This is a genomic window from Kitasatospora sp. NPDC092286 (assembly GCF_044755565.1).
GTDB lineage: Bacteria > Actinomycetota > Actinomycetes > Streptomycetales > Streptomycetaceae > Kitasatospora.
Genome location: NZ_JBIVRD010000007.1, coordinates 1 through 56,744, shown reverse-complemented (window position 1 = coordinate 56,744; position 56,744 = coordinate 1). Strand labels below are relative to the sequence as shown.

At 71.9% G+C, this 56,744-nt stretch carries 47 protein-coding genes and 2 riboswitches; of the genes, 19 read left to right on the top strand and 28 right to left on the bottom strand.

Going from position 1 to position 56,744, the window contains the following annotated elements; genetic code table 11:
• Positions 1 to 108: 108 nt before the first annotated feature.
• Positions 109 to 240, bottom strand: a riboswitch (cobalamin riboswitch).
• 72 nt (positions 241 to 312) lie between these two features.
• From ACIQIB_RS09100 to ACIQIB_RS09090, 3 genes are read right to left on the bottom strand one after another with little or no spacing between them, the layout of a single operon-like run.
• Positions 313 to 2,013 (bottom strand): glycosyltransferase family 39 protein, encoded by a 1,701-nt coding sequence (locus tag ACIQIB_RS09100; RefSeq protein WP_363604681.1) that lies wholly within the window; start codon positions 2,011 to 2,013, stop codon positions 313 to 315.
• Positions 2,010 to 3,104 (bottom strand): glycosyl hydrolase, encoded by a 1,095-nt coding sequence (locus ACIQIB_RS09095; protein ID WP_363604900.1) that lies wholly within the window; start codon positions 3,102 to 3,104, stop codon positions 2,010 to 2,012. The genes ACIQIB_RS09100 and ACIQIB_RS09095 overlap by 4 nt, the downstream gene beginning before the upstream one ends.
• A 5-nt stretch (positions 3,105 to 3,109) precedes the next feature.
• Entirely contained in the window at positions 3,110 to 4,528 is a 1,419-nt protein-coding gene (locus ACIQIB_RS09090) for a glycosyltransferase family 2 protein (RefSeq protein WP_363604901.1), read from the bottom strand.
• Between the two features lie 436 nt (positions 4,529 to 4,964).
• Between ACIQIB_RS09090 and ACIQIB_RS09085 the strand changes: the two genes are divergently transcribed.
• The 3 genes from ACIQIB_RS09085 to ACIQIB_RS09075 all read left to right on the top strand — a co-directional run bounded on the left by ACIQIB_RS09085 (position 4,965) and on the right by ACIQIB_RS09075 (position 9,426).
• Positions 4,965 to 6,197, top strand: a complete 1,233-nt coding sequence (locus tag ACIQIB_RS09085) for a ricin-type beta-trefoil lectin domain protein (RefSeq protein ID WP_400757386.1) — start codon at positions 4,965 to 4,967, stop codon at positions 6,195 to 6,197.
• Positions 6,198 to 6,290: 93 nt separating this feature from the next.
• Positions 6,291 to 7,562, top strand: a complete 1,272-nt coding sequence (locus ACIQIB_RS09080; RefSeq protein WP_363604683.1) for a LamG-like jellyroll fold domain-containing protein — start codon at positions 6,291 to 6,293, stop codon at positions 7,560 to 7,562.
• Between the two features lie 169 nt (positions 7,563 to 7,731).
• A complete protein-coding gene (locus tag ACIQIB_RS09075) occupies positions 7,732 to 9,426 on the top strand; it encodes a hypothetical protein (protein ID WP_400757384.1) in 1,695 nt (564 codons plus the stop codon).
• A 31-nt stretch (positions 9,427 to 9,457) separates the two neighbouring features.
• Here ACIQIB_RS09075 and ACIQIB_RS09070 read toward each other — a convergent pair whose 3' ends face one another.
• Positions 9,458 to 9,952, bottom strand: a complete 495-nt coding sequence (locus ACIQIB_RS09070) for a GNAT family N-acetyltransferase (RefSeq protein ID WP_363604686.1) — start codon at positions 9,950 to 9,952, stop codon at positions 9,458 to 9,460.
• Positions 9,953 to 10,386: 434 nt separating this feature from the next.
• On the opposite strand from ACIQIB_RS09070, the gene ACIQIB_RS09065 reads away from it, so the two are divergent.
• Positions 10,387 to 11,343, top strand: coding sequence for a helix-turn-helix domain-containing protein (locus ACIQIB_RS09065; RefSeq protein ID WP_363604688.1), 957 nt, complete (start codon positions 10,387 to 10,389; stop codon positions 11,341 to 11,343).
• A gap of 7 nt (positions 11,344 to 11,350) precedes the next feature.
• Here ACIQIB_RS09065 and ACIQIB_RS09060 read toward each other — a convergent pair whose 3' ends face one another.
• The 4 genes from ACIQIB_RS09060 to ACIQIB_RS09045 all read right to left on the bottom strand — a co-directional run bounded on the left by ACIQIB_RS09060 (position 11,351) and on the right by ACIQIB_RS09045 (position 15,339).
• On the bottom strand, positions 11,351 to 12,175 hold the full coding sequence (locus ACIQIB_RS09060; RefSeq protein ID WP_363604689.1) for a histidine phosphatase family protein: 825 nt from the start codon (positions 12,173 to 12,175) through the stop codon (positions 11,351 to 11,353).
• 154 nt (positions 12,176 to 12,329) lie between these two features.
• Positions 12,330 to 13,943, bottom strand: a complete 1,614-nt coding sequence (gene mctP / locus ACIQIB_RS09055) for a monocarboxylate uptake permease MctP (RefSeq protein ID WP_363604690.1) — start codon at positions 13,941 to 13,943, stop codon at positions 12,330 to 12,332.
• Positions 13,940 to 14,236, bottom strand: coding sequence for a DUF3311 domain-containing protein (locus ACIQIB_RS09050; protein ID WP_400757383.1), 297 nt, complete (start codon positions 14,234 to 14,236; stop codon positions 13,940 to 13,942). The genes mctP and ACIQIB_RS09050 overlap by 4 nt, the downstream gene beginning before the upstream one ends.
• 311 nt (positions 14,237 to 14,547) lie before the next feature.
• Positions 14,548 to 15,339 carry a GntR family transcriptional regulator gene (locus ACIQIB_RS09045; protein WP_363604693.1) on the bottom strand — a complete coding sequence of 264 codons (792 nt, stop codon included), beginning with the start codon at positions 15,337 to 15,339 and terminating at the stop codon, positions 14,548 to 14,550.
• Positions 15,340 to 15,675: 336 nt separating this feature from the next.
• Between ACIQIB_RS09045 and ACIQIB_RS09040 the strand changes: the two genes are divergently transcribed.
• From ACIQIB_RS09040 to ACIQIB_RS09010, 7 genes are all read left to right on the top strand, one after another.
• Entirely contained in the window at positions 15,676 to 16,968 is a 1,293-nt protein-coding gene (locus ACIQIB_RS09040) for an extracellular solute-binding protein (protein ID WP_363604694.1), read from the top strand.
• 89 nt (positions 16,969 to 17,057) lie between these two features.
• The gene (locus ACIQIB_RS09035) at positions 17,058 to 18,086 is read left to right on the top strand and encodes a sugar ABC transporter permease (RefSeq protein ID WP_363604695.1); all 1,029 of its coding nucleotides are present in this window, start codon (positions 17,058 to 17,060) and stop codon (positions 18,084 to 18,086) included.
• Positions 18,083 to 18,910, top strand: a complete 828-nt coding sequence (locus ACIQIB_RS09030; RefSeq protein ID WP_363604696.1) for a carbohydrate ABC transporter permease — start codon at positions 18,083 to 18,085, stop codon at positions 18,908 to 18,910. The genes ACIQIB_RS09035 and ACIQIB_RS09030 overlap by 4 nt, the downstream gene beginning before the upstream one ends.
• A 6-nt stretch (positions 18,911 to 18,916) precedes the next feature.
• Entirely contained in the window at positions 18,917 to 20,470 is a 1,554-nt protein-coding gene (locus tag ACIQIB_RS09025; RefSeq protein WP_400757382.1) for a glycoside hydrolase family 3 protein, read from the top strand.
• A gap of 433 nt (positions 20,471 to 20,903) precedes the next feature.
• Positions 20,904 to 22,202 (top strand): extracellular solute-binding protein, encoded by a 1,299-nt coding sequence (locus ACIQIB_RS09020; protein ID WP_363604698.1) that lies wholly within the window; start codon positions 20,904 to 20,906, stop codon positions 22,200 to 22,202.
• A gap of 191 nt (positions 22,203 to 22,393) precedes the next feature.
• A complete protein-coding gene (locus ACIQIB_RS09015) occupies positions 22,394 to 23,452 on the top strand; it encodes an SIS domain-containing protein (RefSeq protein WP_363604700.1) in 1,059 nt (352 codons plus the stop codon).
• Between the two features lie 593 nt (positions 23,453 to 24,045).
• Positions 24,046 to 25,566, top strand: coding sequence for a PAS domain-containing sensor histidine kinase (locus ACIQIB_RS09010; RefSeq protein WP_363604702.1), 1,521 nt, complete (start codon positions 24,046 to 24,048; stop codon positions 25,564 to 25,566).
• A gap of 428 nt (positions 25,567 to 25,994) precedes the next feature.
• On the opposite strand, the gene ACIQIB_RS09005 is transcribed toward ACIQIB_RS09010, so the two are convergent.
• The gene (locus ACIQIB_RS09005) at positions 25,995 to 26,246 is read right to left on the bottom strand and encodes a WhiB family transcriptional regulator (RefSeq protein WP_014138019.1); all 252 of its coding nucleotides are present in this window, start codon (positions 26,244 to 26,246) and stop codon (positions 25,995 to 25,997) included.
• A gap of 367 nt (positions 26,247 to 26,613) precedes the next feature.
• Positions 26,614 to 27,585 (bottom strand): diacylglycerol kinase family protein, encoded by a 972-nt coding sequence (locus ACIQIB_RS09000; protein WP_363604703.1) that lies wholly within the window; start codon positions 27,583 to 27,585, stop codon positions 26,614 to 26,616.
• A 50-nt stretch (positions 27,586 to 27,635) separates the two neighbouring features.
• Between ACIQIB_RS09000 and ACIQIB_RS08995 the strand changes: the two genes are divergently transcribed.
• Positions 27,636 to 28,064 carry a hypothetical protein gene (locus tag ACIQIB_RS08995; RefSeq protein ID WP_400655225.1) on the top strand — a complete coding sequence of 143 codons (429 nt, stop codon included), beginning with the start codon at positions 27,636 to 27,638 and terminating at the stop codon, positions 28,062 to 28,064.
• A gap of 41 nt (positions 28,065 to 28,105) precedes the next feature.
• On the opposite strand, the gene ACIQIB_RS08990 is transcribed toward ACIQIB_RS08995, so the two are convergent.
• From ACIQIB_RS08990 to sodN, 8 genes are all read right to left on the bottom strand, one after another.
• Positions 28,106 to 29,110 (bottom strand): RNA polymerase sigma factor SigF, encoded by a 1,005-nt coding sequence (locus ACIQIB_RS08990; RefSeq protein ID WP_363604706.1) that lies wholly within the window; start codon positions 29,108 to 29,110, stop codon positions 28,106 to 28,108.
• A 163-nt stretch (positions 29,111 to 29,273) separates the two neighbouring features.
• Positions 29,274 to 29,684, bottom strand: a complete 411-nt coding sequence (locus ACIQIB_RS08985; protein WP_363604707.1) for an anti-sigma regulatory factor — start codon at positions 29,682 to 29,684, stop codon at positions 29,274 to 29,276.
• A 314-nt stretch (positions 29,685 to 29,998) separates the two neighbouring features.
• Positions 29,999 to 30,475: a GNAT family N-acetyltransferase gene (locus ACIQIB_RS08980; RefSeq protein WP_363604708.1), complete on the bottom strand. Its 477-nt coding sequence runs from the start codon at positions 30,473 to 30,475 to the stop codon at positions 29,999 to 30,001.
• 28 nt (positions 30,476 to 30,503) lie between these two features.
• Positions 30,504 to 30,875, bottom strand: coding sequence for a nuclear transport factor 2 family protein (locus ACIQIB_RS08975; RefSeq protein WP_363604709.1), 372 nt, complete (start codon positions 30,873 to 30,875; stop codon positions 30,504 to 30,506).
• A gap of 80 nt (positions 30,876 to 30,955) precedes the next feature.
• A complete protein-coding gene (locus ACIQIB_RS08970; RefSeq protein WP_400655229.1) occupies positions 30,956 to 31,951 on the bottom strand; it encodes an ABC transporter substrate-binding protein in 996 nt (331 codons plus the stop codon).
• Positions 31,952 to 32,005: 54 nt separating this feature from the next.
• Positions 32,006 to 32,857, bottom strand: coding sequence for an ABC transporter ATP-binding protein (locus tag ACIQIB_RS08965; RefSeq protein ID WP_400757380.1), 852 nt, complete (start codon positions 32,855 to 32,857; stop codon positions 32,006 to 32,008).
• On the bottom strand, positions 32,857 to 33,996 hold the full coding sequence (locus ACIQIB_RS08960; RefSeq protein ID WP_400757379.1) for a FecCD family ABC transporter permease: 1,140 nt from the start codon (positions 33,994 to 33,996) through the stop codon (positions 32,857 to 32,859). The genes ACIQIB_RS08965 and ACIQIB_RS08960 overlap by 1 nt, the downstream gene beginning before the upstream one ends.
• Before the next feature lie 26 nt (positions 33,997 to 34,022).
• A riboswitch (cobalamin riboswitch) is annotated at positions 34,023 to 34,142 on the bottom strand.
• A 112-nt stretch (positions 34,143 to 34,254) separates the two neighbouring features.
• Complete coding sequence (gene sodN, locus ACIQIB_RS08955) at positions 34,255 to 34,650, bottom strand: superoxide dismutase, Ni (RefSeq protein ID WP_189915683.1); 396 nt, start codon at positions 34,648 to 34,650, stop codon at positions 34,255 to 34,257.
• A gap of 185 nt (positions 34,651 to 34,835) precedes the next feature.
• Between sodN and sodX the strand changes: the two genes are divergently transcribed.
• The gene (sodX, locus tag ACIQIB_RS08950) at positions 34,836 to 35,273 is read left to right on the top strand and encodes a nickel-type superoxide dismutase maturation protease (RefSeq protein ID WP_363604905.1); all 438 of its coding nucleotides are present in this window, start codon (positions 34,836 to 34,838) and stop codon (positions 35,271 to 35,273) included.
• Positions 35,274 to 35,285: 12 nt separating this feature from the next.
• Here sodX and ACIQIB_RS08945 read toward each other — a convergent pair whose 3' ends face one another.
• The 4 genes from ACIQIB_RS08945 to ACIQIB_RS08930 form a co-directional block, all read right to left on the bottom strand.
• Entirely contained in the window at positions 35,286 to 35,870 is a 585-nt protein-coding gene (locus tag ACIQIB_RS08945; RefSeq protein WP_400757377.1) for a CGNR zinc finger domain-containing protein, read from the bottom strand.
• A 110-nt stretch (positions 35,871 to 35,980) separates the two neighbouring features.
• The gene (locus tag ACIQIB_RS08940; protein ID WP_363604714.1) at positions 35,981 to 36,790 is read right to left on the bottom strand and encodes an amino acid ABC transporter ATP-binding protein; all 810 of its coding nucleotides are present in this window, start codon (positions 36,788 to 36,790) and stop codon (positions 35,981 to 35,983) included.
• The gene (locus ACIQIB_RS08935; protein WP_363604715.1) at positions 36,787 to 37,761 is read right to left on the bottom strand and encodes an amino acid ABC transporter permease; all 975 of its coding nucleotides are present in this window, start codon (positions 37,759 to 37,761) and stop codon (positions 36,787 to 36,789) included. The genes ACIQIB_RS08940 and ACIQIB_RS08935 overlap by 4 nt, the downstream gene beginning before the upstream one ends.
• Positions 37,762 to 37,797: 36 nt before the next feature.
• Positions 37,798 to 38,736, bottom strand: coding sequence for an ABC transporter substrate-binding protein (locus tag ACIQIB_RS08930; protein WP_363604716.1), 939 nt, complete (start codon positions 38,734 to 38,736; stop codon positions 37,798 to 37,800).
• A 974-nt stretch (positions 38,737 to 39,710) separates the two neighbouring features.
• Here ACIQIB_RS08930 and ACIQIB_RS08925 point away from each other — a divergent pair.
• Together ACIQIB_RS08925 and ACIQIB_RS08920 are read left to right on the top strand one after the other, a co-directional pair.
• On the top strand, positions 39,711 to 40,907 hold the full coding sequence (locus tag ACIQIB_RS08925; protein ID WP_400757376.1) for an NADP-dependent malic enzyme: 1,197 nt from the start codon (positions 39,711 to 39,713) through the stop codon (positions 40,905 to 40,907).
• A gap of 268 nt (positions 40,908 to 41,175) precedes the next feature.
• A complete protein-coding gene (locus tag ACIQIB_RS08920) occupies positions 41,176 to 42,138 on the top strand; it encodes a zinc-binding dehydrogenase (protein ID WP_400757375.1) in 963 nt (320 codons plus the stop codon).
• Positions 42,139 to 42,228: 90 nt separating this feature from the next.
• Here the strand turns inward: ACIQIB_RS08920 and ACIQIB_RS08915 are convergent, their stop codons facing one another.
• The 6 genes from ACIQIB_RS08915 to ACIQIB_RS08890 all read right to left on the bottom strand — a co-directional run bounded on the left by ACIQIB_RS08915 (position 42,229) and on the right by ACIQIB_RS08890 (position 50,787).
• Positions 42,229 to 43,281: a helix-turn-helix transcriptional regulator gene (locus ACIQIB_RS08915; protein WP_400655240.1), complete on the bottom strand. Its 1,053-nt coding sequence runs from the start codon at positions 43,279 to 43,281 to the stop codon at positions 42,229 to 42,231.
• Position 43,282: 1 nt separating this feature from the next.
• Positions 43,283 to 44,182, bottom strand: a complete 900-nt coding sequence (locus ACIQIB_RS08910) for a DUF4097 family beta strand repeat-containing protein (protein ID WP_363604722.1) — start codon at positions 44,180 to 44,182, stop codon at positions 43,283 to 43,285.
• Between the two features lie 208 nt (positions 44,183 to 44,390).
• Positions 44,391 to 44,570, bottom strand: a complete 180-nt coding sequence (locus ACIQIB_RS08905; RefSeq protein ID WP_073926358.1) for a DUF6104 family protein — start codon at positions 44,568 to 44,570, stop codon at positions 44,391 to 44,393.
• A gap of 202 nt (positions 44,571 to 44,772) precedes the next feature.
• Positions 44,773 to 48,516 (bottom strand): multifunctional oxoglutarate decarboxylase/oxoglutarate dehydrogenase thiamine pyrophosphate-binding subunit/dihydrolipoyllysine-residue succinyltransferase subunit, encoded by a 3,744-nt coding sequence (locus ACIQIB_RS08900; protein WP_363604724.1) that lies wholly within the window; start codon positions 48,514 to 48,516, stop codon positions 44,773 to 44,775.
• 308 nt (positions 48,517 to 48,824) lie between these two features.
• Positions 48,825 to 49,916 (bottom strand): ATP-binding protein, encoded by a 1,092-nt coding sequence (locus ACIQIB_RS08895; RefSeq protein ID WP_363604726.1) that lies wholly within the window; start codon positions 49,914 to 49,916, stop codon positions 48,825 to 48,827.
• 133 nt (positions 49,917 to 50,049) lie between these two features.
• Positions 50,050 to 50,787: a response regulator transcription factor gene (locus ACIQIB_RS08890; RefSeq protein ID WP_400655246.1), complete on the bottom strand. Its 738-nt coding sequence runs from the start codon at positions 50,785 to 50,787 to the stop codon at positions 50,050 to 50,052.
• A 553-nt stretch (positions 50,788 to 51,340) separates the two neighbouring features.
• Here ACIQIB_RS08890 and ACIQIB_RS08885 point away from each other — a divergent pair.
• From ACIQIB_RS08885 to ACIQIB_RS08870, 4 genes are all read left to right on the top strand, one after another.
• Complete coding sequence (locus ACIQIB_RS08885; protein ID WP_363604728.1) at positions 51,341 to 52,141, top strand: rhomboid-like protein; 801 nt, start codon at positions 51,341 to 51,343, stop codon at positions 52,139 to 52,141.
• Between the two features lie 145 nt (positions 52,142 to 52,286).
• Positions 52,287 to 54,713 (top strand): endopeptidase La, encoded by a 2,427-nt coding sequence (gene lon, locus ACIQIB_RS08880; protein WP_400757373.1) that lies wholly within the window; start codon positions 52,287 to 52,289, stop codon positions 54,711 to 54,713.
• Positions 54,714 to 54,792: 79 nt separating this feature from the next.
• Positions 54,793 to 55,314 (top strand): GtrA family protein, encoded by a 522-nt coding sequence (locus tag ACIQIB_RS08875; protein WP_363604731.1) that lies wholly within the window; start codon positions 54,793 to 54,795, stop codon positions 55,312 to 55,314.
• Positions 55,315 to 55,438: 124 nt separating this feature from the next.
• Entirely contained in the window at positions 55,439 to 56,653 is a 1,215-nt protein-coding gene (locus tag ACIQIB_RS08870) for an ROK family protein (RefSeq protein WP_400757371.1), read from the top strand.
• The last annotated feature ends 91 nt before the right edge of the window (positions 56,654 to 56,744 follow it).

Sequence of the window (56,744 nt, the reverse complement as noted above, 5' to 3'; positions counted from 1 at the left end):
GGGCAGGGGAGCACGGCGCGAACGCCCGGTGGCGTCGCGCGACAGTGTCATCCCCGGCCCGCCCGCGAGGCCCGGACGTGGTGCAGTGCTTCGGGGCCTCTGCGGGGAGGCCGGTGGCACGCCGCCGGCAGGTACTCGGACTCGCGGGCCCTGCTTCCAGAGGCCCGCACACCGCTGCGGGGCAGTCCCGGACTCGCACCGGGTTCCCCTGCGTCGACAGCAGGAGTGAGCATACATCTAGTGGCGGTCGACTGTGGCGGCACCATATGTTGTGGCCGTCGTGTCGCGAGCCCGGACAGGCTCGGCGGGGCGTCAGTGCTTCAGGTAGACCTTGTAGGTGCTGGAGTCGCCCGTCGGCGAGGTGAACTGGGCGATCAGCCGGTACTGTCCGCCGGCGGCCAGAGCGGCCGCCAGGGCGCGGTCCGTGGCAGCCGGCGCGGTGCTGTCGAGGACGACCATGGTGAACCAGCCGTCCCGGATGGCGGCCGCGCTGCCGTCGTCGCCGTGGTGCTGCACCCCGGCGGCGTCCCGGTAGTCGGTCCCGTTGCGCGCCGAGACCCACTGCTCAGGTGTACTGACGGTGCCCAGGTAGTACTCGGCGAGTCCGTCGACCTCGGTGAGGTAGCGGCCCTGCGGTTCGGCGTGCACCCGCAGGACGGCGAGCAGCCGCCCGGAGTCGGGCCCGTTCTGGTAGCGCAGCGCGGACTGTTCGAGGCCCAGCGCGAGCAGGGCGACCCACACCAGGATGCCCAGCTGCGGGTGGCGGAAGTGCGCGCCGACCAGCCGGGTGAGGCCGACCCCGGCCAGCGGGGCGGCGAGCAGCATCCCGAAGCCGAGGTGGCGGAACATCGCCCCGGAGGAGCCCAGCGCCAGGTGGATCGCCGGGACCAGCAGCGCGGTGGCGGTCAGCGCGGTGCCCAGCAGCGCGCGCTGGGCCCGGGTGGTGGTGACGCCGCCGTTCTCCGGGGACTCGTGCATCTGCTCGCGGCGGACGTAGGCGATCGTGCCGGCCACCGCGAGGACGGTGAACAGGCCGCCCCACTGGACGGTGTCCAGGAGGATCCCGCCGACCGTGCGGCCGGCCTGGCCGCGGGCCGGGGACCATCCCGCGATCGTGCCGAGTACGCCGAAGGGGAGCAGCGCGCCGGCCGTGCCGGCGGCGAGCAGCAGCGCGCGCAGGGCGGCCGGGCCGAGCCGCCGGTGCGGCCAGGCGGTGGCCAGCGCGAGGGCGGCCAGGGCGGGCATGGCGAGCGTCGAGGCGTACGCGACCGCGCAGGCGAGGGCGGCGGCCGGTGCGGCGAGCAGGACCAGGGCCACCGGGCGGCGGGCGGTGAACACCGTGATCCAGGCCGCGAGGGCGACCAGAAGAACGGCCGGCGCCTCGGGGGCGGCGTAGAAGCCGACGACGACGGTCGACTGCACCACCGCGTAGGCGGCGATGGAGCAGATGGCCACCCGCTCGTTGAAGAGCCGGCGGGTCAGCGAGTACAGCAGCACGGTGGTCAGCAGGGCGAAGCAGAGACTGAGTACCCGGGCGCCGAAGATGCCGTTGGCGTTGGCGGCGGCGCCGGCCAGCGGCGGGTACAGCCAGGGCGAGCCGGGTGTCCGGCCGACCAGGTCGGAGGTGACGGCGGTGCCGTGCAGCAGGTGGGCGAGCTGCTGGCGGCCGGCCACCATGGTCGCGGCCTCGTCGGGGTGCGCGGCGGCCAGCAGGCGCAGCGAGAGCGCGGCCTGGACGATCAGCACGGCGAGCAGCAGACCGCGGGCTATCCAGCGGCGCCGGGGGCTGGGGGCCGGGTCCCAGCCGATCGCGGGGACCTGCGGGATGGTGTACGGCGCCAGCTCGACGGCCTGGTTGTCGTCCTCGGGGGCGGCGGTGCCCCGCTCGGCGGCGGGCCGGGGCAGGGTGTCCGCGTCCGGCCGGGGGCGGCTGCTCCCGGCGCGCGTCGCGGTGCCGCCGGGGGCAGGGACGGGGCTGTCCGGGGTCAGGGGTGGCTCGGAGGCCGCGCTCATCGTGGGTTCCTGATGTCGAAGCCGTAGCGGGGGTCGGCCACGCGTTGCCTGAAGGCGGCGAGGGTGTCCGGGACGGCCTCGACGCGCCAGTCCGCCCGCTTGACGATGTTGAACCAGACGAAGCCGATGACGTCGTCGTGCGCTTCGAGGCCGGAGAAGAGCTGGTCTATGTCCGCGCGCTGGCGTTTGCCCTGCTCCGAGGCGGTCTCGCTGATGAAGAAGGGCTTCTTGCTGAAGGTGCGGATCTCGGCCATGGTGGGCCCGTACAGGGTGTCGAAGGTCTTCGGGCCGGTGCGGGTGAAGTAGCCGGTCATGCCGGCCCAGTCGACGTAGGTGTCGCCGGGGTAGTACGGCGCCAGCCGGGTGTTGGGCGCGGGGTCGGTGATGTTCGGGCTCCAGACCCAGATGACATTGGTCGCGCCGGCCCGGTCGAAGATGTCGTGGACGTGGCGCCAGGCCGCGACGAAGTCCTCAGGGCTGGCGGCCTGCCGCCCCCACGGGTACCAGTCGCCGTTCATCTCGTGCGCGATGCTGACGGCGATGGGCAGGTCGAGCCTGGCCACGGCCTTGGCCACGCCCCGGACGTAGTCGTCGGTCTCGCCGGCCGCGATCCCCGCCAGCGAGTGGTCGAGCGGCTCCCACGCCATGTAGGGCAGGGCCCCGGCCTCGTAGATCCGGCGGACTCCCGCGGTGTCGAAGCCGCCCCGCCAGTGGGCGTAGTACTCCAGGACGTTCGGCTGTTTGCCGATCGCGGCGGTGTAGGGGGCCAGCGCGTCCATCGAGCCGGGCACGTCGGGCAGCGCGGCGCCCAGGTACTTGCCGGCCGGCTTGAGCAGCGGGGTGACGTCGTACGGGACGCCGACCGGGACGGCCTTCGGCTTCGCCGGCGCGCTCGGGGCGCCCGACGCGTTCGGGGTGGCGGCGCCGGGGGTGGCGGCGGCGGCCGGCGCGGGCTGGGCGAGGTCCTCGGTGTCCTGCATCGCGAAGCCCGGGTCCTCGGGGCCGCAGGCGGTGACGAGCAGCAGTGCGGCCGTCAGCAGTGGGAGCGTCAGCCGACGGTACCGGCCGGCCCGTCGGGGGTGGGCGGACATGGCGATCACACAGCTTCCGTGGGGCGCGGTTGGACGAGGACCCGGCCCACGATGGTCGCGTAGAAGAGGCCGGACGCGAGGACGAGGGTGAAGTTGAGCGGGCCCATCGTGAGCATCCGCCATATGCCGATGCCGACCCAGAGCACGGCCGTCCCGCCGCTCCAGACGGTCATGCCGATCCAGAACCGCCGGGTCTTGTTCTTCTTGGCCCCGCTGGAGCCGGTCGGCTGCCAGGCCATCCGGTTGCGGCGCACGATGTCCCAGATGGCGAAGACGTGCGCCCAGCCGTACATCATGCGGGCGGCCCAGGCCTCCAGCCGGTAGGGGTTGCGGTGCCAGAGCGGGAAGACGACGGTCGCGTAGAGCAGGCCGGGCAGCACCAGCATGGTGTTCTGCCAGCGGATCAGGTCGGGTCTGGCCAGCAGCAGCACGATCGGGATGAGCGGGGAGACGAGGGTGAACAGCGCGGTGTGGATGTAGTAGAAGAACCCGGACAGGTAGCAGGCCCGGGTGACCGGCCGCAGCTTGGTCTCCCAGAACTTGCGGCTGCCCAGCAGGCTCATCGACCCGGTGCACCAGCGGTACTGCTGGTTGAAGAAGCCGCCGACGTTGTCCGGGCAGACCCCGGCCGCCAGGGCGATCGGAATGTACTGCAGGTCCCAGCCGAGCCGGCGCAGGTCGAAGCCGGTGTGCACGTCCTCGGAGTGCCCGATCAGCGTGGTGCCGCCGTTCTCCTCCAGGGCGGCCCGCCGGTAGACGGCGCAACTGCCGACGCAGATCGCGCCGTTGTTGCGCTGCCGGGAGACCTGGACGGTCCGGTAGAACAGCTCCTGGACGGCGCCCGCGCCGCGCTCGATCCAGTTCTGGGTGTCCAGGATGCGGAAGAACTGAGGCGACTGGATGATGCCGAGGCGGGGGTTGGCCGCCATGTAGGGGAGCATCTCGGTCAGCAGGTCCGGCCGGGGGGCGAAGTCGGCGTCCAGGATGAGGACGTACTCGCTGTCGGAGTTGCGGAAGCCGAACTGGAGGTTCCCGGCCTTCTTGAACCAGCCCAGCTTGTTTCGGGTGCCGTAGACGAACTCGAAATCGACCGCCATCTGAGCGAGTTGCGGGCTGTTGCTGTCGTCGAGGACGTAGGGCGTGACCTCGCCCGGGTACTGGTCCCGCAGCCGGGCGACGTGGGTCCAGGTGTTGTGCAGGACCTCGATCGGCTCACCGGCGACGGGCAGGAAGATGTCGACGGTCGGGTAGTGCTCCGGGCGCCAGTCCTTCACCAGCGCGCGGTGCGCCGCGAGGTCGAAGGTCTCGTTGAAGCCGTGCACCCAGCGGGAGATGAGGTAGTAGACGATGGTGAAGGCCAGCGGCGGGACGAAGAGGAGGAACCACGGCGTCGCGCTGAGCAGGCCGATCTCGCTGGCCACCATGCAGGCGAAGCTGATGAGGGAGAAGCAGGTGAGGATCCACAGCCGGCTGCGGGCGTAGGTGTACTTCTCGGTGTTGTCCGGCGGCTGCGGCAACAGGCCCCACTGACTGCGGGCGGCCGGGTCCCGGCGGCTGCGCCGGCGCGAGACGGGTGCCCTGCGGCTGCCCGCGAGACGGGTGCCCTCGGTGACAGTCACGTGGCTCTACTCCCCCGGAAGCCGAATTGATCTGAACCTATCCCGCCCGGCAGCCGTTGTCGTACGGTCAGCGCGGGGACGGCAGGATCGTACGGGACCGGCCGTCCTGAATTCTCTCCCCCCTCTTCCGCCGGCCGTACGGAACCGATATCGAGTTCCGATCGTGACGTGGACCGGGTGCGGGCGGAGCACCTGTGTACGGTTGTCGCCCGGCGAGCGAGAACGGTTCAGAGGAAGAGTGATGAGCGTCGTGGACGGTACCGCCGGACGGCCGGCGCGAAGACTGCGGGCGGTCGCCGCGTTCTGCGCGGCCGCCGCACTGCTGGTCGGCTGCGGTGGCGGGTTCGGGGCCTCGACGCGACCGCCGGGCGGCGAGGAGTCACCCGAAGCGGGGCGGCCGTCCGCGCAGGGGCTGTGCTCGTCCGCGCAGAACCCCTTCCCCAAGCTGCCGGTCGACGGTGGGACGAAGATCCTCGAACCGAACCCGTGGAACACCGCCGGCACAGTCTGCCTGGACGCCTCCGGGGGCACCGGCTTCACGGTGACCCAGGTGCGCGACTTCGTCCCGCACAACCCGCTGGCCCCGGGCGCCTACCCCAACATCTCCACCGCCCCCGGCGCGAGTGGACTGCCCGTCCCGGTCAGCGCGCTGGGCGACGCGACCGCCGACTGGGACGCCAACGGCCGGGTGAGCGGCTCCTTCAACCTCTCCTTCGACCTCTGGTACGGCTCCAGCCCGGACAACTGCCTGCCGGGGGAGAGTGCCGAGGTGATGATCTGGCTGGACGCCACCGACAACGTCAAGCCGGCCGGGGCCAAGGTGACGGACGCCCAGACCGTCGGGGACGCCGCCTACAACGTGTTCCAGGCGCCGATCACCGGCCCGCACAGCGTGATCAGTTACGTGCGCACAGCGCCGACCCACACCACGCGCGGCCTCAACCTGCGGCTGTTCACCGCCGACGCCATGGCGCGCGGATACGTCCCGAAGGAGTCCTACCTGTGCCGGGTGCAGGCGGGCTTCGAGGTCTGGAGCGGCGGCACCGGCCTGCGCAGCGAGTCGTTCGCGTTCCACAACCGGGTCGGCCTGCCGGCCGGCGAGATCCCGGCCGGTGCGCCCGGGATCTGCCTGCGGCACGGCGGCGGCGGGATCGCGGGCACCCCGGTGACCGTCGGGTCCTGCGGGGATCAGGCCGTCTCGACCAACTGGACGGTGGGGAACGACGGTTCGGTGCGCGGGGGAGCGGCCTGTCTGGCGCCGGCCGAGCGCGGAGGCGTGATACTGGCCGAGTGCACCGGCGGGTCCGCGCAGCGCTGGGTGGCGGGGGCGGGTCAGCACCTGCTGCACCAGGAGTCGGGGCTGTGCCTGGCGACCGCCGGGGGCGTCCTCGCGGACGGTACGCCGGCCGTCCTCAAACCGTGTGCCGACGTGGTCTCGCAGCGCTGGCGGCTTCCGTACAACGGGCTTGCGTAGGGCGGACGTCGGGTCGGCCCGGGGGAAGCCGCAACGTTTCGTCCGCGCACCCCCCATGGGCGTGGCGGGGCGGATGCCCTAGCATTCCCCACCATGAGCGATCGACCGGTACCGAGTGGCGAGCCGGGCCAGCCCGCCGGGACGCCACCGCAGCAGGCACCGGCCGGAGGGGCCCAGGCCCCCGGTCTGCCGCCGCAGCCTCCGGGCGGTGCCTTCGGGCCCGTCGCCGGGTTCGGTCCGCCGCCCGGCGTACCCCGGCAGCAGCCCCAGCCGGTGACGCCCCGTCCGGTCTCCCAGCCGGTCCCGCTGGTACCGCAGCCGGGCCAGTCGGGGGCGGTTCAGTCCGGCCCCGTCCCGCCCGGGGCGGTGGTCCCGCAGCCGGTCCAGCCCGGCCCGCAGTGGCAGCAGCAGGCAGGTTTCCCGCAGCCGCAGTCCTTCGGTGGCACACCGGACTGGGCGGCCCTGGCGGAGCGGAACGAGAAGGACGCCAAGCGCCGCCGCCGGCTCCAGCTGATCGGCGCGCTGACGGCCGTCGTGGTCGTCGCCGCGGCCGGTGCGGGCTTCCTGTTCTTCAAGCACGGTTCCGACGACAACGGCAAGCCGACGGCCTCGGGACCGAGCATCGGCGCGGTGAGCGCGTCCGCCTCCGGGTCGGCCGGTCCGGTGTCGTCGGCGAGCGCCCCTCCGGCCAAGGGCATCGACAGCCCGCCGACCGTCGGCAGCCTTCCGGCGAAGAAGGGCACGGCCGCACTGAACCTGGGCGCCGAGGCCAAGCAGGGGACGATGCCCGGCTTCTCCGGGCAGGTCCTCAAGCTGCCCAGCGGCCAGGACTCCTTCGCCCAGACCTCCTCCCAGGTCGTCGACGTGAACAAGAGCTTCACCGTCTCCGCCCGGGTGCTGGTCGACCTGCCGAACGGCAACCGCAGCGCGGTCAGCCAGGGCGACGGCCAGTACTACTCGTACTCGCTGGGCAGGGCGAACAACAACGGGCGCGACCTCTGGTACTTCAAGGTCCAGGTGCCCGGCGGCGGTTCCGCGGTGGCCTGGTCCAAGGGCGACGCGACGGTCAATCAGTGGGTCCTGCTGACCGGGGTGTACGACGACCCGTCCGGCCAGATCACCCTGTACGTCAACGGTGCCCCGCAGTCCTCCGCCAAGTCGCCCGGCGTGCCGCCGAGCGGCGCCAACACGCTGCAGATCGGGCGGCTCAGCTCCAACTCGCAGTGGAGCGACCCCTGGCACGGCGCCGTCGCCGACATCCAGACCTGGGACCAGGTGCTGCCCGAGGCCGACATCGTCAAGATCGTCGCCGGCCCGAGCTCGCCGCCGGCCACCCCGCCGACGGCCTCCTGGCTCACTGGCTGAGCCGCCGCCCGGCCCCCGTCTCCGGCCGGGTCGAGCGGCCCCGAGAACGTCCCGCGGTCGCCCCGCGCCACCGCCCCGGTGGTGCGGGCGGCGGCTGCCGCGCGCCCCGGAACACATCGTGCCCCCGGGCGCGGACCGGACGCGAAGCCCGAGATGAGGAGCAGTACTGATGAGCGCGGACGGCCGCTGGATCCGGCCCGAGTCCACCCGGCGGCCCGTACTGGCCCCCGCCGGGGCCCGGCCGGCCGGTGGCGCCGGCCCCGGTGACCGCGGGCGCGGGACCGTGATACCGGCGCAGCCGTACCCGGCCGACCGCAGGCGCCGCAAGCCCGCCGCGGCCCGGGTGCCGCACCCGCCCCGGCCGGGGCTACGGGCCGACTGGCTGCCGCTGCTGGCGGTCCTGCTGGTCCAGGGCGCGCTGTCGTACCACCTGATCCGCAGCAACACCGCCTTCATCGACGAGGGCACCTACATCTACTCCGGCTACCAGGAGATCGCGAACCTGCGCCACGGCACCCCGGTGGCGACGTACGAGACCTTCTTCTCCGGATCCCCGCTGATCTACCCCGTGGTCGTGGCGCTGGCCGACATGGCCGGCGGGCTGACCGGCACCCGGCTGCTGAGCCTGGCCTTCATGCTCTCCGCCACCGTGGCCGTCCACCTGGCCACCCGGCGGCTGTACGGCTCGCCGGCGGCCTTCTGCGCGGCGGCGGCCTTCGCCGCGCTCGGGCCCACCCAGTTCCTGGGCGGGCTGGCCACCTACGACGCGATGGCGCTGGCGCTGCTCGCCTGGGCCGGGTACCTCGCGGTGCGCTCGGCCACCGGCGGCGGATACCCCAGCCTGGTGTCCTCCGGCCTGCTGCTGGCCCTGGCCGGCTGCACCAAGTACGCGGCGCTGCTCTGGGTCCCGGTGGTGGTCGGTACGGCGGTGCTGGCCGGGGCGGGCGGCTCGCTGCGCGCCTGGGCACGGTGGCGGCGCGGTGTGCTGGTCCTGCTCGCCTTCGTGGCGGCGGTGGGCGCGGCGGCCCTGCTGGCCGGCGAGCGCTACATCAGCGGCTTCAACCACACCACGCTCAAGCGCGCCCCAGGCCACGACGCCTACTCGTACGTGGCCGGGGAAGCGGCCCGCTGGGTCGGCGCGCTGCTGGTGGTGGCGCTGATCGGAGTGGTGGCACAACTGGTGGTCGCGCGGCGGCGCGGCGGCGACGACGCGTGGCCGGGGTTCTGGCTGGCGGCGTTGCTGCTGGTCGCGGGGCTGCTCGCGCCGGTGAACCAGATCCGCATCCACACCTGGCTGTCGCTGCAGAAGCACGTCGACTTCGGAGCCTGGTTCGCCTGCATCGTGGCGGGCGCGGTCCTGGCCCGTACGGTCCTGTGGCTGAAGCGGCGGTTCCACCTCACGGCGGGGATCGCGGCCGCGGCCCTGGTGGTCGGCCCGCTCGCCTGGGAGGGCGCGGCCCAGGGCCGGGAGATGTTCGGCGAGTGGTCGAACTCGAAGTCCTTCGTCGCCACGCTGGAGCCGTACATCGTCAAGGGCGACGACCGGTACCTGGTCGAGAACTACAACGTTCCCGCGTACTACCTGCGCGAGCAGAGCACCTGGCAGCAGTGGCACGACCTGGTGGCGGTGTTCCGCCGGGATCCGGCCACCGGCCGGCAGCAGTCCGGGGTGCCCGCCATCCAGGCCGGCATCGAGGCGCACGAGTGGAAGGTGGTGGTGCTGGACTTCACCCAGACCGCCGCCACGGACAAGGCGATCCAGCCCACGCTGAAGGCCGCCGGATACCGGGTGGCCGCCGTGGTGAAGAGCGGAGAGCACGGGCAGTACACCATCTACGTGGCGCCGGGATACGACAAGCGGTGACCGGTGCCCGCAGGGTGCGTCCCGGGGCCGCTCAGAACGCCAGGCTGTACACCATCAGGTCCATGCCCGGGTACGGGGACCAGTCGCGGCCCGGGGTGCGGTGGAAGCCGACGCGTTCGTAGATCCGGTGGGCGGCCTTCATCTCGGGGCGGGTGGAGAAGGCCATGCCGGCCAGGCCCAGCTCGCGGCTGCGGGCGATGGCGGCCCGGACCAGGCTCTCGCCGACGCCCCGGCCGCGGGCCGCGGCGGCGGTCGCGAGCATCCGGATCTCGCCCTCGTGCGGGGCGGCTATGTCGGCCCACTCGGTGCCGCCGACCGCGAAGGTCACGGAGCCGAGGACCCGTCCCTCGGCCGCGTCGACCGCGACGAGGAGCTCGGCCTCCCGGGCCCGACGGGCGGTGTCGCGCAGGAGGTCGACGTACCGGCTTTCGGGCGAGGTGTAGCCGTCGCCGACGAAGGCCTCGACGGTGATGCGGCCGGCGTCTTCGAGGTCCTCTTCGCGGGCCGGGCGGATGACGATGTCCATCCGGCCAGTGTGCCGGAGCCCGCCGGAGCGGAGCGGTGCGGGGTCGGCGGGCCGCCGGGGAGGCCGGCGGCGCCGGGGGAGAGGTCGGTGGCGGGACCGGTGGCGGGGTCGGCGGAGGGGCGCAGGGAGGCGGCCGGCATGGTGCCGTACAGCCGGTCGGGCCCTGCCGGGTCGGCGGGGTAGCCGCCGGGGCGGTGCCAGTTGTCGCGGCCGGTGCCGTTGCGGGTGAGGTCCCGCCCGATCAGGGTGCCGAGCAGGCCGAACCCGCCGACGGCACCGACCAGGGCGAGGGCGCTCGCGAGCGTGTCGGAGTCCATGGCTCCACTCTCGCCGCGTCCCCGGGTGGCCGCGAGTGGCAGGAACGCCCCATCCCGTCGAAATCCTGCCACCCAGGCCCTTCCCCGCGGCCCCCTCGCGGGGGCATTCTGGGCGGCATGCTGAAGAACGTGGTCGCCGTGGTGCTGGAGGAGCTGCACCCGTTCGAGCTCGGGGTGGCCTGCGAGGTCTTCGGCCTGGACCGCAGCGACGACGGTCTGCCTGCGTACGACTTCGCCATCGCGGGCGCCCGCCCCGGTCCGCACCGCACGCACGCCGGCTTCTCGGTCGACGTGCCGCACGGTCCGGAGCGCCTCGCCGGGGCCGACCTGGTGATCGTCACCGCGACCGGGGTGCGGCCGCGGTACCCGGAGCCGCTGGTGGACGCCGTCCGGGCGGCCGTCGAGGGCGGCGCCCGGACGCTCTCCATCTGCAGCGGCGCCTTCGTGCTCGGCGCCGCCGGGCTGCTGGACGGCCGCCGCTCCACCACGCACTGGCGGCACACCGAGGAGCTGGCCCGGCGCTTCCCGCGTACCCGGGTCGAGCCGGACGTGCTCTACGTGGACGACGACCCGGTGATCACCTCGGCCGGGACGGCGGCCGGCATCGACGCCTGCCTGCACCTGGTCCGCCGACTCCAGGGCGCCGAGGTGGCCCGGGGGATCGCCCGCCGGATGGTGGTGGCGCCGCACCGGGAGGGCGGGCAGGCGCAGTTCGTGTCCCGGCCGCTGCCCGGGGGCGACGGCGACTCGCTGGCCCCGCTGCTCGACTGGATGCGCCACCACCTGGACCAGGAGTCCACCGTGGAGCAGTTGGCCGCCCGGGCGCACATGTCGCCGCGCACCTTCGCCCGTCGCTTCCAGCAGGAGACCGGGACCACCCCGCACCGCTGGCTGGTCGGGCAGCGGCTGCTGCTCGCCCAGCGGCTGCTGGAGTCCACCGCCGAGCCGGTCGACGCGATCGCGGCCCGCTGCGGCTTCGGCAACGCGGCCACCCTGCGGCACCACTTCGGGCGCCGGCTGGGGACGACCCCGCTGGCCTACCGCCGCTGTTTCGCCGAACCGGTCGGCCGCTGACCGGCCGTCACCCCTCACCGCCCAGGTGCCCGGTGTCGTTCCAGTGCGCCGGCCGCAGCCGTCCGCCCTCGGCGCGCCAGAGGCTGGTGGAGCAGTTGCGCACCGGCTCCAGCGCGGTCAACTGCGCCTCCGTCAGCCGGTCCAGCGCGAAGCGGAGCATCAGCACCGGGCAGTCGTGCGCGACCACCAGGACCGGCCGTCCGGCCTCCTCCTCGCACAGGTCGCGCAGCAGACTGCGCATCCGCAGCGCCACGTCCGCCCAGGACTCGCCGCCGGGCGGGCGGTAGTACAGCTCGCCCATCTTGCGGCGTCTGGCCGCCTCCGCCGGGTACGTGGTCTCGATCGCCGTCTTGGGCAGCATCTCCAGCACGCCCAGCTCGCGGTCGCGCAGCCGCTCGTCGTAGCGGACGGCGAGCGAGACCGGCACCGCGCCGAGCCCGGCGGCCTGGGCGAGCGCGATCCGGGCGGTCTCGGCGGTGCGCACGTACGGGGAACACCAGACGCTGCGCGGGCGGTCGGCGCTGGGCAGCCCGGCCCACCAGCGGCCGAGCGCCTGGGCCTGCTGCTGGCCCTGCATCGAGAGCGGGATGTCCGCGTCCCGGCAGCTGATCGGCACGCTCAACGCGCCCACCGCCTCGGCCAGCTGGAACTCCACGTTGGCGGTGGACTCGCCGTGCCGGGTGGCGATCAGCACGGACGGCAGCCGGGTGACCGCGGCCGGTGCGGTGCCCGGTGCGCCGTGGGCGGGGTAGGTGCCGTGGACACCGTGCGGTGTACCGGGAGGGTAGGTGGACTGGTGCTGACCGTTGAGGGTGGTGCCGAGTTCTGCCATCGCCGCTGCTCCCCGTGGGTCGATCAGTTGCCGGCCGGTCGCCGGTCCGGTCTGGTGGTGCCCGGTCTGCACGGCCGTTCATACATATGATCGCGCCGCCTTCTCCAGTGTTCACGGAGAAGACGGCGCGATCACAGGGCGCGCGTGGGGCGTATCAGTGCGCTGCCACGGGCTCCGGCGCCTTCTTCAGCTCTTCGTCGCCGGTTTCGGCGCCGTAGTCGGCCGGGTGGGTCTCGTCGGGGCCCTCGGGCGCCTTGAGCGCCCGCAGCGCCAGCGTGAGCACCACCGAGACCAGCAGGTTGAGCACGAAGGCGGTCAGGCCGATGTAGCCCAGCTCGCCGATGCCCGGGATCCCGGCCGCGTTGCCGCCGAAGTGCTTGGCGGCCGGGCCGGCGATGCCGTAGGCCTGCCAGGTGCCGTAGACCATGCCGGCCGCCCAGCCGGCGAACAGCGCCCAGTGGTGGAACCAGCGGGTGAACAGGCCGCCGACGATCGACACGAAGGTCTGCAGGATCCACAGGCCGCCGAGCAGCTGGAGGTTGATCGCCGCCTGCTTGTCCATGGTGAGCACGAAGACCAGCGCGCCGACCTTCACCAGCAGCGAGGCGGTCTTGGCGACCCTGGTCTCGTCGGCGGGGGTGGCGGCGGGCCTCAGGTACTCCTTGTAGACGTTGCGGGTGAACAGGTTGGCCGCCGCGATCGACATGATGGCGGCCGGCACCAGCGCGCCGATGCCGATCGCCGCGAAGGCGACGCCGGTGAACCAGTCCGGGAACATGTCCTCGAACAGCTGCGGTACGGAGAGCTGGGCGTTGTAGCCCTTGACGCCCTTGCCGACGCCGGCCGCGATCGCCATGAAGCCCAGCAGTGCCAGCAGGCCCAGCATCAGCGAGTACGCGGGCATGATCGCCATGTTGCGGCGCACGGTGTTGCGGGACCTGGAGGCGAGCACGCCGGTCACCGAGTGCGGGTACATGAACAGCGCCATCGCCGAGCCGAGCGCCAGCGTGGCGTACGTCCACTGCTTGTTCCCGGGCACCGTCAGCGAGCCGGCCGACCCGGAGGCGGCGAACTTCTCGCCCGCCGCGTCGAAGATGTGCCCGTAGCCGCCGAGCCGCAGCGGGATGTAGATCACCGCGACGATGATCACGAGGTAGATCAGGGTGTCCTTGACGAAGGCGATCAGCGCCGGCGCCCGCAGTCCGGAGGAGTAGGTGTACGCGGCCAGCACACCGAAGGCGAGGAACAGCGGCAGGTCCTTGACGAACCAGTTGGCGTTCTCGCCGCCGCCGACGCCCAGGACGTCCAGCACCGCCTGTATGCCGACCAGTTGCAGGGCGATGTACGGCATGGTGGCGAGGATGCCGGTCAGCGCGACCACCAGGGAGAGCGGCCGGGAGCCGTACCGCCCGCGCACGAAGTCCGCCGGGGTGACGTAGCCGTGCACCCGGGAGACCGACCAGAGCCGGGGCAGGAAGAGGAAGACCAGCGGGTAGGCGACGATCGTGTAGGGCACCGCGAAGAAGCCCGCCGCGCCGGTCGCGTACACCGCGGCCGGGACGGCGACGAAGGTGTACGCGGTGTAGAGGTCGCCGCCGAGCAGGAACCAGGTGACCCAGGTGCCGAAGCTGCGGCCGCCCAGGCCCCACTCGTCCAGGTGCAGGGCGTTGTCGGCCCGGCGCCAGCGCGAGGCGAGGAAGCCCATCACGGTGACCAGGACGAAGAAGAGGACGAAGACGGTCAGGGCGGGTACGTTGACGCCGTTCATCGCGCGTCACCCGCCTTCCGGGCGGCCTTCCTGGCCTTCTCGTCCCGGTCGACCAGCAGATAGGCGGCCACGGTGAAGACGGCCGAGACGGGCACCCAGAGCAGCTGGTACCAGTAGAAGAAGGGCACCCCGCCGACCGCGGGGCCGGTCTTGTCGTACGAGGACACCCAGAGCATCGCGACGATCGGTACGAGCAGGGCGAGTCCGGCCAGCACCCGCTCCGGGGTCACCGCCGGGACGGGTTCGGGTGGCTCGGGCATGACAGGTTCGGTGGCATCGAGGTCTGACGACATGGTTCGGCTCCGCTTCGGAGGGCTCACCCCGTCGGCGCCGCAGCCCGGAGGGTCGCACACCCCCACGAGCCCGCCGAGCAGCACCACTGGTGATCGGCAGTCAGTACGGCTGCGCAATCTAGGGCATGGTGTGACCCGTGTCATGGAAATGGCGGAATTTCACGCCATCCGGACGAGCCCCGCGCCCCGGCCACACACCTCGGGCCTCCCGCCGTGCTTCCTGTCGTGCTTCCTGCCGGGCCGACGCAACGGGCACCGGTACGCACGCCGTGTGCGCCGGTGCCCGGGAGCAGGAAGGGGGAGTGCCGCGGTTACTCCGGCCGCTTGAGCCGGGTGATGAACTTGTACCGGTCGCCGCGGTAGATCGAGCGGACCCACTCCACCGGGTCCCCTTCCGCGTCGAAGGAGTGCCGGGAGAGCTGGAGCATCGGCAGGCCGAGGTCGGAGCCGAGCAGCCCGGCCTCGCGCGGGGTGGCCAGGGTGGTCTCGATGGTCTCCTCGGCCTCGGCCACGGTGACCCCGTACACCTCGCGCAGGGCCGTGTACAGGGAGTTGTGCTTGGCCAGGTTGCGGCGCAGAGCGGGGAAGCGCTTGGCGGACAGGTGGGCGACCTCGATGGCCATCGGGTCGCCGTTGGCCAGCCGCAGCCGTTCGATCCGCAGCACCCGGCCGCCGGGCTTGATGTCCAGCAGCGGGGCCAGCCGGTCGTCGGCGGTGATGTAGCCGATCTCGATCAGCCGGGAGGTCGGCTCCAGGCCCTGGGCCCGCATGTCCTCCGTGTAGGAGGTGAGCTGGAGCGCCTGGGCCACCTTGGGCTTGGCGACGAAGGTGCCCTTGCCCTGGATGCGCTCCAGCCGGCCCTCGACCACCAGCTCCTGGAGCGCCTGCCGGACGGTGGTGCGCGAGGTGTCGAACTGCGCCGCCAGCGCCCGTTCGGGCGGAACGGGGGTACCGGCGGGCTGGGTCTCGGTGAGCTGGAGCAGATGGCGCTTGAGTCCGTAGTACTTCGGCACCCGCGCGGTCGGGTCGGTGCCGGCCAGCGTCGGGAGGCTCTTCGCCTGGGGGTCGTTGACCTGGGCCGTGCTGCCCCCGTCGCTGCTCATCGGACCTGTCTCCCGCTTCTCGCGCGGCCTTTGGCGGCGCAGCCATATCGTTAACGGCTCACATCGTTGCATGTATGGCTACGGAACGAATACCTCATCACGCGATGAACGATGTGCGGTGTCGGCTTGATAACGGGTGGTCCGGATTGGTCCAACAGCCGTTGACAGGCCCATTGGTCTAGGCCAAGCTCCAGGCATCTGGTCTACACCACTAGGCCGGTAACTATGAATCCCCCCACCCGTTCGCTGGGGTCCGCGGCACCTTTCCTCCCGCTTTACGTGGGCTTGCCGCTGCCACCCGACGGGGGTAACTCAGGCATCCCTCAGGAGGATGGCGTGAAGCGTCAGCTCATCGCGGCAGTCGGCGTCGCAGCTATGGTTGTCGGCCTGGCGGCCTGCAGCTCGGACGGCAAGAAGGAGGAGGGCGGCAACAGCGGCTCCTCTTCCGCTGCGGCCGGCGGCAAGAACTACAGTGGCAAGACGCTCAAGGTGTGGCTGATGTCCGGCTCGGCCCCCAAGGGCTGGGACGAGGCCGTGAAGACCGAGTTCGAGACCACCTACCCGGGCTCCAAGGTCGAGTACCAGATCCAGGAGTGGACCGGCATTGGCCCCAAGGTCACCGCCGCGCTCTCCGAGGGCTCCGTCGACGTGCTCGAGGTCGGCAACACCCAGACCGCGGGCTACGCCGCCACCGGTGGTCTCCTGGACATCACCAAGGACAAGGACGCCCTGGGCGGCGCCGACTGGAACGCCAACCAGAGCGAGTCCGCGATCCTGGACGGCAAGCAGTACGCCGCCCCGTGGTTCGTCACCAACCGTGTCGTCGCCTACAACAAGGACCTGTGGGCGAAGGCCGGCCTGACCGACACCCCGAAGACCCTGGACGAGTTCTACACCGACCTGGAGAAGCTGAAGGCGACGGCCGGCGTCACCGACCCGATCTACATGCCGGGCCAGGAGTGGTACACCTACTTCGGCCTCCTCACCAGCGAGGGCGGCAAGCTGGCGAAGAAGGACGGCGACAAGTGGGCCGGCGGCCTGTCGTCCCCCGAGGCGCAGAAGGCCTTCGAGACCTACAAGAAGCTGCAGAGCTACTCGGTCACCGGCCCCAAGGACGGTGACGAGGCCAAGCCGCAGCAGAAGGACGTCTTCGCCAAGGGCGACATCGGCGCGATCATCGGTCTCGGCTGGGAGGTCCCGACCGAGAAGGAGATGCCGAAGGAGAAGATCGGCTTCTTCCCGCTCCCGGGCAAGACGGCCGACAAGGCCTCCGGCGTGTTCCTCGGCGGCTCGAACCTGGCCATCGCCCAGGCGAGCAAGAACAGCGACATGGCGAAGGACTTCCTGAAGATCGCCCTGAACGACAAGAACGAGGGCACCGTCGCGGCCTCGGGCAACATCCCGAACAAGAAGTCGCTGGACGACAAGGTGGTCGGCGACTTCGCCGCCGCCGCCAAGGTCGCCGCCTCCTCCGGTGGGATCACCCCGACCACGCCGAACTGGGCGAGCGTCGAGAACAACCCGAACCCGATCAAGGAGTTCCTGACCGGCGCCCTGACCGGTGACTACGCCGCCGCCGCCAAGAAGGCCGACGACGAGATCGCCAAGCGTCTGAACGCCAAGCAGTAGTAGTCGAGCGGCGTCGCTCACCGGCTCCCGGCGGGGGGCCGGTGGGCGGCGCCTGTCCGTCGTGGTCAGGTTGTCAGGAAGAGAGAACGATGGCTGTGCATTCGGAGCGGGTGCAGACACAGTCCCCGGACACAGGGAAGGCTGCTGTGGCCAGTATTGAGACGAGCGCCGCCGGCGGCGGCGTCAAGGGCACCCCGAAGAAGAGCACCAGATCGGCGGGCGGCCCGGGCCTGGGCACGCGGCTCGCGCCGTACCTGCTGCTGTTGCCGGCCACCGTGGTCACCCTGGGCCTGCTGGGCTGGCCCCTGCTGAAGACCGTCCTGGTGTCGTTCCAGAACCTGAACGCGCGCCAGCTGGTCCAGCACCTGACCGAGTGGAACGGCTTCGAGAACTACACCGAGCAGCTGACCAACGCCGAGTTCTGGGCGGTCACCGGCCGGACGGTCGCCTTCACCCTGATCAACGTGCTGCTGATCATGGTCGGCGGCTCGCTGGTCGGCCTGCTGCTCAACCGGCTCGGCAAGAAGATGCGGCTGCTGCTCTCGATCGGCCTGCTCCTCGCCTGGGCCATGCCGGTGGTCGCCGCGACCACGGTCTACACCTGGCTGTTCGACATCCGGTTCGGTGTCGTCAACTGGTTCCTGGACCGGCTGGGCTGGCACTCGATGGCCGACTACAACTGGACCGGCACCCAGTACTCCACCTTCTTCGTGATCATCCTGCTGATCGTCTGGGGTTCGATCCCCTTCGTGGCGTTCAACATGTACGCAGGTCTGACCACCATCCCGAAGGAGCTCTACGAGGCCGCCCGGATGGACGGCGCCGGCGCCGGCAAGATCTTCACCTCGGTGATCTTCCCCAGCCTGAAGCCGTTCTTCCTGGCCACGACCTTCCTTGAGGTCATCTGGGTCTTCAAGGCCTTCACCCAGGTCTACGCCATCAAGGCGGGCGGCCCCGACTCGTCCACCCGGACCCTGCCCGTCCACGCCTTCCTGGAAGGCACCGGCGCCCAGCACTACGGCACCGGTGCCGCGATCGCGGTGCTCACCATCCTGATGCTGGGTGTCCTGATGGCGTACTACTTCCGCATCATTCTCAAGCAGGAGGACGAGCTGTGAGGCGCTCGCTCATCGGACGTACCTGGCCGAACGTGATCGCGGTCGTCCTCTTCGTCTTCTTCATCTTCCCCGTCTACTGGATGGTCATCACGGCCTTCAAGCAGCAGAAGGACATCGTCAGCCGGACGCCTGTCTTCCTGCCGCTGGACGCGACCCTCGACCACTTCAAGACGGCGGTCAACGCGCCCAAGTTCTGGGAGTACGTCACCAACAGCTTCACCGTCACGGTTGTCGCGGTGCTGATCTCGCTGGTGATCGCCACCCTGGCGTCCTTCGCCATCGCCCGGATGAAGTTCCGCGGCCGCAAGACCTTCGTCCTGGTCGTGATGGCGGCGCAGATGGCGCCGTGGGAGGTCATGACCATCGCGGTCTACCTGATCTCCCGTGACAACGAGATGCTGAACAGCCTCGTCCCGCTGACCGCCTTCTACATGATGATGGTCCTGCCCTTCACCATCTGGACGCTGCGCAGCTTCATCGCCGCCGTCCCGAAGGAGCTGGAGGAGTCCGCGATGGTGGACGGCTGCACCCGCACCCAGGCCTTCATGAAGGTGATCTTCCCGCTGCTGGCCCCGGGCCTGATGTCGACCTCGCTGTTCGGCTTCATCACCGCGTGGAACGAGTTCCCCCTGGTCCTGATCCTCAACAAGACCGACGGGCAGACCCTGCCGCTCTGGCTCTCCTCGTTCCAGACCAACTTCGGCACCGACTGGGGCGCGACCATGGCGGCCTCGACGCTGTTCGCCCTCCCGGTGCTGATCCTCTTCGTATTCCTCCAGCGCAAGGCCGTCGGCGGCTTGACCGACGGTGCAGTGAAGGGCTGACGCGACGTGAGCATCCTTGTCCCCACCCTGCCGGGCAGCGACCAGCTGCACCGCGACGCGCTGACGGTTCTCCAGCCCGGCTTCGTCGGCACCGAACCGCCGGAGTGGATCCGCCGCCACCTGGCGGCCGGCCTCGGCTCGGTCGCGCTGTTCGACCGCAACGTCGTCGACCTCCAGCAGCTCTCCGCGCTCACCAAGGCGCTGCGCGAGGAGAACCCGGACCTCCTGATCGCGATCGACGAGGAGAGCGGCGACGTCACCCGCCTGGAGGCGGGCTCCGGTTCGTCCTGGCCGGGCAACCTCGCCCTCGGCGTGATCGACGACCCGGCGCTGACCCGGGACGTCGCCCGTGAGCTGGGCCGGGCGCTGGCCGCGGCCGGCGTCAACTACAACTGGGCGCCCACCGCGGACGTCAACTCCAACCCGCGCAACCCGGTGATCGGCGTCCGCTCCTTCGGCGCCGACCCCGAGCTCTGCGCCCGGCACACCGCCGCCTGGGTCGAGGGCCTGCAGTCGGCCGGCGTCGCCGCCTGCTCCAAGCACTTCCCCGGGCACGGCGACACCGCGGTCGACTCGCACCACGGCCTGCCCGTGATCGACGTCGACCTGGACGTGCTGCGCAGCCGCGACCTGATCCCGTTCCAGGCCGCGATCGCCGCCGGGACCAAGGCCGTGATGACGGCTCACATCATGATCCCGGCGCTGGACCCGGCGCTGCCGGCCACGCTCAGCCCCGCCGTGCTGCGCGACCTGCTGCGCGCCGCCCCGGCCGACGGCGGCCTGGGCTACCAGGGCCTGATCGTCAGCGACGCGATCGAGATGGGCGCCATCGCCGACACCTTCGGCATGGGTGAGGGCACCGTGCTGGCCCTGGCGGCCGGCGCGGACGCGATCTGCGTCGGCGGCGGTCTGGCCGACGAGGAGACCGTGCTGATGCTGCGCGACGCCATCGTGGCGGGCGTGCGGGCCGGCCGGCTCTCCGAGGAACGGCTGGCGGACGCGGCCTCCCGGGTGCGCGCGCTCGGCAGCTGGGGCCGGATCCAGGCCCAGGGCGAGCGGCTGGAGCCCGACCTGGCGGTCGGTCTGCGGGCCGCCCGCCGGGCGCTGCGGGTCGTCCGGGCGCCGGGCCAGGAGACCCTGCCGGTGACCGAGCGCCCGTATGTGGTCTCGTTCTCCGACGAGCCCAACATCGCCGTCGGCGCCGTGACCCCGTGGGGCGTGGCCGACATGCTGACCGACCGCTTCCCCGGCACCCGGACCCGTGAGGTCGGCCCGGCGGACGCCGCCCCGGAGCAGCTGGACGCGCTGGCCGCCGAGCTGGTGGCGGAGGCCGAGGGCCGCCGGCTGGTGCTGGCGGTCCGGGACGCCCACCGGTACGCGTGGATGTCCGCCGCGCTGTCCCGTCTGGTGGCGGCCCGGCCGGACGCCGCGGTGGTCGAGATGGGCCTGCCGCAGTCCGAGCCGGTCGGCGCGCTGTACATCGCCACCCACGGTGCCGCCCGGGTCTGTGGTCTGGCGGCCGTCGAGGTGCTCACCGGACAGTCGGGAGCGATCGGCTGAGTCCTGGTCGGGCCGGTCACCCAGAGTGCCGGCAGACCTTTTCGAGCGGGCCCGTCATGCGCATGTCGCATGGCGGGCCCGTTTCGTTAACCCCGCGTTGACCTGCGAAGTCGCCCCCTGTCGGTGTTCCCTCAAATCTGCCTTAAGCCAGCCTTAAGTTCTACTTAGGGTGACACGGCGACAACTGATCGCCACGCGGTACAACAGCTCTGCAACGTCCTTTGCGGTCTGGCCATTTGGCGTTGACACCGCTTGTGGTCTAGGCCAGGCTCCACTCCATCCGGTTCGAACTTCAACCTCACCGGATGTGGTATCAGCCCCACCCGAAGCTCTTCGCCGCCCCACCCCGGTCTCTCCCGGCGGGCGCCATCACGCTGCCGGCGGGCAACAGGCACTAGCACCCTCGGAGGATGGCGTGAAGACGCGTCAGCTCATGGCGACATTCGGGACCCTCGCACTGGCGGCCGGGCTGACGGCCTGTTCGTCTGGGGGGTCGTCGTCAGGGGACACCAAGGACGGCGCCTCGGCGGACCCGAAGGCCGCCACCGGCACGGTCACCGTCTGGCTGATGGACGATGCCCAGAAGAACTGGCCGGACCTCGTGCAGCGGGTCAACGACGAGTTCGCGGCCAAGTACCCGAACGTCACGCTGAAGCTCTCGTACCAGGGCTGGGCCGACAAGGTCGGCAAGCTGGACGCCGCGCTGGCGGCCGGCAACGCCCCCGACGTGGTGGAGCTCGGCAACACCGAGACCATGAAGTACGTCCTCTCCGGCGCGCTGGCCCCGGTCGACCGGACCACGTTCGACAACTCGGACAGCTGGATCAAGGCGCTGGCCAACACCTGTACGTACCAGGACAAGCTCTGGTGCGTGCCGTACTACGCGGGCGCCCGGGTCGCCATCTACAACTCCGCCGCCTTCCAGTCGGCGACCGGCAGCGCGGACTTCCCCAAGACCGAGGACGAGCTGCGGGCGGCGCTGGACAAGATCGCGGACAAGAACAAGGCCGACCGGACCTTCTCCCCGCTCTACCTCCCCGGCCAGTACTGGTACGCCGCGATGAGCTACGTCTCCGCGTACGGCGGCACCATCGCCAAGTTCGACAGCTCCGGCAACTGGCACGGCACCCTGCACGACGCCAAGTCCCAGCAGGGCATCAGCCACTTCGTCGACCTGGTGCGCAAGTACAACAAGGGCGACCTGTCGGTGAACGAGCAGAACCAGTTCGAGTCGATGGCCCGCGGGCACGCCGCGTCCTTCTACGGCAACGGCTACGAGGCGGCCAGCGTGACCGCGCCGGTCACCGGCGACCCGAGCCTCAAGGACGCGGTCAAGGTGGCGACCATGCCGGGCCCGGACGGCAAGCCGCTGCCGACCTTCATCGGCGGCTCGGACCTCGCCGTCACCGCCAAGTCGCCGTCGGCCGAGCTGGCCACCGACTGGATCCGGATGTTCACCAGCACCAAGTCGGAGCAGGCGCTGGCGGACAAGGACATCCTGCCGAACAACCTGACCCAGCTGAACCAGCTGAAGAGCAAGCCGGCCACCGCCGCCGCGGCCAACGCGGTGCCGGACGCCTGGTTCACCCCGCTGGCCCCGGGCTGGGGCGCGGTCGAGAAGCAGAAGATCCTGCCGGAGATGCTGAACGCGATCATCAAGGGCAAGTCGGTGGACCAGGCCACCAAGGAGGCCGACGCCGCGATCGACCAGCTGATCAACAAGCCGTCCTGACCGGCGGTCGTACGTCCGGGGGCCCCTGCCGCGTGGGCGGGATGGGCTCTCGAATGTGCTCCACGGGGGTGGCCCCCGTAGGATTGCCGCAGGAATCACCGCAGCGAGTGTGCGGACTCGCCGCCGTAGAGGTCCCCACCGGGCATCCCCGTCCGGGTGGGGTCGAACCATCTCATCGGAGGCACATCCAGATGTCCGACACGCAGACTGTTTCCGTCCCCGGCCGGATCATGGCGGCGGAGATGGCCGAGCAGCCGGCCGTCCTCCAGCGCATCCTCGACGAGGGCGCCCCGAAGATCCGCGAGATCGCGGCCCAGATCTCCGCCCGCAACCCGCGCTTCGTCCTGCTCACCGCGCGCGGCACGTCCGACAACGCGGCGCTCTACGCCAAGTACCTGATCGAGATCCTGCTCGGCAAGCCGGCCGGTCTGACCTCGATGTCGACCACCACCGCGTACGGTGCCAAGCCGGACCTCACCGACGTGCTGGTCATCACCGTCAGCCAGTCCGGCGGTTCGCCGGACCTGGTGGCCTCCACCAAGGCGGCCCGCGAGGCCGGTGCCATCACCCTGGCGGTCACCAACAACGCCGACTCGCCGCTGGCCGAGGTCTCCGAGTTCCACATCGACGTGCTGGCCGGCCCGGAGAAGGCCCTGCCCGCCACCAAGACCTACACCGCCGAGCTGCTGGCGCTCTACCTGCTGGTGGAGGGCCTGCGCGGTGGCGACGGCGCGGCCGCCAAGGAGCTGCCGGCCCTGGCCGCCGGCATCCTGGCCCGCCAGTCCGAGGTGAAGGCCCTGGCCGAGCGCTACCGCTTCGCCCAGCGCCTGGTCATCACCTCGCGCGGCTACGGCTACCCGACCGCCCGTGAGGCGGCGCTGAAGCTGATGGAGACCACCTACATCCCGGCCTCCCCGTTCTCCGGCGCCGACCTGCTGCACGGCCCGCTGGCCATGGTCGACAACGTCTCCCCGGTCATCGCGATCGTTCCGGACGGCAAGGGCGGCGAGGCCCTGCAGCCGGTGCTGGACCGCCTGCGCGGCCGCGGTGCGGACCTGGTGGTCATCGGCCAGCAGTCGCAGGTGGACGCCGCCTCGGCGGGCTTCGCGCTGCCGGCCGGCGTGCCCGAGGAGGTCCAGACGATCCTGGAGATCCTGCCGCTCCAGCAGCTGGCCTACGAGGTCACCATCGCCCGCGGCCAGGACCCGGACGCCCCGCGCGCCCTGGCCAAGGTCACCGAGACCCACTGACGCCGGGCCGGCGCCCGCGCCGGAAGACGCCGAACCCCCGTCCACAGGCTGTGGACGGGGGTTCGGCTCTGAGCGGCGGAACATGGTTCGAAGGAGCGGGCGGACCCGCGGGAGCACCACCGGAAAGCACTACGGGCCACGGCGCCGACACGGGACCCTCGACCCTCCCTCCTTGCCCGCCAGCGGGAAGGAGGGGCCCATGGCACCGCAGCCGGAGCTGTCGTCGGGTGGTCCCGCCGCGCAGCTCCCCGCCGGAGGCGAGAAGCACTACGGGCCACGGCGCCGACACGGGACCCTCAACCCGTGCGGCACCGCAGCCCGGAGCTGTCGTCGGGCGCCGGTGACGATCGAGAACTGTGCGGGGTCCTCGCTCGGCGGCGTCCGACCGAGGAGCGGCCTCGCGCGGTCAGGGCAGTTGCGCGGTGGGCCTCTCCTTGGTGCCCTTTCATTGTGGACTAGACCAATCTGGCTTGTCCAGGCCTCGCCGAAAATTGGTCTGGACAACTCCTCCGGCGGGCCGGTCCCCGCCCGCCGCCGGCCCGCCGCCCGGTGCTGGCGCGCCCACCCGCCCGGGCTGGAGCTACCCTCGCCATGTGCCCTCGCTGAACGAACTCGTCCGCCGCCACACCACCCTGACCGGTGCCGATGTGGAGTGGCTCCACATGCTGGTCTCGGAGTGGCAGCTGCTCTCCGACCTCTCCTTCGCCGACCTGGTCCTGTGGATCCCGACCTGGGACGGCATCCGCTACGTCTCGGTGGCCCAGATGCGGCCCAACACCGGCCCCACCTCCTACCAGGACGACATGGTCGGCCACCTCGTCCCGCGCGGCCGCCGGCCGCTGCTGGACGCCGCCTTCGACGAGGGGCGGATCGTGCGCGAGGGCGACCCGGAGTGGCGCGAGGAGGTGCCGGTCCGGGTCGAGTCCATCCCGGTCCGCCGCGAGGGCAAGGTGCTCGGCGTGATCGCCCGGAACACCAACCTGCTGACCGTCCGCACCCCCAGCCGGCTCGAGCTCACCTATCTGCAGAGCGCCTCCGACCTGGCCCAGATGATCGCCGCCGGAACCTTCCCGTACCACGGTGTCGAGCAGGCCGACATGGACGCCGCCCCCCGCGTCGGCGACGGCCTGATCAGGCTGGACGCCGACGGCATCGTCACCTACGCCAGTCCCAACGCGCTCTCCGCCTACCACCGCCTCGGCCTCACCACCGACCTGGTCGGCAGCCACCTGGGCCGCGCCACCGCCGAACTGGCCCCGCCGTCGCGGGCGGCCGTGCACGAGGCGCTGGTGAAACTGGCGAGCGGCTGGGCGCCCCGGCAGGCCGAGGTGGAGGTGCAGGGCGGTGTGGTGACCCTGCGGGCCATCCCGCTCCGGCCCAAGGGCACGCAGACCGGTTCGCTGGTGCTCTGCCGGGACGTCACCGAGCTGCGCCGCCGCGACCGCGAGCTGATGACCAAGGACGCCACCATCCGGGAGATCCACCACCGGGTGAAGAACAACCTCCAGACCGTGGCCGCGCTGCTGCGGCTGCAGTCCCGCCGGATGGACTCGGACGCCGGCCGGGCCGCGCTGGACGAGGCGGTCCGCCGGGTGGGCTCGATCGCGATCGTGCACGAGACGCTCTCCCAGGCGCTGGACGAGCAGGTGGCCTTCGACGAGATCGCCGATCGGGTGCTGGCGATGGTGATGGAGCTGTCCCAGGACGGCCGGGTGGCGACCCGGCGCTCCGGCAGCTTCGGCATCCTCTCCGCCGAGGTGGCCACCCCGCTGTCGATGGTGCTGACCGAGCTGCTGCAGAACGCGCTGGAACACGCGTTCGGCCCGTCCGCCTCCGGCAACCTGGAGGTCAGCGCGCTGCGCGGGCGGGCGCCGGCCACCGGGATGGGCTGGTCGGACAGCTGGAACGGCGGCACCAGGCCGGAGGAGTACCTGCTGATCACCGTGCAGGACGACGGCAAGGGCATGCCGGAGGGCTTCGACCCGCAGCAGGCGGGCAATCTCGGGCTGCAGATCGTGCGCACCCTGGCCACCGGTGAGCTGGGCGGCACCTTCGACATGGTGGCCGGACCGAACGGCGGCACCAAGGTGATCCTGGAGATCCCGGTGCGCTGAAACCGGTGCGCCGAGAAGCACGGTGGGGGCGCGCGTCCGGCGAGGGCGCCGGGGCGCGTGCTCCACGATCCCCGGGTGGGATGGGCCGTCCGGGGAGCCGTACCCGGACGCGGACAGAGAAACGAGGCCCTGCCGACCGGGGGGGGGTGGGTCGGCAGGGCCTCTCGACCCGTTCCGGCCGTCGGGGGGAGTCGGCCGGAACGGGGGCTCTGGGTGGTGCGGCACCGCATCGGTGCGTTGCACACGGTGAGCGCCTCAGCTCCACAATATTGCTCTAAGTGAACAGTATCAAGTGGCTGGGCGGCCCGGTGTCGCGAGACCGCGCCGAACGCGGTCCGTCGTACGGAAGGCTTCGCCAGGAGGTGCAGGGAAGCCCTTGATCATGTGTTGATCGATACTGCGGTCACTGCTGGTAATGCGGCGTGTGATCAGGCGGTGCGGGCGCGGTTGCGGGCTGCGCGGCGCTTCATCGCGCGACGCTCGTCCTCGCTCATGCCACCCCAGACGCCGGCGTCCTGGCCGGTCTCAAGAGCCCACTGCAGGCACTGTTCCATGACCGGACAGCGGCGGCACACGGCCTTGGCTTCCTCGATCTGCAGCAGAGCAGGACCGGTGTTCCCGATCGGGAAGAACAGCTCCGGGTCCTCTTCGCGGCAGACAGCGCGGTGGCGCCAGTCCATGGTCGTCCAACTCCTCCTGCCGGCGGGGCGACCCGGTCGGCATAATCGATGGCTTGTGAATGTGAACGCTTTCACGAATCCCGCAACAGCAAAAGAGACCAAAGGCCCATCGGGCCCGGGTGGTCTGTGCTGGGAGGGATTCGGCGATTCGAGGGACACCCCGCGGTCGGCCCCCGTCAGAATCTGAGGTTGCCGTCGCTGCGATGCGTCCCGATCGCCATGTAGAGGTTCGCAAACCTCAGGCCCGGATACAACCCCCTTCAGGGAGGAATTTTTGATTCTTCGGTGTCGCCTAGCTCACAGCCGGTACTTCTATGGAGTGAAGGGGGCTTGTGCGTTCGAGAAGAAGGGTAAAGCCCCCTTCTAGTCACACAATCACACGCAGTGCCCGCCGTACGCCTGTGAAACTGACGCGACTCCTGTCTCCAAGGTGGTCCCCGTCGACCTGGAACGGAGCCGGTTCCTCTGAAACCAAGGTGAAGTGCCTGACGTCGTGATAGGAGACGACATGCTTTCCGGACGGACCGGAAGAGGTGCCGTCGCCGCTCGAAGGCCCGTACGACCGCAGGATCTGACGGACCGTTCGAGCAGTGCCGAACGCGGTCATCCGGGTGATGCCGAAGACGTCGAGGTCCGTGTCGAAGGAGGCGAGGGGTGAGGGATAGACCGGGCGGTTCCCCAGGAACGTCCACGGCGAGGTGTTGCTGACTATCGACAGCACCAGCTCCGGCACCGGCGCGCGGCCGGGGAGTTGCAGGGTGATCGGGCCTGATCTGCGCTGCTCACGCTGGGTGACGAAGTGCCGCAGGGCCTGGCCGACATAGAGCGCGTGGGTGGACCTGCGCCCCGCCCGTCGCTGCTCCTCGACCCGGCCGACCACGCCGGCGTCGAAGCCGAGGCCGGCCGTGAAGGTGAACCAGCGGTCCGGCAGCCCGTCGGTCATCGCCTTGCCCAGACCGATCGGCCGCTCGCGGCGGTGCTCCAGGGCGTCCAGCAGGGCGCCGGTGGCCTCCACCGGGTCGTTGGGCAGGCCCAGCGCGCGGGCGAACACATTGGTCGAGCCACCGGGCACCACGGCCAGCCGGGGGAGCTTCTCGCCCGGGCCGTGCGCCAGCAGTCCGTTGACCACCTCGTTGACGGTGCCGTCACCGCCCAGCGCCACCACCAGGTCGACCGTGCCGTCCTCGGCCGCCTCGCGGGCCAGGTCGCGCGCGTGCCCCCGGTATTCGGTGTGGGCCACCTCCAGCTTGAGGTCGCTGCGCAGGGCATGGATCAGCACGTCCCGGGTGCGGCCACTGGTGGTGGTCGCCTTCGGGTTCACGACCAGGAGAGCGCGCATGAGCAAAGCCTACGGGTCGGTACGGACCGACCGGCGGCTACCCTGCTGGAGTGACCGCAGAATCCTCCGCACCCGTACCCGCGGCCGGCTCCGTCCGGCCGGTGTCCCTGGCCGTGGGCGCCGCCCTCACCGCGCTGGAGGGCGCCGCCCTGGCCGTCGTCGGCGTCTGGGACATGGTGTCCGCGCTGTCCGGTGAGTCCAAGCAGCTGGCGCTGAACGAGTTCGGCGGCGCGGTGATCGTGCTGCTCGGCGTGTTGCCGGTGCTGGCCGCCCGGGCGCTGTTCAAGGGGCGGCGCTGGGGCCGCAGCCCGGCCGTGCTGACCAACTCGGTCTGCCTGCCGGTGGGCTACTACATGTGCCAGAGCGGCGGCGCGATGGTGGCCGTCGGGGTGGCCGTCGGCCTGCTCGGGCTGGTCGGCATCGGCGCCCTGCTCGGCCCGAAATCGACGGCGGCCCTCTACGCTCCGCACGAGGGCTGAGCGCAGAGGGCCGTTCCGGCGCCGCTGGGCGGTCGTCAGTTCTACTCCTCCACCAGGAGCTTCTCCCGGAGCTGGGCCAGCGTCCGGGCCAGCAGCCGGGAGACGTGCATCTGTGAGATGCCCACCTCGGCGGCGATCTGCGACTGGGTCATGTTCCGGAAGAACCGCAGCACCAGGATCTTCTGCTCCCGGGGCGGCAGCTGCGCCAGCAGCGGCTTGAGCGACTCCCGGTACTCGACGCCCTCCAGCGCCTCGTCGGTGGCGCCCAGGGTGTCCGCGACGGCCGGCGACTCGTCGTCGCTGTCCGGCACGTCCAGCGACAGCGTGGAGTACGCGTTGGCGGACTCCAGGCCCTCCAGCACGTCCTCCTCGGAGATCCCCAGGTGCTCGGCCAGCTCGTGCACCGTGGGGGAGCGGCCGTGCCGCTGGGAGAGCTCGCTGGTCGCCGTGGTCAGCGACAGCCGCAGCTCCTGGAGCCGGCGCGGTACCCGGACCGCCCAGCCCTTGTCCCGGAAGTGCCGCTTGATCTCGCCGACGATGGTCGGCGTGGCGTAGGTGGAGAACTCGACCCCGCGCTCGTGGTCGAAGCGGTCCACCGACTTGATCAGCCCGATGGTGGCGACCTGGGTCAGGTCGTCCAGCGGCTCGCCCCGGTTGCGGAACCGCCGGGCCAGGTGCTCCACCAGCGGGATGTGCATCCGCACCAGCTGGTTGCGCAGCTCGACGCGCTCCGGGGAGCCGTCGGGCAGCGCGGACAGACGGACGAACAGCGCCCGGGCCGCCTCGCGGTCCGGCGCCCCGGTGCGGTGCGGGGTCTGGGCGGGCACCGCACCGCGCAGCGCCTCGGCTGCGGGGTCCGCCGGGTCGGCCGCGGCCGGCGGGGGCACGGGGACGGGCGACGGATCAGACGTCGGCTCGGTCGGCTGGCTCATCCGGTGGGCGTCCTTCGGGTGCGCTTCGTCGTTGGCGGCGAGGCCGGGAACGCTCGCCTGGGTCGGTACGGCAGGGCCCGCCGTCGCGAGGCCGGTACGGTCCAGATCACTCACGGCCATTCCCCCGTTCCGTTCCGGGAGCACCGGGACCGTGGGGCGGCCCCGATTCGTCTTATTGGTCGTACCGCGTGGTGGGCGGTACCGGGAGCCGTCCGCCGGGCCCGGGTGGGGGGTACCGGCCGGACGGCCCTTGTTCGGTGCTGCTGCTGCGGCGGCCCTAGTGGGTGGCGGAACCGCCGCGCTTCTTGTGCAGGCTGATCGTCACGGTGTTGTCCTCGCCGACCGAGGAGTCCACCTCGCCGGCCAGCGCGGAGAGCACCGTCCAGGCGAAGGTGTCCCGCTCGGGGGCCCGGCCGTCCGTGGTCGGGGCGGAGACGGTGACCTTGAGCGAGTCGCCGACCAGCCGGAACTCGCAGGACAGGACCGACCCGGGTACCGCCTGCTGGAGCAGGATGGCGCAGGCCTCGTCCACCGCGATCCGTAGGTCCTCGATCTCGTCCAGCGTGAAGTCCAGCCGGGCCGCCAGCCCCGCCGTCGCTGTTCGCAGTACCGAGAGGTAGGCCCCGGCCGCGGGCAGCCGGACCTCCACGAAGTCCTGGACCCCGGGCTCGCCGTCGATCTGGGACACCCTCACCTCCTGGGTGACGCGCTGTGCTTCCGGGCCGGTGGCCGCGGCACTGTCTGTTGCTTGGCTCAACTGCTTCGCCCCAACTGTCCAGAGGGGTGGTGCGGTACGTGTACCGGTCATACCCCGCGAGGGGTGGCCGGACGCCGCGCATCCGCCCGAGACGTTACCGCTTTTGGCCCCGGCGCGGGAGTCACTCATGGTAGGGCGCCGCGACACAGGGTGTCAGTGGCCGGACGGAACCCGTTCGTACGGCCGGGCGGGGCCCGTCTGTTCGGCGGCGTACCGGTGGGCGCGGCCCCGTCGGCACGCTGTGTTCAGCGCGCGCCGACGGCGGTGAGCGCCTCTCCGGTGAGCCGGTAGACGCTCCAGCCGTCCATCGGCACCGCGCCGAGCGACTTGTAGAAGTTGATCGAGGGCTCGTTCCAGTCGAGCACCGACCACTCCATCCGCGAGTAGCCGCGTTCGACGGCGATCCGCGCCAGCTCCAGCAGCAGGGCCTTGCCGTGGCCGCCGCCGCGGGCCGCCGGGCGGACGTACAGGTCCTCCAGGTAGATGCCGTGCGTCCCGCGCCAGGTCGAGAAGTTGAGGAACCAGACCGCGAAGCCGACCGGCTCGCCGGTGGTGTCGTCCTCGGCGATCAGGCCGAACAGCGCCGGGGCGGCGCCGAACAGCGCGTCCCGCAGCTGTGCCTCGGTGGCCACCGCCTCGTGCGGGGCCTTCTCGTACTCCGCGAGTTCGCGGATCATGGCGTGGATGACCGGGACGTCGGTGACTAGGGCGGTGCGGATCATGTGACGAGCCTACTTGGCCCGTTCGGGCCTAGGCCTCGTCCCAGGCCTGGATCGAGGTCTGGTCGACGATCCGGCCGTCCCGCAGGTCGGCGACCGAGGTGGCCAGGACCCGGACCCCGTCGGGGTACTGGCAGGCCTCCATGAAGGCGATGTGGTCGCCCTGGACCACCACCTGTTCCAGGGTGTGGGTCATCTCCCGGCCGTAGATGTCGCGCAGCATCGCGCCGATCTCGCTCCGGCCGTGCATCACCAGCGGATGGCTGGGCTGGGTCTTGTGGTCGACCATGCGCACTTCGGCATCGTCGGCGTAGAGCGCGAGGAGGGTCTCGGCGTCCCCGCGTTCGATGCCCTCGCGCAGGGCGGCGGTGTCGAAGTCGGAAGGTGCCGCCATGGTGCTCATGTTCTCGCTCCTCCGGTCGGATTCCGCCGGGCTCGTACTCCGAGCGTACGCCCGCCCGGCCGGGCCGGACCGGCCCGTGCTCAGGCCGCCGGCGTGGACCGCAGATAGGCCGCGAGGGCGGTGATCGCGGCGGGGTTGCGCGGGCTCTCCACCAGGTCGACGTAGTCCAGCACGAAGATCCGGTCGTTCCTGACCGCGGCGACGCCGGCCAGCGGCGGGAAGGACTTCAGGAACTTCCGCTTCGCCTCGGCGTCGGTGTCACCGTAGTTGTTGATCACGATCACCTCGGGGTCGCGCTGCACGACGCTCTCCCAGCCGACGGTGGTCCAGGAGTCGGCGACGTCGCCCATCACGTTGCGCCCGCCGGCCTTGGCGATGATCTCCTCGGGCGCGGCGTACTTGCCCGAGGTGTACGGCTTGTCCTCACCACTGTCGTAGAGGAAGACGCCCGGCCGGTGCTCGGGCTGCGGCACGGCGGCGACCTGCGCTCGGAAGTCGGCGATCAGCTTGTCGGCCCGGTCGCGGACGTCGAAGATCTCGCCGAGGTTGGCCAGGTCGGTGTAGAGCGCGTCCAGCGGCGACATCACCCCGCGCTCCGGGCCCTTGCCGCTGCGGCAGGACTCGCTGAGCACGTAGGAGTCGATGCCGAGGCCGGCCAGCACCTGCGGGGTGAAGCCGTCGGCTTCGCCGAAGCCGTAGTGCCAGCCGGCGAACACCAGGTCGGCCCGGGCGTCCAGGACGAGCTCCTTGGTGATCGGCTGCTTGGAGAGCCAGGCGGTCTGCTGGTAGCCGTCCTTCCACGGGACCTTGGCGAGGTCGCCCTTCTCGTCGGGCATCACATAGCCGGCCATCCGGTCGGTGAGGCCGAGCGCGAGCATCAGCTCGGTGATGCCCACGTCGTTGGTCACCGTCCGGGCGGGCTTCGCCTTGTAGGTGACCTTGGTGCCGCAGTTGTCGACGGTCACCGGGTAGTGGTCGGAGCCCGCCGCGGCCTCGCCGCTCGGGGCGATCTCGGCCCCGCACGCGGTCAGCGCGAGGGTGAGCAGGGCGGTGGCGGCGACGGCCTTGGTGCGCATGGGAGTTCCTCGGGTCGGGGGGAGGGGGCGGAAAGGGCGGGAGGGGAAGCGGGGTCAGCGGAGCCGGTCGAAGAGCAGCTGGACGGCGCCGGTCTCGGGGTGCCGTACGGGGGTCGCGCGGACGCCGAACACCTCGGCCAGCAGCGCGGGGCGCAGCACCTCGACGGGCGGTCCGGAGGCGACGATCCGGCCGGCCCTGATCACGTACAGCAGGTCGCAGTGGCCGGCCGCCAGGTTGAGGTCGTGCAGCGCGGTGAGCACCGTCGGCCCGGCCGCCCGGACCAGCGCCAGCACCTCCAACTGGTGGGCGATGTCCAGGTGGTTGGTGGGTTCGTCGAGCACCAGCACCCGGGGCTCCTGGACGAGCGCGCGGGCGATCAGCACCCGCTGCTTCTCGCCGCCGGACAGGCTCAGGAAGCCCCGCCCGGCCAGGTGGTCCGCGCCGACCCGGGCCAGCGCCTCGACGCAGCGCCGGTCGTCCCCGCCGGTCGGGCCGGCGAATCCGCTGCGGTGCGGCAGCCGGCCCATGCCGACCACCTCGGCCACGGTGAAGTCGAACTCGGCGGAGTGCTCCTGCGGCAGTGCGGCGACCCGCCGGGCGGCCTCGCGGGAGGTGAGCGCGTGCAGGTCCTCGCCGCCCAGCCGGACGGCGCCGACGGCGGGCCGCAGTGCCCGGTAGACGCAGCGCAGCAGGGTCGACTTGCCGCTGCCGTTCGGTCCGACCAGGCCGACCACCTGTCCGGCGGCGGCGTCCAGGGTGATGTCGTGGACCAGCCGGGCGCCGGCGATGTCGACCGAGAGCCCGTCGACGGCGATGTCCAGGGCGGTCTCGCTGGCGGTCTCGATGGCGGTCTCCGGGGTGTCCGTGGTGTCGGTGCTCGGGTCGGCGTTCGCGCCGGTGCCCATCAGCGGCCTCCGAAGGAGTAGCCGCGGCGGCGCATCAGCAACAGGAAGCAGGGCACCCCGAGCACCGCGGTGACCACCCCGACCGGCAGCTCGGCGGGCGCCAGCAGGGTGCGCGAGACGATGTCCACCCAGACCAGCAGCAGCGCCCCGGCGAACGGCGCGACCAGCAGCACCCGGCGGTGGCCGGCGCCGACCAGCATCCGCACCAGGTGCGGCACCATCAGCCCGACGAAGCCGATCGCGCCGCTGACCGCGACGACGGTGCCGGTGACGGCCGCCGTCACCACGAACAGCTGCCGGCGCAGCCGGTCGGGGTCCACACCGAGCGAGGCCGCCGTCTCGTCGCCCATGGCGAGCGCGTCGAGGCGCCCGGCGGAGAGGGCGAGGCAGGCCAGGCCGGCCAGCACGGTGACGGCGGCGATCGGCACCGAGCCCCAGGTCGCCCCGCCCAGGCTGCCGAGCAGCCACATCATGGCGCTGCGGGCCGCCTCGCCGCGCGCGGCGCCGAACACCATCAGCGCCGTCACCGCGGAGAAGCCGTAGGACATCGCGGTGCCGGTGAGCACCAGCCGCAGCGGGGTGAGCCCGTAGGCGGTCCGGGCGGCCGCGTACACCAGCAGCATCGCCAGCAGGGCCGAGCCGAAGGCGGAGACCGAGAGCGCCCAGACCCCGAGCGAGGCGAAGGCGCCGAGCAGCAGGACGGCGTTGGCGCCGACCGCCGCGCCGGAGGAGATGCCGAGGACGAACGGGTCGGCCAGGGCGTTGCGGACCATGGCCTGCACGGCGACCCCGGTGGCCGCGAGCCCGGCGCCGACCACGGCGGCCAGTACGGTGCGCGGCAGCCGGATCTCCCAGACGATCGCGTACGCCGCCGCCTCCTCGGCCTCCAGCCGACCGCCCGTCAGCCCGGCGCCCAGCAGCCGCAGGACCCGGGACCAGCCGAGGTCGGAGGAGCCCAGGGCGACCCCGCAGACCAGCGACAGCAGCAGGGCCGCGGCCAGGCCGGCGGCCAGGGGCGCGGCGGGTATTCGACGGACCGGTGCGGTCACTGCGGTGCTCACGAGGGGGGCGCGCCTTCGCCTCGGGCCGTGGGCGGCGCGGGGCGGCGCGCCCGGGCCGTGGCGGGGCCGGGGCGCCATCCCCTCGCATTCCACGGCGAGTTGTCGGGAGGTCGGCGCCCCAGGGCGATCGGGCTCACGGGGCCGGGGCCCCGTCCACCGTTGCGGGTCAGCGCCGGATTCGGACCGGACTTCCCCCATGGGACGCCCTGGCAGCATAACAAGCGCTAAGGCCAGGCAACCCTTACAGGTGCCGCCGGGCATGTCCCGGAAACGCGCGACCGCCCCCGTCCGGTGTGGTGGTCCGGGCGGGGGCGGTCGACGGAGGCCGAGCGGCGGTCAGGCCTGCTTGGTCTCCCAGAAGATCTTGTCGACCTCGGCGATCAGGTCGAGCAGGGCCTGACCGGTGGCCGGGTCCGTCGACGCCTTGGCGGCCGAGGCGGCCTTCAGGGTGTCGTTGATCAGCTGGTGCAGCTGCGGGTACTTCTCGAAGTGCGGGGCCTTGAAGTAGTCGCTCCACAGCACCGAGATGTGGTGCTTGACGGCCTCGGCGCGCTGCTCCTTGATGATGACGGCGCGAGCGCGGAAGTGCGCGTCCTCGTTGGCCTGGTACTTCTCCTGGGTGGCCTTGACCGACTCGGCCTCGATCCGCGCCTGCGCCGGGTCGTACACGCCGCAGGGCAGGTCGCAGTGGGCGTGCGCGGTGGCACGCGGTGCAAACAGACGAGAGAACATGGGAGTCCTTCCTTAGATCGTCTTCCCGCGCCCGAGATTACCCTTCCGGTCACGGGGTTTCGCGATCGGTCGGTGGGCCTAGGGCAAAAGGCGGACCCGGAACCGGGTGAATCCGGACATCGGCGGGTGACGGTCCGTACGGCAGACTGGGACGCGGCGAGCCGGGAGGAGGAGTCGTGACGCGGATGGCGGAACCGGAGGGCGGCACCCGCGGGGGTGCCGCACCGTTCGGACTGATCGACGTGGCGGGGGACTCGATGGTGCCGACGCTGCGTGAGGGCGACCGGCTGCTGGTCCGGTACGGGGCGCGGATCAGGCCGGGCGCCGTGGTGGTGGTCCGCCACCCGTTGCAGCAGGACCTGCTCGTGGTGAAGCGGGCCGACGGCCGGCGCCCGAAGGGCTGGTGGCTGCTGTCCGACAACCGGCTGGTCGACAGCGACAGCCGCAGCTACGGCGCCGTCCCGGACGAGCTGGTGCTCGGCCGGGTGCTGCTGCGGCTGCGCCCCCGGCCGGCCTGGCTGGCCCCGGGCCGCCGGCTGGAGCGCCTGCTGCTGGGCCCGCTGGTCCGGGTGCCGGGCCTGGCCCGCCGGCTCGGCGTCTGGGTCCGGCCGGAGGATCTCTAGCCCGGAGGGCCGCTAGCCCCGCCCGGCCAGGACGGCGGCCTCCTGGCGCTTGCGGGCCCGGTACGCGGCGACGTTGGCGCGGGTGGCGCAGCGGTCGGAGCAGTACCGCCGGGAGCGGTTGGTGGAGGTGTCCAGGTAGGCGTTGCGGCAGGGCGCGGCCTGGCAGATGCCGAGCCGGTCGGCGCCCAGTTCGGTGAGGTGGACGGCCAGGCCCATGCAGGCGACCGCGCTGAAGTGGGCCGTGGCGGTGGGCGAGTTGTCGGCGAGGTGCAGGTGCCAGCGCGGGCGCCCGGCGTCGTCCAGGTAGTCGTGGCCGGAGACCAGCGGGCTGACGGGGTACTCCATCAGCAGGCTGTTCAGCAGGTCGACACCCCGGATCTCGTCCCCCTCGGCGGCGGCCTCGAAGACCCCGCGCAGCCGGGTCCGGACGGCACGCAGCCGGGGCAGGTCGGCTTCGTCGGCGAGCGCGGCGGCACGCGTGTTCTCGGAGAACAGGCCGCGGACGGCGTCGACCGAGGTCAGCGTGTCGGTGCCGCGCTCGGGCTCCTCGGTGTTCACCAGCCGGACGGCGAGGTCGGCGTACGAGGCGAGCTCCACGGTGGTCCTTCCAGAATCGGTAACGGGCTGACTGGCTCCAGCCTATTACCTGGGCGGGGCAGGCGTCGGCGCCCGGCAGGTCCGGCCTGCCGGGCGCCGACGGGAGCGTCCTAGAGCACCTTGGACAGGAACGCGCGGGTGCGCTCGTGCTGCGGGTCGGTGAGCACGTCGCGGGGGGTGCCGGACTCGACCACCACACCGCCGTCCATGAAGACCAGCGCGTCGCCGACCTCGCGGGCGAAGCCCATCTCGTGGGTGACGACGATCATCGTCATCCCCTCGTCGGCCAGACCGCGCATGACGTCCAGCACCTCGCCGACCAGCTCCGGGTCGAGCGCCGAGGTGGGCTCGTCGAAGAGCATCAGCTTGGGCTTCATGGCCAGCGCGCGGGCGATCGCGACGCGCTGCTGCTGTCCGCCGGAGAGCTGGGACGGATAGCTCTTCGCCTTGTCGGCCAGGCCGACCCGCTCCAGCAGGGCCATCGCCCGCTCCCTGGCGGACGCCTTGGCCTCCCTGCGGACCTGGACCGGCGCCTCGATGACGTTCTCCAGCGCGGTCATGTGCGGGAAGAGGTTGAAGCGCTGGAACACCATGCCGATGTCGCGCCGCTTGAGGGCGACCTCGCGGTCCTTGAGCTCGTGCAGCCGGTCGCCCTTCTGCCGGTAGCCCACCAGTTCGCCGTCCACCCAGAGGCGGCCGGCGTTGATCTTCTCCAGGTGGTTGATGCACCGCAGGAAGGTCGACTTGCCGGAGCCGGAGGGGCCGATCAGGCAGAACACCTCGCGCTGCTTGACCTCCAGGTCGATGCCCTTGAGCACCTCGACCAGGCCGTACGACTTGCGCACGCCCTCGGCCCTGACCATCGGGCCGTCGGTGCCGGCGTCGGCCGGGGTCGCGGGGGTCTTGGTCAGATCGGTCATACGTGGCCACCTCCCTCAAGGCCGGGAACCACGTCGTGCTTCCCGCTCGGCACGGGCTTGCCGGCGAACAGGCGGCGGAGCCGCTGGACCGGGGTCGGGGGGAGCGTCCGGTTGGTACCGCGGGCGTAGTGCCGCTCGATGTAGTACTGGCCGGTGGTGAGCAGCGAGGTCAGGAACAGGTACCAGACGGAGACCGCGATCAGCACCGGGATGGTCTGGAAGGTGCGCGAGAAGATGTTGTGGCCGGCCTGGTACAGCTCCTCCAGCGCGATGGCGCTCGCCAGCGAGGAGGTCTTGAGCATCGAGATGGTCTCGTTGCCGGTCGGCGGGATGATCACCCGCATGGCCTGCGGCAGGACGATCCGGCGCAGCGCGGCCGCGCGGCTCATGCCGAGCGCGTGGGCGGCCTCGGTCTGGCCCTCGTCCACCGACTGGAGGCCGCCGCGGACGATCTCCGCCATGTAGGCGGCCTCGTTGAGGCCGAGACCGAGCAGCGCCGCGGTGAAGACCGGGATCAGCGAGTTGGTCGACTCGGACCAGAACGCCGGCCCGAACGGGATGCCGAGCGACAGCTTGGGCCAGATCGCGGCGAGGAAGTTCCAGAAGACCAGCTGGACCAGTACGGGGGTGCCGCGGAAGATCCAGATGTAGAGCCAGGCGGTGCCGGAGAGCAGCGGGTTGGGCGAGAGCCGCATCACCGCGAGGACGACGCCGCCGATCACGCCCATCACCATGGCCAGCGCGGTCAGTTCGAGCGTGACGCCGACGCCGTGCAGGATCTGGTCGTTGAAGAGGGTGTCGCCCACGACGTCCCACTGGAAGGCGGGGTTGTTGATCAGGGCGTTGAGCAGCATCGCCAGGAGGACGACGATGACGACTGCTCCGGCCCAGCGTCCGGGGTGGCGGACCGGGACGGCCTTGATGGTCTCGGACCGTCCCGGTGTCACCTGCCCCTGGTCGGAAGTTTTCACGATGAGGTCGCCTCAGGGGGTGTGGTTCGGCGGAGGTCAGCTCTTGGCGGCGTTGATCTCGGACGTGCCGAGCGCGCCCGCCTCGACGCCCCACTTCTGCAGGATCTGCTTGTAGGTGCCGTCGGCGATCAGCGACTGGACGGCGCCCTGGACGGCCTTGGTCAGCCCGGAACCCTTCTCCAGGACGATGCCGTAGGGCGCGCTGTCGTAGGTGTCGCCGAGCTTCTCCAGCTGGCCGTTGGTCTGCTTGAGCGCGTAGTCGATCACCGGGGAGTCGGCCATCATGACCTGGTCGCGGCCGGCCACCAGGGCCTGGGTGACATCGGTCTGGAGCGAGAACTTGTCGCCGTCGCCGGGGATGGCGGGCTTGCCGTCCTTGGCGCAGTCGGGGTTGCGCGTGTCACGGACCTCGTCGGCCTGGGTGGTGCCGGTCTGGACGGCGACCTTCTTGCCGCAGAGGTCCTTGGGGTCGATCTTGTCCGGGTTGCCCTTCTTCACGGCGATCGCGCTGCCCGCGGTGAAGTAGGTGACCATGTCGACGGTCTGCTCGCGCTCCTTGGTGTCGGTGAAGGAGCTCATGCCGAGCTGGTACTTCTTGGCCGCGATACCCGGGATGATCGAGGTGAAGTCGGCGTTCTGCACGTCGGCGGTCAGGCCGAGCCGCTTGGCGACCGCGTTCGCCAGGTCGACGTCCATGCCGACGATGTTGCCCTTGTCGTCCTTGAACTCGTTGGGCGCGTAGGAGGCGTCGGCCGCGACGACCAGCTTGCCGGAGGACTTGACGTCGGCCGGCACGAGGGCGGCCAGCGCCGGGTCGGCGGTGACGGCGGCGACGCTGGCGCTCGGGTTGGCCGCGCCCGAACCGCCGGAGGCGGAGGAGGACTTGCTGCTGCCGCAGCCGGTCAGGACGAGCGAGACGGACGCGACTACCGCGCCGGCCGCGAGGAGGCGGGTGCGCTGGGTACGGGCGGTCATGGGGGATCTCCTCCTGAGGGAGAGGTCGGGCGGAGCGCGCCGCGGGGGCGCGGCGCACCGGGGCAGCAGGCCGTTCGGCGCTGTACCGGGTGTATTTCGCTGTGCGTCGTCGTACGGGCAGTGCCGGTCGTGCATGGCCTGGGCGGGGGTTCGCGCAGGGTGGTGCAGGGGACTGCTTCCGCCACCCTCCGCCGAGGTGGACGTTGACCGAACCGCCTCGACCAGTGGCCGGCTCGATCCGAGATGGGGGGAATCCTGCCATCTGACGACGGCCGGGTGGCCCTCATTCAGATCAAAATCGGATAACGAGGGTGCACCTTGTCCGCTATTCGGACGAATACCGTGTCCCTGTCACCCTCCGTATAGGTATGCGGTTTTCGCCGTGCCGTGCCGTGCCGGGAGGGGCGGGGTGCTGCCGGAGCGCCGCGCAGGCGTACGCAGGCGTACGCGGGCGGAACGGGCGGTCCCGCCCTCCCGGCCTGCCGGGCCGGGTACCGGGTGTGTCAGAATTCGGTACCGGGCGACCCCCGATGCTCGAACCCAGACCGCCGAGTCGCGACAGGCTCGGGGTGCGCAGGAACGGAAGTCTCCGACGTCGACTCCGTATCCGAGGCACCGGCTCACCTCCGTGTCTGTGTTCACTCCCGCGGGTGTGGGTACTCGTTCGCCATTGCCGTCGCCGGGGCCCGGTGCCTCCGACGCCGGACGCCGTCAAGGTGGCTGTCGGCGAATGAAATGCACGTGACGAGGACGAAAAGGCATAGGTGCGATGCCGTCGTCCGGCCTACGCTCGGCCCGGAAGCACAGTGCCGACAAATTAAGACAGAACACCCTCATCCGAGGGCGCCGCCCCGACGGCAGCGCCCCGACCCCCGCTCCCGGGTCCGCTTCGGCGTACCCGGTTTCCGGTTTCCGGCGGGGTCGTCCGCCCGTCGGCCACGCGTCCTCGCTGAACCAATGACGAAGAGGTCATCGTGGCAGCGGAGATCATCCACAGCAGCACCCAGGACACCGACGATCCGGTCGACGCCGTTTTCGCGCTCCACCGCGGCGGCAAGATGGAGATCCGGGCGACCGTCCCGGTGCGCGACGCGGACGACCTGTCCCTCGCCTACACCCCCGGTGTCGCACGGGTCTGCACGGCCATCGCCGAACAGCCCGAGCTCGTGAACGACTACACCTGGAAGTCCAACACGGTGGCCGTCGTCACCGACGGCACCGCCGTGCTCGGCCTCGGCGACATCGGCCCGGAGGCCTCGCTCCCCGTGATGGAGGGCAAGGCCATCCTGTTCAAGCAGTTCGGCGGGGTGGACGCCGTCCCGATCGCGCTCGCCTGCACCGACGTGGACGAGATCATCGAGACCGTCGTCCGGCTGGCGCCCTCCTTCGGCGGCGTCAACCTGGAGGACATCTCCGCCCCCCGCTGCTTCGAGATCGAGCGCCGGCTCCAGGAGGCCGTGGACATCCCGGTCTTCCACGACGACCAGCACGGCACCGCGATCGTCACCACCGCCGCGCTGTGGAACGCGGCCAAGATCACCGGCCGGGAGATCGGCTCCCTGCGCGCCGTCATCTCCGGCGCCGGCGCGGCCGGCATCGCCATCGCCAAGATGCTGCTGGCCGCCGGCATCGGCGATGTCGCGGTCTGCGACCGGCGCGGCGTGGTGTACGACGGCCGGGGCGACCTCACCGACGTCAAGGCCGAGATCGCCGCGCAGACCAACCGGGCCGGCCTCAAGGGCTCGCTGGCCGACGCGATGGCCGGCGCCGACGTCTTCATCGGTGTCTCCGGCGGCACCGTGCCGGAGGAGGTCGTCGCCACCATGGCCGAGGGCGCGTTCATCTTCGCGATGGCCAACCCCACCCCGGAGATCCACCCCGAGGTCGCGCACCGCTACGCGGCGGTCGTCGCCACCGGGCGCAGCGACTTCCCGAACCAGATCAACAACGTGCTGGCCTTCCCCGGCATCTTCGCGGGCGCCCTCCAGGTCCGGGCCGCCCGGATCACCGAGGGCATGAAGCTGGCCGCCGCCAAGGCGCTGGCCGGGGTGGTCGCCGACGAGCTGACCCCGCAGAAGGTGATCCCCTCGCCGTTCGACGAGCGGGTCGCCCCGGCCGTCACCAGGGCCGTCGCCGAGGCCGCCCGCGCCGAGGGCGTCGCCCGCCGCTGACCCGGCGTCAACGGCTCCCCGGGGCGCCCTTCGGCTCCCCGGGGAGCCGAAGGGCGCCCCGCTGCCGAAAGCGACGAGCGACAAGCGAGGCACGAGCGCCGGAGTGAGGAGTGTCGGCGGCGGGTCCGAGCGCCCGGAGGCGACCCGGGGGAAAAGAGGGACACGAGCGCCGGAGTGAGGAGTGTCGGCGGCGGGTCCGAGCGCCCGGAGGCGACCCGGGGGGGGAGAGGGCTACCGGGCCCCGCCCGTCGCGGCTATCGTCCGGACCATGTTTGCCGCCTACGCCGCACGAATCGACGCCGACGACCCGCTGAGCGGACTGGAGTCGGGTGAACTCCCGGAGCCGCAGGCCCGCCCCGGCTGGAGCCTGGTCACCGTCCGGGCCGCCAGCCTCAACCATCACGACCTCTGGTCGCTGCGCGGGGTCGGGCTGCCCGCCGAGCGGCTGCCGATGATCCTCGGCTGCGACGCCGCCGGTGTCGACGAGCACGGCAACGAGGTGGTCGTCCACTCGGTGATCGGCCAGACCGGCCACGGCGTGGGCCCGGACGAGCCGCGGTCCATCCTCACCGAGCGCTACCAGGGCACCTTCGCCCAGCAGGTGCTCGTCCCCACCTGGAACCTGCTGCCCAAGCCCGCCGAACTCAGCTTCGAGCAGGCCGCCTGCCTGCCCACCGCCTGGCTGACGGCCTATCGGATGCTGTTCACCAACGCCGGGGTCAAGCCGGGCGACACCGTCCTGGTGCAGGGCGCCGGCGGCGGCGTGGCGACCGCGCTGATCGTCCTCGGCAAGGCGGCCGGACTGCGGGTCTGGGTCACCGGCCGGGACGAGACCAGGCGCGACCGGGCGCTGGGACTCGGCGCGGACGCCGCCTTCGCGAGCGGCGCCCGGCTGCCCGAGCGGGTGGACGCGGTGATGGAGACGGTCGGCGCCGCCACCTGGGCGCACTCGGTGAAGTCGCTGCGCCCGGGCGGCACCGTGGTCATCTCCGGGGCCACCTCGGGAGCCAACCCGACCGCCACCGAGCTCAACCGGATCTTCTTCCTGGAGCTCAGGGTGGTCGGCTCGACCATGGGCAGCAAGGAGGAGCTGGCCGGGCTGCTCTCGCTCTGCACCACCGCCGGTGTCCGGCCGGTGATCGACTCGGTGCTGCCGCTCACCGAGGCGCGGGACGGCTTCGCCCGGCTCGCCAAGGGCGACGTCTTCGGGAAGATCGTCCTCACGCCCTGACGGCCCGGCCCGACGCGACCCACGCGGCGGGCCCGGCACCTCCCCCGAGGAGTGCCGGGCCCGCCGCATCGGCCGTCGGCCGGTGGCGGGTCAGCCCAGCAGCCGCCGCAGCCGCTCGCCCGCCGCACCCAGCACCGAGCGGGCCTCGGCCAGCCGGTCGGCGCTCACCCCGCCGTCCCGGGCCGCGTCGCGCACCTGGTCGCGGAAGCGGTCGAGCAGCCGCTCCAGCTCCCGGGCCGGGTCACCGGCCGGGTCGGTCGCCGTCCACGCCGGCAGGTCGGCCGGTACGGCGGCGGGCCCGCCGGTGCCGTCCTTGTCGAGGTCGATCCGGGTGACGGTGACCTGCTCGGCGGCCTGCTCGCTCCGCTCCTCCGCCGAGTGGCCCCAGCGGGCCGCGTCGGCGAGCCCGGCCAGACCCCTGGTCAGCTCGGACAGCCCCTCGGCCAGCCCGGTCGGCCAGTCGCCGCGGGCCGCGTGGTCACGGACCTGCTGCTCGACCCGGCGCTTGATCCGCAGCGCCTCCTGCTGCGCCGCCGTCCGCGCCGCCCGGGACTGCTCGCGCAGCCGGCGGGCCTCCTCCTCGGCGGCCTTCGCCTTGGCCTTGGCCGCCTTCTCCTGCTCCTTGGCGCGCTTGGCCTGTTCCCGCGCCTGCTTCTTGAACTGGGTGAACTCCTCCTTGGCGCGCTGCCAGGCGTCCTTGTCCCCCCACGGTCCGGCCCACGGGTCCCCGCCCCCGGCCTGCTCCGGCGCCTCCTGCTGCGCCTTCTTCGCCGCGCTCCACAGCTCCTCGCGCAGGTCCTTGGCGCTGTCCCGGACGTCCTCGCGGATCGCCCCGGCGAGCTGGGCCACCGAGTCGCGGATCTCCAGCTCCAGCTCGTCCAGCTCGCCCTGGCGGGCCGCCAGCTCGGTGCGGCCCGCGTCGGTGAGCCGGTAGACCTTGCGACCGCCCTCGGTGCTGTGCGCGACCAGGCCCTCCTGCTCCAGCTTGGCGAGCCGCGGGTAGACGGTGCCGGCCGAGGGCGCGTACAGGCCCTGGAACCGTTCCTCCAGCAGGCGGATCACCTCGTAGCCGTGCCGGGGGGACTCGTCGAGCAGCTTCAGCAGGTAGAGCCGGAGCCGGCCGTGGCCGAAGACGGGGCTCATGTCATGCCTCCTTGGTGAGGTCGGGGCCGGCCGGGAGCTCCTTGACGACCACCGGGCCGTCCTCCTCGGTGTCGGGGCGGCGCAGCACGGTGACGGAGCCCGAGACGGTGGTCACCGCGAGGCTGCCCTTGCCGTCGCCGAGCTGGCCGGAGAGTCGCTTGGCGCCCCAGGTGCCGCCGACCTTGAGCTGCTCGAAGGTGCTGGAGATGTCGCCGCTGTTGGTGCCGGCCTCGACCTTGGTGTCGGCCAGCGAGGGCAGCCGGACGCCGACCGGGCCGCTGACCGTGGTGACCTTGATGTCGGTCGGGGTGGCCGCGTCGAGGTCCAGGGTGACCGCGCCGGTGACGGCGTTGGCCTGCACCCTGTCGGCGGTGCCGGCGACCACGGTGAGCTTGCCGGAGACGGTGTTCAGCCGGAGCTGTCCGGCCACCGACTGGGCGTCCACGTCGCCGGTGACGGTGTTGATGTCGGTCCGGCCGGCCAGGCCGACCAGGGTGGTGTCGCCGTTGGCGCTCTGCACCGAGACGTGCCCGGCGATGCCCGAGACGGTGGTGTCCGCCGAGACGGCGCCCACCTTGACCTCGGCGGCGGCCGGCACGGTCAGGGTGATCCCGGCCACCCGCTTGCGCTTGAACGAGGCGAAGAACCCCTTGACCGAGTCGACCGACTTGAGCACCTCACCGAACTCGCTCCAGCCGCTGATGTCCTTGTAGGTGACCGTCAGGACGCCGTCCACCAGGGTGACGTGCAGCGGTTCGCCCTTGAGCTCGGTGACCTCCAGGCGGGCCGGCCCCTCGGCCGCCACCACGTTCACCGTGCCGTCGATGATCCGCACGTGCAGCGCGCGGACCGCTTCGTCGATGGTGATCCTGTCGGGTCCCTCGACCGTCCACTGGCTCATCTCTGCCGCCTCCCGTTGCGACTCACGATGTATCGCGTTCTCTTTTAAAGACGATATATCGCGTGACGGTGAAGTCAAGCGCCCCGATCCCGGAGCCGGACCCGGATCCGCCCCCTAGGGGTGAAGGGCGAGGGGCGCAGCGCGAAGGGCCCGGGAGACGGTGGTCTCCCGGGCCCTTCAGGCCCCTCGGTGGGGCGGTGTCAGCGGTCTACTCGTCGTCCTCGTCGTCGAGCCGGGCCAGCCAGGTGGCCAGCCGCTCGACCGGGATCTCGAAGTCGGGGTTGAGGTCGACGAACTCGCGCAGGCGCTCGGCCAGCCACTCGAAGGTGACCTCCTCGTCGCCGCGCCGGCTCGCCAGCTCCTCGATGCCGCGGTCGGTGAAGTACACGGTTCGCTCCGGTCAGACGGGAATTCGACCTGGTCAGGATAGACCCGGTTGGCCGTTGGCCCGCCAGGTGCCGAGGGTCACCCCGGCGGCCCCGGTGGTGGGGCCGGCGGCCTCCACGGCCGCGACCGCGGCGGCACCGCGAAACGGCCCGGGCCCCCGCGCGGTGTGCGCGGGGGCCCGGGCCGTTCGGTCCGACCGGGGGTCAGAGCGAGAAGATCTCCTCCAGGAGACCCAGCTGCTCGGCGGCGTGGCGCTTGGCCGAGCCGACCGCGGGGGCCGAGGAGGCCGTGCGGGCGACGCGGCGCAGGCGCGAGTCGCCGGCGCTGCGGCCGATGACGACCTCCAGGTGGTCGACCAGGTTCATCGCGATGAACGGCCAGGCACCCTGGTTCGCCGGCTCCTCCTGCGCCCAGATGAACTGGACGTCGTCGCCGTAGCGGCTCAGCTCCTCCTGGAGCTCGGCCACCGGCAGCGGGTAGAGGCGCTCGACCCGGACGATCGCGGTGTCGGTGATCCCGCGCTCGGCACGGGCCGCCTCGACGTCGTAGTAGAACTTGCCCGCGGTGATGACCACCTTGCGGACCTGCGACGGGTCGACGGTGGTGTCACCGATGACCGGGCGGAACGAGCCGGAGAGGAACTCCTCCGTGGCACTCGCCGCGGCCTTCAGACGCAGCATCGACTTCGGGGTGAAGACGACCAGCGGCTTGTGGTGCGGGTTGTGCGCCTGCCAGCGCAGCAGGTGGAAGTAGTTCGACGGCAGGGTCGGCATGGCGACCGTCATGTTGTTCTGCGCGCACAGCTGCAGGAAGCGCTCCGGGCGGGCGGACGAGTGGTCCGGGCCCTGGCCCTCGTAGCCGTGCGGCAGCAGCAGGGTGACGCCGGAGTGCTGGCCCCACTTCTGCTCGGCGGAGGCGATGTACTCGTCCACCACGGTCTGCGCGCCGTTGACGAAGTCGCCGAACTGCGCCTCCCACATGACCAGCGCGTTCGGGCGGGTCAGCGAGTAGCCGTACTCGAAGCCCATCGCCGCGTACTCGGACAGCAGGCTGTCGTACACGGTGTAGCGGGCCTGGTCCTCGGTCAGGTACAGCAGCGGGGTGTAGTCCTCGCCGCTGACCCGGTCGATCAGCACCGCGTGGCGCTGGCCGAAGGTGCCGCGGCGGCTGTCCTGGCCGGCCAGGCGGACCGGGTGGCCCTCCATCAGCAGCGAGCCGATGGCGAGGGTCTCGCCCATCGCCCAGTCGATGGTGTTGTCCTCGACCGAGCCAGCGCGGCGCTGCAGCTGCGGCAGCAGTCGCGGGTGGACGGTCAGCCAGTCCGGCAGGTTGACCTGCGAGGCGGCGATCCGCTTGACCATCTCCTGGGAGATGCCGGTCTGGATGCTGACCGGGAAGTCGGCCTGCGGCGTGCCGACGGCGGCCGGGGCCGGCGTCTGGGCGGCGTCGCGGACCTCGGCGAAGACCTTCTCCAGCTGGCCCTGGAAGTCCTGGAGCGCCTGCTCCGCCTCTTCCATGGTGATGTCGCCGCGACCGATCAGGCCCTCGGTGTACAGCTTGCGCACCGAGCGCTTCTTGTCGATCAGGTCGTACATCAGCGGCTGGGTGAACGACGGGTTGTCGGCCTCGTTGTGACCGCGGCGGCGGTAGCAGATGAGGTCGATCACGACGTCCTTGTGGAACGCCTGACGGAACTCGAAGGCGAGCCGCGCGACGCGGACCACGGCCTCCGGGTCGTCGCCGTTCACGTGGAAGATCGGGGCCTCGATCATCCGGGCCACGTCGGTGCAGTACATCGAGGAGCGCGAGGAGGCCGGGGCGGCGGTGAAGCCGACCTGGTTGTTCACCACGATGTGCACGGTGCCGCCGGTGCGGTAGCCGCGCAGCTGCGACATGTTCAGGGTCTCCGCGACGACGCCCTGGCCGGCGAAGGCCGCGTCGCCGTGGATCTGGATCGGCAGCACCGGGAAGGTGGTGCCGCCCTGGTCCAGGATGTCCTGCTTGGCGCGGGCGATGCCCTCGACGACCGGGTCCACGGCCTCCAGGTGGGAGGGGTTCGCGGCGAGCGAGACCTTGATGGTCTCGCCGTCCAGGCCGGTGAAGGTGCCCTCGGAGCCGAGGTGGTACTTCACGTCGCCGGAGCCGTGCATCGACTTCGGGTCGAGGTTGCCCTCGAACTCGCCGAAGATCTTGCCGTACGGCTTGCCGACGATGTTGGCCAGCACGTTCAGACGGCCGCGGTGGGCCATGCCGATCACGGTCTCGTCGAGGCGGTGCTCGGCGGCCGCGTCGATCGTGGCGTCCAGCAGCGGGATGAGCGACTCGCCGCCCTCCAGCGAGAAGCGCTTCTGCCCGACGTACTTGGTCTGCAGGAAGGTCTCGAAGGCCTCGGCCGAGTTCAGCCGGCGCAGGATGCGCAGCTGCTCCTCGCGCTCCGGCTTGGTGTACGGCTTCTCCAGGCGCTCCTGCAGCCACTTGCGCTGCGCCGGGTCCTGGATGTGCATGTACTCGATACCGACGGTGCGGCAGTACGTGTTGCGCAGCAGGCCGAGGATGTCGCGGAGCTTCATCATCCGCTGGCCGCCGAAGCCGCCGACCGCGAACTCGCGCTCCAGGTCCCACAGGGTGAGGCCGTGGGTGGTGACGTCCAGGTCGGGGTGCTTGCGCTGCTTGTACTCCAGCGGGTCGGTGTCGGCCATCAGGTGGCCGCGGACCCGGTAGGAGTGGATCAGCTCCATGACGCGCGCGGTCTTGTTGACCTCGTCGTCGTGGGTGGTGGCGACGTCGGTGGCCCAGCGGACCGGCTCGTACGGGATCCGCAGCGACTCGAAGATCTCGTCGTAGAAGCCGTTCTCGCCGAGCAGCAGCCGGTGGATCTCGCGCAGGAACTCGCCGGACGCCGCGCCCTGGATGACGCGGTGGTCGTAGGTCGAGGTCAGCGTCATGATCTTGGAGACGCCGAGGCGGGACAGGGTCTCCGGGGCGGAGCCCTGGAACTCGGCCGGGTACTCCATGGCGCCGACGCCGACGATGGTGCCCTGGTTCTGCATCAGGCGCGGCACGGAGTGCACGGTGCCGATGCCGCCGGGGTTGGTCAGCGAGACCGTGACGCCGGTGAAGTCGTCCATGGTCAGCTTGTTGGCGCGGGCCCGGCGGACGATGTCCTCGTAGGCCTGCCAGAAGCCGAAGAAGTCGAGGGTCTCGGCCTTCTTGATGGCCGCGACGACGAGCTGGCGGTCGCCGTTGGGCTTGACCAGGTCGATGGCCAGGCCCAGGTTCACGTGCTCGGGCTTGACCAGGAAGGCCTTGCCGTTCTCCACCTTGTAGCTGTGGTTCATGCCCGGCGAGGCCTTGACGGCCTGGACCAGGGCGTAACCGATCAGGTGGGTGAAGGAGACCTTGCCGCCGCGGGCGCGCTGCAGGTGGTTGTTGATGACAATGCGGTTGTCGATCAGCAGCTTGGCGGGCACCGCGCGGACGGACGTCGCGGTCGGCACCTCCAGCGAGGCGTCCATGTTGGTGGCGACGGCCTTGGCCGGGCCGCGCAGCTGGACTAGCTCGGGGCCCGCCGTGGCGGCCGGCGCGGCCGGAGCCGGGGCGGCGACCTTGGGGGCCGGCGGCGCGGCGGGGGCTGCGGCGAGCGGCGCGGGAGCCGGAGCCGGGGCCGCCGGGGCGGTCGCGGGTGCGGCCGGCGCGGCGGGAGCGGCAGCGGCGGGCGCGGGGGCGGCAACGGGAGTCGGCGTGGTGCCGACCGGGGTCGCGGCCTGGGTCACTGGGGTCACCTCGGTACCGGGCTTGTAGTCGGCGAAAAAGTCCCACCAGGCTCGGTCGACCGAGTTCGGGTCCTGGAGGTACTGCTGGTAGATCTCATCGACGAGCCACTCATTGGGGCCGAAGCCAGTGGAACTTGCCGAGCTATTGGGGGTTTCAGGGGACTGTGGCGACACGGCGGCAACCGCCCTCTTCCGCTTCCTTTTGGGATGTTTGGACAGCGGGGATTAAGGCTACGCCCCTGACCAGTGATCGCGCAGTCCCCGGGGCTCAGGCGTCGCCCAGATCACAGTGCTGACCTGCAGTTTGGCTGAAAATGTGCGTTAGAAAGCCGCATCGGAGGGGAAGCGATCACGGTCGATCAGTGCACATATCTGGACGAAACCGGACAAAGCATCCCGGAAGCACCGAATGATCTTCGTGTATGTCTGTGTCCGTCCTGTGACATGACGGCGAAGTCCGTCCGACGCGAATGCGACGAGGCTCACCGCGGACCGGGCAGCCGGACCTCGATCCGGCAGCCGCGGGCGGCCTCGGCCACCTCGATCCGGCCGCCGTGCAGATCCACCGCCCAGCGGGCGATGGCCAGCCCCAGACCGGTGCCGCCGTCGGCGCCGGGCCCCTGGGCGGTGGCGGTGCCGCTGCGGCTGAACCGCTCGAACACCCGGGTCCGGTCGGCCGGCGGGATGCCCGGGCCCTCGTCCTCGACCTCCAGCAGCAGGGCGCCCGGCTCGGCGCCGGGCCGGGCCCGGACCGTCACGGTGCCGCCGGGCGGGGAGTGCTTGCAGGCGTTGTCGACCAGGTTGGCGACCACCTGGTGGAGCCGCTCCGGGTCGGCGACGCCGGTCAGGCCTGCCGGGCTGACCTCCAGCGCGAGCCGGACGTCCCCGCGCCGGGAGAACGCCCCGCCCGCTGTCGCGCCGTCCACGGTGACCCCGCGCAGTACGCCGTCCAGGAACTCGCGCACCTCGAAGGAACGCGCGTCCAGGTCGACCACCCCGTCGTCGATCTTGGAGAGGTCGAGCAGATGGGTGACCAGCCGGCCGAGCCGCTCGGTCTGCTCCAGCGCGGCACCCAGGGTCGCCGGGTTCGGCTGGACGACGCCGTCGACGACGTTCTCCAGCACGGCGCGCAGCGCGGCGATGGGCGTGCGCAGCTCGTGCGAGACGTTGGCGACCAGTTCGCGGCGGTGGCGGTCGGCGGCCTCCAGGTCGGCCGCCATCAGGTTGAAGGCGGCCGCCAGCTCGCCGATCTCGTCGCGCGAGTTCACCTCGACCCGGCGGCTGTAGTCGCCGGAGGCCATCGCGCGGGCGGCGGCCGTCATGTCGCGCAGCGGGGCGGTCAGCCCGTGCGCGAGGAACTGCATGAAGAGCAGCGAGGCGATCATGGAGAAGACCATGATGATCCGGATCTGGGTCTCGGACCGGATGGCCACCACCACCATGCCGGTGGCGAGGAAGACCGAGACGATCACCAGCAGGGCGAGTTTGCCCTTGATGGAGCGGACCGGGTCGAGCGGCCGGATGTCGGCCCAGACCCGGCGGGCGGCGCGGGCGGCCAGGGTGGGCTGCCGCATGCCGGCGGTGTCCCCGTCGCGTTGCTGTGGAAAGGTCATTGGTCCCCTGTGCTTCCCCCGTGGGTGCTCCCCCCGCGCGGTTCGCGCGGCGGTCCGGGATGCGGGCCCCCCGGAGGCCCGGTGCCCGGTGACCCTAGGGGTGCGGGGCCTCCAGGGCGTATCCGACGCCGTGGACGGTGCGGATCCAGCTGGCGCCGATCTTCCGGCGCAGCGCCTTGACGTGGCTGTCGACGGTGCGGGTGCCGGAGGCGTCCGTCCAGTCCCAGACCTCGGCCAGCAGCTGCTCGCGGGTGAGCACCGCGCGCGGCTGGGCGGCCAGGCAGGCGAGCAGGTCGAACTCGGTCGGCGTCAGGTGGACGTCGCCCGAGGCCAGCCGGACCCGGCGCTGCACATGGTCGATCTCCAGCTCGCCGAAGCGCAGGCTGCCGAGCGCCGGCGTCCTGGCCGCCTGCTGGGCGCGCTCGACGCGACGCAGCAGCACGTTGACCCGGGCCGCCAGCTCGCGCATGGAGAACGGCTTGGTCATGTAGTCGTCCGCGCCGACGCCGAGGCCGACCAGCAGGTCCGTCTCGTCGTCCCGCGCGGTCAGCATCAGCACCGGGACCGGGCGCTGGGCCTGGATCCGGCGGCACACCTCCAGGCCGTCGAAGCCGGGCAGCATGATGTCGAGCACCACCAGGTCCGGCTGCCAGGTGTGGAAGCCGTCGACGGCGCCCGGGCCGTCGTGGGCGACTGCGACCTTGAAGCCCTCCGCGCCCAGGCGGGCCGCGATCGACTCGGCGATCGTCGGTTCGTCCTCCACCACCAGCACTCTGCGCTGGCTGCTCACCGTGCCGCCGCTGTTGGTGTTGTCCTGCTGAATTTCTGTCACGGTCACGCCACCGCCCCCAGGGCTGCGGGCCGGCCACCGATGGGGATGGCGGGGCTCCGCTCGTAGTCTTGTTCCGTCGTGGACTGTGCCGGGTCCGCCGTCCCGTCGCGCGCGGGGACCGGAGGGCGGGTGTCGACCGCCCACCTGTCCCGCACACTTCGCAGCGTACGGACAGCGGGTGCCTCCCGGCAGGTGGACCGGACGTTTCCGGCCCGTGGGCCGGCCGTCGGGGCCGTCCGCGGACCCACTCGCAAGTGGGCACGGGCCGATACCTTACCCGGCGATTTTTCACTCCGTAACGGTACGTATGCACCCGGGTTGACGTTGAGACGCCGGTCAGGACCCGTGCCGGCGCGTGAACGGAGAGAAGGTCTGGACCAATCCCGGGTGACGGGCGACCCCGGGCCCGGTGATCCTCACGGGGTTTTCCCAGCGGGCTCCCAGAACCTCGACGTACCGTGGTCACGAGATTGCCGAGGGTGGGATTTCCGGCGCGCGCCGGTACGTTGGCACCGGGTGTGAACCGGTGTCTGCGGATCTGAGCGGAGGCGGCATGGCGGAGTGGCGGCAGGGTGCGGTACCGGCCCGCTCCCGCCCGGCGCCGCCCGCCGGGCCGCCGTACGGCCTGCTGCGGCACGGCCTGCGGGCCGGGGTGGCCGAGTGGGTGCTGGCCCGGGTGCCGACGCCGCGGCGCAACCCTTTCGCGCTCGGCTACCTGGCCGCGGTCGGGGCCACCACCACCTTCGCCAGGCTCGCCGATCCGGAGCTGGTGCTGCGCCTCCAGGAGGCGTCCAGTTCGGACGGGCACAACCTGTTGCACCACCCCGTGCGCGCGCTGCTCTTCAGTGGCTTCTGGGTGGCGGGGCCGATCTGGATGCCCTACCTGTGGGCGTTCGCCTTCACCGTCGCGCCGCTGGAGCGCCGGGTCGGGGCGGCCCGGGCGGCGGCGGTGTTCGCGATCGGGCACATCACCGCCACGGTGCTCTCCCAGGCGGTGGTGATCACCGCCGTGGCGACCGGCCGGATGGAGTCCGAGGCGATGGACTACCTGGACATCGGCGTCAGCTACGGCGTGCTGGCCAGCCTCGGCGCGCTGGCCGGGCTGCTGCCGCCGCGCGGGCGGCTGCTGGCGCTGGGCGGCGTCGGAGCGATGATCGCCGACCAGATCCTCACCGACCGGGACCTGGTCACCGGGATCGGCCACCCGGTCGCGGTGCTCGCCGGGGTGGTGCTCTGGCGCTGGCTCCGGCGGGACGGGGGCGGCAGGCTGCGGCCGCGCCGGCTGCGTACGCCGGCCGCCTCCGCGGCCTCCGCCTCCGGGCCCGGCGGGGCCGCGGTGCTGGACCGCGGGTAGCCCCGCGCGGGGCCTGGGCCAGGCGTTTTTGACAGCCCGGGCCGCAGCCTTCCCTGTTCGCTCACGGCGAACAAGGCCTCGGGAACATCCGGTGCCCGCGAAACCTTAGTCAGGTCAACTCAAGTTCGCTGACTGGGGAGAGATCATGGCATCGACGTCCACACCGCTCACCCTGCCCGTGCTGCCGCTCGACGACGAGGTCGTGCTCCCGGGCATGGTCGTCCCGCTGGAGCTCAAGGACACCGAGGTGCGCGCCGCCGTCGAGGCCGCCCGGGCGGCGGCCACCGGCACCGGCAAGCCCCAGGTCCTGCTGGTCCCGCGGGTGGACGGCTCGTACGCGGCGGTCGGCACCCTCGCCACCGTCGAGCAGGTCGGCCGGCTGGCCGACGGGGATCCGGCGGCGCTGGTCCGCGCCGTCCGCCGGGCCCGGATCGGCGTCGGCACCACCGGTCCCGGCGCCGCCCTCTGGGTGGAGACCACGCCGTTCCGGGAGTCCTCGGCCGGCACCCCGGTGGCCGGACGCGCCGCCGAGCTGGTCAAGGAGTACAAGACGCTCTCCACCCAGTGGCTGCGCAAGCGCGGCGCCTGGCAGATCGTCGACCGGGTCGCCCAGATCGAGGGCGTCGGCGAGCTGGCGGACAACATCGGCTACGCCCCCTTCGCCACCGCCGAGCAGAAGCTCAAGGTGCTGCTGGAGGCGGACCAGGTGGTCCGGCTGGAGTACGCGCTCGGCCTGCTGCGCGACCACCTCGCCGAGGAGGAGGTCAACGACACCATCCGCAAGGACGTCGAGGAGGGCGTCGCCAAGCAGCAGAAGGAGTTCCTGCTCCGCCGGCAGCTGGAGGCGGTCCGCAAGGAGCTGGCCGAGCTGAACGGCGACCCGGCGGACGAGGAGGGCGACTACCGCGCCCGGGTCGAGGCCGCGGACCTGCCCGGGAAGGTCCGCGAGGCGGCCCTCAAGGAGGTCGACAAGCTGGAGCGCTCCTCCGACCAGTCGCCCGAGGGCTCCTGGATCCGCACCTGGCTGGACACCGTCCTGGAGCTGCCCTGGAACGAGCGCACCGAGGACGCCTACGACATCGCCGGCGCCCGTGCGGTGCTGGACGCCGACCACTCCGGCCTGGCCGACGTCAAGGACCGCATCGTCGAGTACCTGGCGGTGCGCAAGCGCCGGGCCGACCAGCGGACCGGGCCGGCCGCGAGCCCCCAGGAGCAGCCGGGTGGCGGCGCGCGCCGGGCGGGCGGGGGCGCGGTGCTGGCGCTGGTCGGCCCGCCCGGCGTCGGCAAGACCTCGCTCGGCGAGTCGGTGGCCCGCGCCATGGGCCGGAGGTTCGTCCGGGTCGCGCTCGGCGGTGTCCGGGACGAGGCGGAGATCCGCGGTCACCGGCGCACCTACGTCGGCGCGCTGCCCGGCCGTCTGGTGCGCGCCATCAAGGAGGCCGGCTCGATGAACCCGGTCGTCCTGCTGGACGAGATCGACAAGGTCGGCTCCGACTTCCGGGGCGACCCGGCGGCCGCCCTCCTGGAGGTGCTCGACCCGGCGCAGAACCACACCTTCCGCGACCACTACCTGGAGGTCGAGCTGGACCTCTCGGACGTGGTCTTCCTCGCCACCGCCAATGTGCTGGAGGCCATCCCCGGGCCGCTGCTCGACCGGATGGAGCTGGTCCGCCTGGACGGCTACACCGAGGACGAGAAGGTCGTCATCGCCCAGGACCACCTGCTCCCGCGCCAGCTGGAGCAGGCCGGGCTGAAGGACGGCGAGGTCACCGTCGACGAGGAGGCGCTGCGCCGGCTGGCCGGCGAGTACACCCGCGAGGCCGGCGTCCGGAACCTGGAGCGCTCGATCGCCCGGGTGCTGCGCAGGATCGCCACGCAGAGCGAGCTGGGCGAGCGGGAGCTGCCCGCCGCGATCGGCGCGGGCGACCTGCGCGCCCTGATCGGCCGCCCGCACCACGTGCCCGAGGCGGCCCAGGAGCCGGCCGAGCGGCGCACCGCCGTCCCCGGCGTGGCCACCGGCCTCGCGGTCACCGGCGCCGGCGGCGACGTCCTCTTCATCGAGGCGTCGCTCGCCGACGCCGAGACCGGCGGCACCGGGCTCACCCTGACCGGGCAGCTGGGCGACGTGATGAAGGAGTCCGCGCACATCGCGCTCTCCTACCTGCGCTCGCGCGGCGCCGAGCTGGAGCTGCCGGTCACCTCGCTGCGCGACCGCGGCGTGCACCTGCACGTCCCCGCCGGGGCCGTCCCCAAGGACGGGCCGAGCGCCGGCATCACCATGACCACCGCGCTGGCCTCGCTGCTCTCCGGCCGCAAGGTGCGCACCGACGTGGCGATGACGGGCGAGGTGTCGCTGACCGGGCGGGTGCTGCCGATCGGCGGGGTGAAGCAGAAGCTGCTCGCCGCCGACCGGGCCGGGGTCACCACGGTGATCATCCCCAAGCGGAACGAGGCCGATCTGGACGACGTCCCGGCCGAGGTGCTGGAGCGGCTCACCGTCCACCCGGTCGCGGACGTCCGGGAGGTGCTGAGGCTGGCCCTGGAGCCGGCCGAGGTGCTGGTCGCCGCCTGACGGTGGGCAGCGGTCCGGGCGTCACCCGGCCCGGCCGCCGGACGGGAGGGGGCGGCAGACCTCGTGCCAGACTGCGAGGATGCCGTCCCCCACGCAGCGAGCCCTGGCCAGGGTGCCGGCCCGTCTGCGCCCGTTCCTGGTCAGGCACCGCAGGCTGGTGAAGGTCCTGCTGGTCGGGGCCTCCTGCTTCGTGCTGACGACGGTGATCAACTTCTCGCTGAAGTTCACCCTGCTGGAGCGGAAACCGGTGGTGGCGCTCACCATCGCGACCGTGGCCGCCACGGCGGTCTCCTACGTGCTGAACCGCCGGTGGTCCTTCCGGGCGGTCGGGCGCCGACGCGAGGCCGCACTGTTCTTCCTGGTCAGCGTGGTGGCGATCGTCGTCAACGACATCCCGCTGATCCTCTCGCGCTACCTCCTGGACCTGCGCGAGCCCCAGGTGAGCGCCCTCACCCAGGAGGTGGCCGACTTCCTCAGCGGGATGGTCGTCGGCACCTTCGTCGCGATGCTGTTCCGCTTCTGGGCGATGCAGCGCTGGGTCTTCACCCGCCTCGCCCAGCCCGTCGCCCGGATGGAGCAGCAGCCCCAGCGGACCTCGTGACGGTGGCCCGGAGCGGCCCCTCCGCGCCCGGCCGACCGCTCCGGGCCACCGGGGCCAAACGCGATTACGCTGCAAACGTCCGGCCCCATGGGCACGGTGCGCGGCAGTCGAGCGGGTGAGGGCGATGCGCGAGACGGACGGTCCCCGGACCGGACCCGCCAGCCAGCAGGGCATGCGCCGGGCCAATCTGGCGCTGGTGCTCGGCGCGATCGCGCGCTCCCCGCGCTCCCGGGCCGAGGCGGCCGCGGAGACCGGGCTGACCAGGGCGGCCGTCTCCTCGCTCGCCGAAGAGCTGATCGCCGCAGGTCTGGTGGTCGAGGAGGGCACGGCCACGTCCAGCGGCAAGGTCGGCCGACCCGGTACCGCGCTGGGCCTCAACCCGCGGGGGCCGGGCGGCATCGGCGCCGAGATCGGCGTGGAGCACCTCGGCGCCTGCGTGGTCGACCTGCGCGGCGAGGTCCGCGCCTGGCGCCGCCAGGAGATCCGCAACCGCGGCCGGCGGCCCGCCGCCGTGATGGCCGACCTCGCCGAGCTGCTGCGCCGGGCCGCCGACGACGCGGGGCTGCGCCCGGCCGGGCTCGCGCTGGCCGTCCCCGGTCTGGTCGGTGCCGGGGGCGGGGTGCTCCAGCGGGCCGCCAACCTGGGCTGGCAGGACGTGCCGATCGCGGCCGAGCTGCGGCTCGCGCTGCGGGCGGCCAACGCGGAGCAGCTGGCCGAGCTGCCGGTGGACGCGGACAACGAGGCCAACCTCGGCGGGCTCGCCGAACTCTGGCTGGGCGGCGGACCCGACCACTTCCTGCACGTCTCGGCCGAGGCCGGCGTCGGCGCGGCGATCGTGATCGGCGGCCGGCTGCTGCGCGGGGCACGCGGTTACGCGGGCGAGCTGGGCCATGTGCCGGTCCACCCGGACGGACCCCGCTGCGCCTGCGGGGCGTACGGCTGTCTGGAGCAGTACGCGGGGGAGGCGGCGGTGCTGCGGGCGGCTGGTCTGGAGGGGGTCCGGGGCGACTGGGTGGCGCTGCTCGCCGAACGGGCCGAGGCCGGGGACGAGGAGGTGCGCGTCGCGCTGGCCGGGGCCGGGACGGCGCTGGGCATCGCCTCGGCCGGGGCGGTCAACCTGCTCGACCCGGCCGAGGTGGTGCTGGGCGGCGGCTACGCCCAGCTGGCGCCCTGGCTGCTGCCGTCGATGCGCGCCGAGCTGGCGGCCCGGGTGACCGTCCGCCCCTGGTCGGAGGACCGGCTGAGGGTCTCCCGGCTGGGCCGCCGCGGCCCGCTGCTGGGGGCCGCGGTCGGCGTGGTGCGGGCGATCGTCGCGGACCCGGGCCGTCTGGCGGACTAGGGCGCGTATTCGGTCGTGATCAATCTGTGTGATTCACCTTCGCGGCGGGTCCTGATCCGGTAGACCGTGGTGTGTGACGCGAGCGCAACTG

Excerpts from the sequence above, each read along its gene's own strand:
- ACIQIB_RS09100 (WP_363604681.1), bottom strand. The coding sequence starts at position 2,013 with ATGAGCGCGGCCTCCGAGCCACCCCTGACCCCGGACAGCCCCGTCCCT.
- ACIQIB_RS09095 (WP_363604900.1), bottom strand. The coding sequence starts at position 3,104 with ATGTCCGCCCACCCCCGACGGGCCGGCCGGTACCGTCGGCTGACGCTC.
- ACIQIB_RS09090 (WP_363604901.1), bottom strand. The coding sequence starts at position 4,528 with ATGGTGGCCAGCGAGATCGGCCTGCTCAGCGCGACGCCGTGGTTCCTC.
- ACIQIB_RS09085 (WP_400757386.1), top strand. The coding sequence starts at position 4,965 with ATGAGCGTCGTGGACGGTACCGCCGGACGGCCGGCGCGAAGACTGCGG.
- ACIQIB_RS09080 (WP_363604683.1), top strand. The coding sequence starts at position 6,291 with ATGAGCGATCGACCGGTACCGAGTGGCGAGCCGGGCCAGCCCGCCGGG.
- ACIQIB_RS09075 (WP_400757384.1), top strand. The coding sequence starts at position 7,732 with ATGAGCGCGGACGGCCGCTGGATCCGGCCCGAGTCCACCCGGCGGCCC.
- ACIQIB_RS09070 (WP_363604686.1), bottom strand. The coding sequence starts at position 9,952 with ATGGACATCGTCATCCGCCCGGCCCGCGAAGAGGACCTCGAAGACGCC.
- ACIQIB_RS09065 (WP_363604688.1), top strand. The coding sequence starts at position 10,387 with ATGCTGAAGAACGTGGTCGCCGTGGTGCTGGAGGAGCTGCACCCGTTC.
- ACIQIB_RS09060 (WP_363604689.1), bottom strand. The coding sequence starts at position 12,175 with ATGGCAGAACTCGGCACCACCCTCAACGGTCAGCACCAGTCCACCTAC.
- mctP (WP_363604690.1), bottom strand. The coding sequence starts at position 13,943 with ATGAACGGCGTCAACGTACCCGCCCTGACCGTCTTCGTCCTCTTCTTC.
- ACIQIB_RS09050 (WP_400757383.1), bottom strand. The coding sequence starts at position 14,236 with ATGTCGTCAGACCTCGATGCCACCGAACCTGTCATGCCCGAGCCACCC.
- ACIQIB_RS09045 (WP_363604693.1), bottom strand. The coding sequence starts at position 15,339 with ATGAGCAGCGACGGGGGCAGCACGGCCCAGGTCAACGACCCCCAGGCG.
- ACIQIB_RS09035 (WP_363604695.1), top strand. The coding sequence starts at position 17,058 with ATGGCTGTGCATTCGGAGCGGGTGCAGACACAGTCCCCGGACACAGGG.
- ACIQIB_RS09020 (WP_363604698.1), top strand. The coding sequence starts at position 20,904 with ATGGCGACATTCGGGACCCTCGCACTGGCGGCCGGGCTGACGGCCTGT.
- ACIQIB_RS09015 (WP_363604700.1), top strand. The coding sequence starts at position 22,394 with ATGTCCGACACGCAGACTGTTTCCGTCCCCGGCCGGATCATGGCGGCG.
- ACIQIB_RS09005 (WP_014138019.1), bottom strand. The coding sequence starts at position 26,246 with ATGGACTGGCGCCACCGCGCTGTCTGCCGCGAAGAGGACCCGGAGCTG.
- ACIQIB_RS09000 (WP_363604703.1), bottom strand. The coding sequence starts at position 27,585 with ATGCGCGCTCTCCTGGTCGTGAACCCGAAGGCGACCACCACCAGTGGC.
- ACIQIB_RS08980 (WP_363604708.1), bottom strand. The coding sequence starts at position 30,475 with ATGATCCGCACCGCCCTAGTCACCGACGTCCCGGTCATCCACGCCATG.
- ACIQIB_RS08975 (WP_363604709.1), bottom strand. The coding sequence starts at position 30,875 with ATGAGCACCATGGCGGCACCTTCCGACTTCGACACCGCCGCCCTGCGC.
- ACIQIB_RS08970 (WP_400655229.1), bottom strand. The coding sequence starts at position 31,951 with ATGCGCACCAAGGCCGTCGCCGCCACCGCCCTGCTCACCCTCGCGCTG.
- ACIQIB_RS08965 (WP_400757380.1), bottom strand. The coding sequence starts at position 32,857 with ATGGGCACCGGCGCGAACGCCGACCCGAGCACCGACACCACGGACACC.
- ACIQIB_RS08960 (WP_400757379.1), bottom strand. The coding sequence starts at position 33,996 with ATGGCGCCCCGGCCCCGCCACGGCCCGGGCGCGCCGCCCCGCGCCGCC.
- sodN (WP_189915683.1), bottom strand. The coding sequence starts at position 34,650 with ATGTTCTCTCGTCTGTTTGCACCGCGTGCCACCGCGCACGCCCACTGC.
- sodX (WP_363604905.1), top strand. The coding sequence starts at position 34,836 with ATGGCGGAACCGGAGGGCGGCACCCGCGGGGGTGCCGCACCGTTCGGA.
- ACIQIB_RS08940 (WP_363604714.1), bottom strand. The coding sequence starts at position 36,790 with ATGACCGATCTGACCAAGACCCCCGCGACCCCGGCCGACGCCGGCACC.
- ACIQIB_RS08930 (WP_363604716.1), bottom strand. The coding sequence starts at position 38,736 with ATGACCGCCCGTACCCAGCGCACCCGCCTCCTCGCGGCCGGCGCGGTA.
- ACIQIB_RS08920 (WP_400757375.1), top strand. The coding sequence starts at position 41,176 with ATGTTTGCCGCCTACGCCGCACGAATCGACGCCGACGACCCGCTGAGC.
- ACIQIB_RS08915 (WP_400655240.1), bottom strand. The coding sequence starts at position 43,281 with ATGAGCCCCGTCTTCGGCCACGGCCGGCTCCGGCTCTACCTGCTGAAG.
- ACIQIB_RS08910 (WP_363604722.1), bottom strand. The coding sequence starts at position 44,182 with ATGAGCCAGTGGACGGTCGAGGGACCCGACAGGATCACCATCGACGAA.
- ACIQIB_RS08895 (WP_363604726.1), bottom strand. The coding sequence starts at position 49,916 with ATGCGGCAGCCCACCCTGGCCGCCCGCGCCGCCCGCCGGGTCTGGGCC.
- ACIQIB_RS08885 (WP_363604728.1), top strand. The coding sequence starts at position 51,341 with ATGGCGGAGTGGCGGCAGGGTGCGGTACCGGCCCGCTCCCGCCCGGCG.
- lon (WP_400757373.1), top strand. The coding sequence starts at position 52,287 with ATGGCATCGACGTCCACACCGCTCACCCTGCCCGTGCTGCCGCTCGAC.
- ACIQIB_RS08875 (WP_363604731.1), top strand. The coding sequence starts at position 54,793 with ATGCCGTCCCCCACGCAGCGAGCCCTGGCCAGGGTGCCGGCCCGTCTG.
- ACIQIB_RS08870 (WP_400757371.1), top strand. The coding sequence starts at position 55,439 with ATGCGCGAGACGGACGGTCCCCGGACCGGACCCGCCAGCCAGCAGGGC.